Raw genomic sequence first — 41,359 nt, 5'->3', positions numbered from 1 at the left:
GCGGATAGACTAAAAGTGTTACCTATGTTCCCGGTCTGATCTGTCACCTATGTATCCGGTCATACACTTCGCTTACCGGGGCGACAAATTATCGCTGCTTACGGCATTGCCGGTGGCGTAATGCCGAAATGATTCCACGCCCGCACCGTCGCCATACGTCCACGCGGTGTGCGCTGCAGGAAGCCCTGCTGAATCAGATACGGTTCAAGCACATCCTCAATGGTTTCACGCTCTTCCCCGATTGCCGCCGCCAGGTTATCCAGCCCGACCGGGCCACCAAAGAACTTGTCCAGCACCGCCAGCAGCAGCTTGCGGTCCATGTAGTCAAAACCTTCGGCATCGACGTTCAGCATATCCAGCGCCTGCGCGGCGATCTCTGCGGAGATCGAACCGTTGTGCTTCACCTCAGCAAAGTCACGCACGCGGCGCAGCAGGCGGTTGGCGATACGCGGCGTACCGCGGGAACGCTTCGCCACTTCAAACGCCCCCTCTTCGCTCATCTCCAGCCCCATATAGCGGGCGCTGCGGCCAACGATGTGCTGGAGATCGGCCACCTGGTAAAACTCCAGACGCTGCACGATACCGAAGCGGTCGCGCAGTGGAGAGGTCAACGACCCGGCTCGCGTTGTTGCGCCAATCAGGGTAAACGGCGGCAGATCGATTTTGATGGAGCGTGCCGCCGGACCTTCACCAATCATGATATCCAGCTGATAATCTTCCATCGCCGGATAGAGCACCTCTTCCACCACCGGTGACAGACGGTGGATCTCATCGATAAACAGCACGTCATGCGGTTCGAGGTTGGTCAGCATGGCCGCCAAATCGCCCGCCTTCTCCAGCACCGGGCCGGAGGTGGTGCGCAGGTTCACGCCCATTTCATTAGCAACGATGTTCGCCAGCGTGGTTTTGCCCAACCCCGGAGGGCCAAAAATCAGCAGGTGATCGAGCGCATCGCCGCGCAGCTTTGCCGCCTGGATAAAAATCTCCATCTGGGAACGAACCTGCGGCTGGCCAATGTACTCATCAAGCAGTTTTGGGCGAATCGCGCGATCCACCACATCCTCTGCCTGAACAGTGCCTGCCGAAACCAGGCGGTCTGCTTCAATCATCCTTTACCTCACAATGCAGCGCGCAGCGCTTCACGAATCAGGGTTTCACTGCTGGCGTCCGGTTTGGCAATTTTACTTACCATGCGGCTGGCCTCCTGAGGTTTATAACCCAGTGCCACCAGCGCGGCAACCGCTTCCTGCTCCGCGTCATCATCCGCCGCAGGCGCACCTGGCGAGGTCAGTACCAGATCGGCCGCCGGCGTGAAGAGATCGCCATGCAGGCCTTTAAAGCGGTCTTTCATCTCGACAATCAGGCGTTCTGCCGTTTTCTTACCGATGCCAGGAAGCTTAATCAGCGCCGCAGGATCTTCACGCTCAACGGCATTCACAAACTGTGGTGCAGACATGCCGGATAAGATCGCCAGCGCCAGCTTCGGCCCGACGCCGTTGGTTTTAATCAGCTCGCGGAACAGGGTGCGTTCCTGTTTGTTGTTGAAGCCGTACAGCAGCTGAGCATCTTCACGCACCACAAACTGGGTAAAGACAATCGCTTCTTTGCCCGCGTCCGGCAGCTCGTAGAAGCAGGTCATCGGCATATGGACTTCATAGCCCACGCCACCCACTTCCAGCAGCACTAACGGGGGTTGTTTTTCAATGATGATGCCTCTGAGTCTGCCTATCACGTGACGCTCCTGCGTTCTGGAAGAAATTAACTGCCGACATAATAAAAAAAGGCTGGATAAACATCCAGCCTGTTTTGTCATTATCGTAACCTGCCTCGCGCCAGATTGAGCCGCGATTCGCTCATTTGCATCGCGTTCTGGCTGACGTGACAGTGGGTAATCGCAATCGCCAGCGCATCGGCGGCGTCGGCCTGCGGGTTCGCAGGGAGCTTGAGCAGGGTCCGCACCATGTGCTGCACCTGACTTTTCTCCGCGCTACCGATGCCCACCACCGTCTGCTTAACCTGCCTTGCCGCGTATTCGAATACCGGCAAATCCTGGTTCACCGCAGCGACAATGGCCACCCCGCGCGCCTGACCGAGCTTTAGCGCCGAATCGGCGTTTTTCGCCATAAAGACCTGTTCGATGGCGAAATAGTCCGGCTGAAACTGGGTGATGATCTCCGACACGCCCGCATAGATGAGCTTCAGGCGCGACGGCAGATCGTCCACTTTGGTGCGAATACAGCCACTGCCCAGGTAGGTTAACTGGCGTCCCACCTGACGGATAACGCCATAACCGGTGACGCGTGAGCCTGGGTCAATCCCGAGAATAATCGACATCACGCGTCTCCTGTAACGGATTTACACGCTCTCATCAGAGAGTCGCTGCAACCTCATCAGAGATTTCACCGTTGTGATACACTTCCTGCACGTCGTCGCAGTCTTCGAGCATGTCGATCAGACGCAACAGTTTTGGTGCCGTTTCAGCATCCATGTCCGCTTTGGTGGACGGGATCATGGAGACTTCAGCGTTGTCCGCTTTCAGGCCCGCCGCTTCCAGCGCATCGCGCACGGCACCCATCTCTTCCCAGGCGGTATAAACGTCGATAGCGCCGTCGTCGAAGGTCACTACGTCTTCCGCACCGGCTTCCAGCGCCGCTTCCATGATCGCATCTTCGTCGCCTTTCTCGAAGGAGATGACGCCTTTTTTGCTGAACAGGTAAGCAACAGAACCGTCAGTGCCCAGGTTGCCACCGGTTTTGGTGAACGCGTGGCGCACTTCCGCAACGGTACGGTTACGGTTGTCGGACAGGCACTCAACCATCACCGCCGTACCGCCAGGACCGTAACCTTCATAAATGATGGTTTCCATGTTCGCGTCTTCATCGCCGCCCACGCCACGTGCGATAGCACGGTTCAGGGTGTCACGCGTCATGTTGTTAGACAGCGCTTTATCCACCGCCGCGCGCAGACGTGGGTTAGAGGCCGGATCGCCGCCGCCCAGACGCGCTGCCGTCACCAGCTCGCGAATGATTTTGGTAAAGATCTTACCGCGCTTGGCATCCTGTGCCGCTTTGCGGTGTTTGGTGTTGGCCCACTTACTATGACCTGCCATAAAAATATCCTCAAAGAGCGCGCCTTTTCAGGCAGCGTTAATTACAAATTCTTCAATCGCCTGCCGGTTGCTCCACGACTTGGTCAGTGCGGCGGCATCCGCCGCATTCACCCAGCGGTAGGTCAGGTGTTCCGTGAACACGATCTCCCGTTCATGGGGGAGCGCGAGACAGAACCACGATTCCGTATTGCGCTCGGTACCCGGCGCGTAGCGATGACGTAAATGGCTAAAAATTTCGAACTCCACCGTGCGCTGACAGTCCTTCAGGGTCAGTTGCTCGCGGGCAACGTCAATGGCGACCTCTTCCTTTACTTCACGCGCGGCGGCCTGCGGCGCGGTTTCCCCCTCTTCCAGACTGCCGGTAACCGACTGCCAGAATTCAGGGTCATCGCGCCGCTGCAACATCAGCACCCGCTTCGTGTCTTCTGCATAAATGACCACCAGGACCGAAACGGGGAGCTTATATGTCATATCAGTTTTTCTCTTCCTTCTTCACCACCTCAATTCCCAGCTCAGCCAGTGCGGCCGGGTTGGCAAAGCTTGGCGCTTCGGTCATCAGACACGCTGCAGCAGTGGTTTTCGGGAAAGCGATAACATCACGGATGTTATCGGTGCCGGTCAGCAGCATGGTCAGACGGTCAAGACCGAAGGCCAGACCCGCGTGCGGAGGCGTACCGTATTTCAGCGCGTCCAGCAGGAAGCCGAATTTCTCGCGCTGCTCCTGCTCGTTGATGCCCAGGATGCCGAACACGGTCTGCTGCATTTCACCGCTGTGAATACGCACGGAACCACCGCCCACTTCGTAGCCGTTGATGACCATATCGTAGGCGTTGGCGACGGCCTCTTCCGGTGCCGCTTTCAGCTCGGCGGCCGTCATGTCTTTCGGCGAGGTGAACGGGTGGTGCATCGCGGTCAGGCCGCCTTCACCGTCGTCTTCAAACATTGGGAAGTCGATAACCCACAGCGGCGCCCATTTGCTCTCGTCGGTCAGATTCAGGTCTTTACCGAGCTTCAGACGCAGCGCGCCCATCGCATCCGCAACGACTTTCTTGTTATCTGCACCGAAGAAGATCATGTCGCCGTCCTGCGCGCCGGTGCGCTCCAGGATCGCTTCCACGATGTCCGCGTTCAGGAATTTCGCAACCGGGCTGGTGATACCTTCCAGACCCTTCGCACGCTCGGTCACTTTAATATAGGCCAGACCTTTCGCGCCGTAGATCTTGATGAAGTTGCCGTAGTCGTCGATCTGCTTACGGCTCAGAGCCGCTCCGCCCGGTACACGCAGCGCAGCCACGCGGCCTTTGGCGTCGTTAGCCGGACCCGCGAAGACCGCGAACTCCACGTTTTTAACCAGATCAGCTACGTCCACCAGCTCCATCGGGTTACGCAGGTCTGGTTTGTCAGAGCCATAGCGACGCTCGGCTTCCGCGAAGGTCATGATTGGGAAATCGCCCAGCTCAACGCCTTTCACGTCATTCCACAGGCTACGCACCAGGGCTTCCATCACCTCACGCACCTGCTCGGCGGTCATGAAGGAGGTTTCCACATCGATCTGGGTAAATTCAGGCTGGCGGTCAGCACGCAGGTCTTCGTCGCGGAAGCATTTCACGATCTGATAGTAGCGATCGAAGCCGGACATCATCAGCAGCTGTTTGAACAGCTGTGGAGACTGTGGCAGCGCGTAGAATTTGCCTTTATGGACGCGGGATGGCACCAGGTAATCTCGCGCGCCTTCCGGCGTGGCTTTGGTCAGCATCGGGGTTTCGATATCGAGGAAACCGTGGTCATCCATAAAGCGACGCACCAGGCTGGTGATTTTCGCACGGGTTTTCAGGCGCTGAGCCATCTCCGGACGACGCAGATCCAGATAGCGGTATTTCAGACGCGCTTCTTCAGTGTTGACGTGGTTGGAGTCCAGCGGCAGCGCTTCAGCACGGTTGATGATCGTCAGATCGGACGCCAGCACTTCAATGGCACCCGTCGCCATGTCGGCGTTAACGTTTTTCTCGTCACGCGCACGCACGGTGCCAGTGACCTGAATGCAGAACTCATTACGCAGCTCAGAGGCCAGCTTCAACGCATCTGCGCGATCCGGATCGAAGAACACCTGAATGATACCTTCGCGGTCGCGCATATCGATGAAGATAAGGCTACCAAGATCACGACGACGATTGACCCAACCACACAGGGTGACCTGCTGTCCGACGTGGGACTGACGCAGCTGCCCGCAATATTCTGTACGCATGAGATATCCCTTAATTAGCCGCAGGCTAAATGTCGCCTGGTATGCAGGCTACTATGTCGCAGCTTTCTGTATGTCACAACTGGATGAAAAAAGGCGGCTATTATACTGGAAATTCCGCCGGACGATAAGAGCGAACCACGGCCAGGCGGTCGTTTGCTGCACTCTTATTGCGCATTCTCACAAAAATTAACAAAATTATGCGACCAATAACAGGCCATCGCGTCGTATGGTGTGTGGAAGTGATTCATTTAACGGGAGTAACGATGTTAACCCTTGATGCCAGCAAAACCGCGCTTGTGGTGATTGATTTACAGGAAGGCATTTTGCCCTTCGCCGGTGGCCCGCATACCGCGGACGATGTGGTCAGCCGCGCCGCCCGCCTGGCGGAAAAAAGCCGTGCCAGCGGTGCCCCGGTTGTCATGGTGCGCGTCGGCTGGTCTTCGGATTACGCCGAAGCGTTAAAACAGCCCGTTGATGCCCAAGCCCCCGCGCATGCCCTGCCGGAAAACTGGTGGACGTACCCGGCCTCGCTCGGCAAACGCGACGGCGACATCGAAGTGACCAAACGCCAGTGGGGCGCCTTCTACGGGACCGATCTCGAGCTGCAGCTCCGCCGTCGCGGCATTGACACGATCATCCTGTGCGGCATTTCCACCAATATCGGCGTGGAGTCGACCGCCCGCAACGCGTGGGAGCTGGGCTTTAATCTGGTGATTGCCGAAGATGCGTGTAGCGCGGCCTCGGCGGAACAGCACCAGGGCAGCATGACGCACATCTTCCCGCGCATCGGTCGCGTGCGCAGCACGGACGAGATCCTTAGCGCGTTATGATGTATGTGGGCCTGCCCCAGTGGTCGCACCCGAAATGGGTGCGGCTGGGCATCACCAGCCTTGAGGAGTATGCCCGACACTTCAACTGCGTCGAGGGTAACACTACCCTCTATGCGCTCCCGAAAGCCGAGATTGTTGCGCGCTGGCGGGAACAAACGACCGACGACTTCCGCTTCTGCTTCAAGTTTCCGGCGACCATTTCTCACCAGGCCGCGCTGCGAAACTGCGGTGAGTTGACCGACGAATTCTTTGGCCGGATGGCGCCTCTGGCAAACCGCATCGGGCAGTACTGGCTGCAGCTTCCGGCCACGTTTGCTCCGCGCGACCTGCCTGCGCTCTGGCAGTTCCTGGATGCCCTGCCCCGGGAATTTACCTACGGCGTGGAGGTTCGACACCAGGACTTCTTTGCGAAAGGCGAAGCGGAAAAAGCGCTCAACCGCGGCCTGCTTGAGCGTTCCGTTAACCGTGTGATCCTCGATAGCCGTCCGGTGCACAGCGCGATACCGCATAACGAGGCCATCATTGAAGCTCAGCGTAAAAAACCGAAAGTGCCGGTCCACGCCATCGTGACCGCGAAGAACCCAATGGTCAGGTTTATCGGCAGCGATAACATGCCGCAAAACCAGGCGATGTTCGCCGTCTGGCTGGAAAAACTGGCCTCGTGGGAACACACCACCACGCCGTATCTCTTTTTGCACACGCCGGATATTGCCCAGGCCCCCGAACTGGTCGATGCTCTGTGGCAGGCCTTGCAGGCTGCGGTGCCGTCCGTGGGCAGCGCCCCTTCCATCCCACAACAATCTTCTCTTTTCTGATATCACCCCCTATCATAGGGAAGTGCCATCTGCCAAAAACAGGGAGTTTGTATGGTCAGCGCGCTGTACGCGGTGTTAGGTGCATTACTGCTGATTAAGTTTTCATTTGACGTTGTGCGCCTCAGAACGCTCTACCGCGTTTCTTACGGTGACGGCGGATTTTCCGAGCTGCAAAGCGCTATCCGCATTCACGGCAATGCGGTCGAATACATCCCCGCGGCCCTCATCCTGCTGCTTTTTATGGAGATGAATGGCGCAGAAACCTGGATGGTGCACATCTGTGGCCTGCTGCTTATCGCTGGCCGCCTGATGCATTATTACGGCTTTCACCACCGCTTAATCCGCTGGCGTCGTTCCGGCATGAGTGCAACCTGGTGTTCGCTTTTGCTGATGGTGCTGGCTAACCTGTGGTATATGCCGTGGGAGTTGGTTTTCTCCCTCCATTAGCGCACAATACGCCACTTTATTTTTCCCGGATTTTTACGTTATGTCAGATCGCGACACGCTTTTTTCCGCGCCTATCGCCAGCCTGGGCGACTGGACCTTCGATGAACGGGTAGCCGAAGTCTTCCCGGATATGATCCAGCGCTCTGTTCCCGGTTATTCCAATATTATCTCTATGATCGGCATGCTGGCTGAGCGCTTCGTTCAACCCGGCACGCAGGTCTATGACCTGGGCTGCTCGCTCGGCGCGGCAACGCTGTCGGTACGTCGTAACGTTCATCACGAAGGCTGCCGAATCATTGCCGTGGATAACTCTCCGGCCATGGTGGAACGCTGCCGTCGCCATATTGACGCCTACAAAGCCCCTGTTCCGGTTGACGTGGTGGAAGGCGATATCCGTGAGATCGAGATCCAAAACGCCTCGATGGTGGTGCTGAATTTCACCCTGCAGTTCCTGGTGCCGGAAGACCGCCAGCTGCTGCTGGACAAAATCTATCAGGGGCTGAATCCTGGCGGCGCGCTGGTGCTCTCGGAGAAATTCAGCTTCGAAGATGCCGAGGTTGGCGAGCTGCTGTTTAATATGCACCACGATTTCAAACGGGCGAACGGCTACAGCGAGCTGGAGATCAGCCAGAAGCGCAGCATGCTCGAAAACGTGATGCTGACGGACTCCGTAGAAACCCATAAGGCGCGCCTGCGTCAGGCCGGATTTGAGCATAGCGAACTGTGGTTCCAGTGCTTCAACTTTGGGTCTCTGGTGGCGCTGAAAGCGGGGAAACCCGCATGATCGAGTTCAGCAACTTCTATCAGCTGATTGCCAAAAATCACCTCTCCCACTGGCTGGAGACGCTGCCTGCGCAGATTGCCGCCTGGCAGCGGGATCAGCAGCACGGTCTGTTAAAGCAGTGGTCAAATGCGGTGGAGTTTCTGCCGGAACTGACCCCGCATCGTCTGGATCTCCTGCACAGCGTCACTGCAGAGAGTGAAGAACCGCTTCCGCCAGGGCAGATCAACCGTATCGAAACGCTGATGCGCAACCTGATGCCGTGGCGTAAAGGGCCGTTCTCGCTGTACGGCGTGAACATCAATACCGAATGGCGCTCAGACTGGAAATGGGATCGCGTTCTGCCGCACCTTTCCGACCTGACCGGGCGCACCATTCTGGACGTGGGCTGCGGTAGCGGCTATCACATGTGGCGCATGATTGGCGCGGGCGCGCATCTGGTGGTCGGTATCGACCCGATGCAGCTGTTCCTGTGTCAGTTTGAAGCGGTACGTAAGCTGCTGGGTAACGACCAGCGCGCGCACTTGCTGCCGCTGGGTATTGAGCAGCTGCCCGCACTGAAAGCCTTTGATACCGTGTTCTCCATGGGCGTGTTGTATCACCGCCGTTCCCCACTGGAGCACCTGTGGCAACTGAAAGATCAGCTGGTCAGCGGCGGCGAGCTGGTGCTGGAAACGCTGGTGATCGAAGGCGATGAACATGCCGTTCTGGTACCGGGCGATCGCTACGCGCAGATGCGCAACGTTTACTTCATCCCTTCCGCGCTGGCCCTGAAGAACTGGCTGGAGAAATGCGGATTTGTGGATGTGCGAATTGCCGATGTCAGCGTGACCTCTATCGAAGAGCAGCGCCGGACCGAGTGGATGATCACCGAATCGCTTGAGCAGTTCCTCGACCCGGCCGATCACAGCAAAACCATTGAAGGCTATCCGGCCCCGATGCGAGCGGTGTTGATTGCGACGAAGCCGTAGCCTGTTAGCCGGGTGGCGGCTGCGCCTTACCCGGCCTACTCCCGATTTTCCAGGTCCGGTAAGCGAAGCGCTACCGGGCGCAGGAGAAAAAAAGGCCCCTGTGTAATTTGCAGGGGCCTGGTACAAGCAAGCATCATATTGGGCGACATGATGCGCGGTAAAAATCGGTACGTTGCTACACGTGATGGCGCTCAATCAGCGACTTCATTTCCGCAACCGACTCTCCCTCGACACCGTAGCGTGAATACTCATCCGCTTCAGCATCCGTCGACATTGACAATCCTGTATTGCGATAACGCATGGGTGACGGCATCCATTTGCCTGCCGAGCTGTGCAGCTCTTCTACCCCGGCGTTTAAAAACCGTTCCAGATTGCTGGCACGGACTCCCGCACCCGCCATTATTATTGGAACACCGGAATGTGCTTTTAGTTCCGTAATTAATTGCAGTCCTTTTTCAGCGGACGGCTGTTGACCCGATGTCAGAATGCGCGCCACGCCAAGTTCTCCAAGCGTTTCAAAGGCCTGAAGCGGATCTCTACACATATCAAATGCGCGATGAAAAGTGACGGCGAGCCCCTGCGCGGCGCTCATGACCTGACGCATGCGCGGGAGGTCGATATTGCCGTCTTCATCCAGCAGGCCGGTGACCAGCCCGGGGAACCCCAGGTCGCGCACGAGGGCGATATCATCAAGCATGGCACCGAACTCGCCCGCCGTGTAACAAAAATCACCGCCGCGCGGACGAATAATCGGGTGAACGGGAATCGTGACGGCCTGACGGGCAGCCTTCAGCACGCCGTAAGAAGGCGTCAGCCCGCCCTCTTTGGGTGCCGCACACAGTTCAATGCGGTCAGCTCCGTAATTTTGCGCGGTGACGGCACACTCCACGCTGTAACAGCAAATCTCCAGCAGCGCCATGTAATCCTCCTTAAATTCCACCAAACGCACCATCATGACACGCCGTCTGTTTTCAGTCCTGGCGGGAACTCACATCTCTTGCGCCTCACTGGCAACGATTTGCTCAATGGTCCAGGGATGAAACTTCACCGTGACCTGCCCGTCCGTGACGGCCAGCGTCGGGTTGGGTAACCGCTCGCGTTCGCCTTTGGGCGAACTGGTCTTCACAAAAATCCCCGGCTGGCTTAAGCCTTCGTCAGCTAACAGGGCCAGCGCGCGCGCGTTTAATGTCTCCGGCTCACCCGGCAGGACAATTTCAATGTGCTCCCACCCTTCGTGCGGATAGCGCTTCTCGCCCGGCCACGGCAGTTCAACCACGGTGAATTGCCAGTGGGCCACGCTCACCGGCTCACGCAGCCTGAACAGGCAGATGGGGCGACCGTTAATGATATTCTCGGACAGTAACTCGCCGCACTGTTCGAACCCGCGACGCCAGCGTTCTGCGGTGGCATTCTGATGGCAGCGCAAAGAGATGTGATCGGCCTCGAGCGGCGTAATATCCAGGCCGAGACGGGTGGCAAGTTCTATGAACGCCTGGGTGAAGCGCGGTAAATCTGCGGAAATATCATGCAGTTCGTCAATGGATTGCCAGTTCGCCATAAGTCACTCTCTTTTCGTGTCGCAAAGCCGCTAATTTACTCTGTTGCTCTGTTTTGACCAACCGCAGAATCCGGCTTTTTACGACTGCATGTTTATGCACACCTTCTTAGCCTGGATTCTGAGCAATCTTCAGGCCCCGCGATGCTGACGGCAGAAGGCATTTGCAGTATACTCCCGCCCTAAATTCTCTAACTGGCGCGGGTGGTTGTGAGCCCGCATCAAAAAAGTAAGGTATCCAGGTGAATATTCAGGCTCTTCTCTCCGAAAAAGTCAGTCAGGCACTGATTGCCGCAGGCGCGCCTGCGGATTGCGAACCGCAGGTTCGTCAGTCAGCAAAAGTACAGTTTGGCGACTATCAGGCTAATGGCGTGATGGCAGTGGCTAAAAAACTGGGTATGCCGCCGCGACAGCTCGCTGAGCAGGTACTGACGCATCTGGATCTCGCCGGCATTGCCAGCAAAACCGAAATCGCCGGCCCGGGCTTTATCAACATCTTCCTTGAGCCTGCCTTCCTGGCAAGCCACGTTGACGCGGCCCTGAAATCCGATCGTCTGGGTGTTTCCCAGCCGGAAGCGCAGACCGTCGTGATCGACTACTCTGCCCCGAACGTGGCGAAAGAGATGCACGTTGGCCACCTGCGCTCCACCATCATCGGTGATGCCGCGGTGCGTACGCTCGAGTTCCTCGGTCACAAGGTGATCCGCGCGAACCACGTGGGCGACTGGGGTACCCAGTTCGGGATGCTGATTGCTTACCTGGAAAAACAGCAGCAGGAAAACGCGGGCGAAATGGCGCTGGCGGACCTGGAAGGGTTTTATCGCGAAGCCAAAAAGCACTATGACGAAGACGAAGCCTTTGCCGAGCGCGCGCGCAGCTACGTGGTAAAACTGCAGGGCGGCGATCAATACTTCCTCGAGATGTGGCGCAAGCTGGTTGACATCACCATGTCTCAGAACCAGCTGACCTATAACCGTCTGAACGTCACCCTGACCCGTGACGACGTAATGGGTGAAAGCCTGTACAACCCAATGCTGCCCGGCATTGTGGCTGACCTGAAAGCGAAAAACCTGGCGGTGGAGAGCGAAGGCGCAACGGTGGTGTTCCTTGATGAGTACAAAAACAAGGAAGGCGAACCGATGGGCGTGATCATCCAGAAAAAGGATGGCGGCTACCTCTACACCACGACCGATATCGCCTGTGCGAAATACCGTTATGAAACGCTGCACGCCGACCGCGTGCTGTACTACATCGACTCCCGTCAGCACCAGCACCTGATGCAGGCGTGGACCATCGTGCGTAAAGCCGGTTACGTACCGGACAGCGTTCCGCTGGAACACCACATGTTCGGCATGATGCTGGGTAAAGACGGCAAGCCGTTCAAAACCCGCGCGGGCGGGACCGTGAAGCTCTCCGACCTGCTGGACGAAGCGCTGGAACGCGCCCGTCGTCTGGTGGCTGAGAAGAATCCGGACATGCCGGCCGACGAGCTGGAAAAACTGGCGAACGCCGTGGGTATCGGCGCGGTGAAATACGCGGACCTGTCCAAGAACCGTACCACCGACTATATCTTCGACTGGGACAACATGCTGGCGTTTGAAGGCAACACGGCGCCGTACATGCAGTACGCCTACACCCGCGTGCTGTCGGTATTCCGTAAAGCCAATATCGACGAAAGCGTGCTGGCAAACGCCACCGTGACCATCACGGAAGATCGTGAAGCGCAGCTGGCCGCGCGTCTGCTGCAGTTCGAAGAGACGCTGACCGTGGTTGCGCGTGACGGCACGCCGCACGTGATGTGTGCTTACCTGTACGATCTGGCGGGTCTGTTCTCCGGCTTCTACGAGCACTGCCCTATTCTCTCTGCGGAGAGTGAGTCGGTCCGCAACAGCCGCCTGAAGCTGGCGCAGCTGACGGCGAAGACCCTGAAGCTGGGTCTGGATACCCTGGGTATCGAAACCGTAGAACGGATGTAATACAAAAAACCCGGCAAACGCCGGGTTTTGTTTTTTTGCAGTCCTGATAATTCGACCGTCAGCGATAGTTCACGATGACAGAATTACTTTGCACCTTAAGCGCCGGGATCAAACGCCCCCCGCCCGGCACTTCCCAGATGAAACGCAAAGGCTCAATAGCCGGCACGCCGCTGAACGCCTGCGTCGTCCCATTTTCGCCGTCAATTTCCGTACAGCGCGTCTGAGAGCAGAGGCGCACCCGCAGGCCCGCTGGCGTAGGGCCAATCAGCCGGTAGTTCCAGACCACCAGGCCCATCTGCCCGGAAACCCCTTCCGAGGGCGACAACGGTCCAGACGACATGGCAACACCGCGGTTGCTGAGGGTCACCCCCATGCTGCTTGCCTGCCAGGTGCCTTCCCCGGCAGCCTGCGCCGCCAGCGGGAAGAGCAAAATCCATAGCCATTTGCGCATTATTTTCCTCCAATCGTCGCGGTCATGCGGATATGACGGTTATCCGACAGCTCGAGATTCGACAGCACGACCAGCTGGCTCAGGCTGCGGCGCAGGAAGCGGGACAGCAGCGGACGCAGCGCGTGGTTCACCAGCAGCACCGGCGGCGCGCCGAGCATCTCCTGACGCGCCAGCGCCTCCTGGGTTTGCGCCAGCAGGCGATCCGCCAGGCCCGGCTCCAGGCCGCCTCCGCCCTGCAGAGCCTGCAGCAGCAGACGCTCAAGCGGCGTATCGAGGCCAATAACCTGCACCTCTCCGGTTCCCGGGAACCACTGCTGGGTAATGGCGCGTCCCAGCGCCACGCGCACCACCGCCGTCAGCTCGTGCGGATCGCTTTGTATTGGCGCGTGTTCGGCAAGGGTTTCCAGAATGGTGCGCATATCGCGGATCGGCACCTTCTCGTCGAGCAGGTTTTGCAGCACCTTATGCAGCGTGGTTAAGGTCAGCACACCCGGAACCAGATCTTCCGTCAGCTTCGGCATCTCCTGCGTGACGCGGTCCAGAAGCTGCTGCGCTTCCTGACGGCCAAACAGCTCCGCCGAGAATTGCCCAATCAGGTGGTTAAGGTGGGTTGCCACCACGGTACTGGCTTCAACAACCGTGTAACCCTGGATCTGCGCCTGCTCTTTTAGCGCGCTTTCAATCCAGATCGCGGCCAGACCAAAGGCCGGATCGATGGTTTGCTCGCCCGGCAGCGTGCCTGCGGCGGTGCCGGGGTTAATCGCCAGCCAGCGGCCCGGATAGGCATCACCGCTGCCAATTTCAACGCCTTTCATCAGGATGCGATAGCGCGCGGGCGGCAGGTCCATATTGTCGCGGATGTGTACCACCGGCGGCAGGAAGCCCATGTCCTGGGCGAATTTTTTACGGATACTGCGGATACGGCCGAGCAGCTCGCCGTCCTGCTGGAAATCGACCATCGGGATCAGGCGATACCCGACTTCCATTCCCAGAGAATCCTCCAGTTGAACGTCGTTCCAGGTCGCTTCGACGGCCTGATTATTCTCCGGCATTTTGACCGGAACAGGTTCCGCTGCCGGTTTGGTTTCACGGCCACGCATCCACCAGGCAAGGCCCAGCAGCGCCGCCGTAAACAGCAGGAAGACGAGGTTTGGCATACCCGGCACCAGGCCGAGCAACCCGAGCACCGCCGCGGCCAGCAGCATCACGCGCGGGTTACTGAACAGCTGGCCCACCATCTGCTCGCCAACGTCCTGATCGGTGCTCACGCGGGTCACGATGACACCCGCCGCAGTGGAGATCACCAGCGCCGGGATCTGCGCGACCAGACCGTCACCGATGGTCAGCAGCGTATAGCTTTCCGCCGCGTGGCCCATGTCCATCCCGTGCTGCAATACGCCCACCAGCAGGCCGCCGACCACGTTAATCACCATGATCAGAATGCCCGCGATGGCGTCACCGCGCACAAACTTACTCGCACCGTCCATGGAGCCGTAGAAGTCCGCTTCCTGCGTCACTTCCGCACGGCGCTTTTTGGCTTCATCTTCGGCGATTAGCCCGGCGTTCAGGTCGGCGTCGATCGCCATCTGCTTGCCCGGCATCCCGTCCAGCACAAAGCGCGCGCCCACTTCCGCAATACGCCCTGCACCCTTGGTGATGACCATAAAGTTGATGATCACGAGGATGACGAACACCACGATACCGATAGCGAAATTACCGCCCACCAGGAAGTGGCCGAACGCTTCCACCACTTTACCTGCCGCTGCCGCCCCGGTGTGGCCTTCCATCAGGATGATACGCGTGGACGCCACGTTCAGCGCCAGTCGCAGCAGGGTGGTAAACAGCAGAATGGTCGGGAACGCGGCGAACTCCAGGGTACGCTGGGTGAACATCGCCACCAGCAGCACCATAATGGACAGCGCGATATTGAAAGTGAAAAGCAGGTCGAGGATGAACGCCGGGAGCGGCAGTACCATCATCGACAGAATTAGCAGGATCAGAATCGGCCCGGCCAGGATCTGCCATTGGGTCGATTTCAGGTTGCCGGGCAGGCGCAACATTGCCACCAGATTAGCCATCAGTGTCCTTCTCGTTCATAAAATCCAGCGCGGCAGGCACCGGAAGGTTCTCAGGTTTCACAGGCCGTTGACCGCCGGCCAGACGCCAGCGCTTCAACTGCCATACCCAGGCCAGCACTTCCGCCACGGCGGCGTAAAGTTGTCCCGGGATCTGTTGTCCAATATCCGCATGGCGGTACAGGGCACGCGCCAGCGGAGGGGCTTCGAGGATCGGCACGCGGTGTTCGGTGCCAATTTCACGGATACGCAGCGCGATCAGTCCCGCCCCTTTCGCCACCACTTTCGGCGCGCTCATTTTGTTTTCGTCATAGCGCAGCGCAACGGAATAGTGTGTCGGGTTGGTAACGATGACGTCGGCCTTTGGCACATCGTCCATCATGCGGCGACGGGCGGCGGCACGTTGCATCTGGCGGATGCGCCCCTTCACGTGCGGGTCACCTTCCATCTGCTTATATTCGTCACGGATATCCTGACGCGACATCCGCAGCTTCTTGAAGTGGGTATAGAGCTGGAAGATCACGTCAAAACCCACCATCGGGATAATGCTGAGCACCACCAGCAGCGCGCAGAGCCCGACCAGATTCAGTGCGTTGCTCATCGCGGTGAGCGGCGATTCGCTGATAAGACGCATCATTTCCGGCCAGTGGTACCAGAGGTAAAACCCCGCGGAGCTGCCCATCAGCACCGATTTGAGAATGGCTTTGAGCAGCTCGGCCCCGGTCTGGGCAGAGAACATTTTCGCAATACCCGGCAGCGGGTTGAGTTTGGAAAATTTCGGCTGCAGCGATTTGGCGCTGAAGACCAGACCGCCGAGCATCACCGGCGAGACCAGCGCGACCAGCACAACCCCGGTAATGAGGGGCAGCAGCGCAACCATGGCCCCTTTAATCAGCTGAATAATCTGGCTGAGGATCAGATTCGGATCGTTGACCATACTGTGGTCAAAACGGAGGCCGGTTGAGAGCATGCCCGCCAGCTTGCGGGCGAGCGACTCCCCGCCCCACCAGATAATGCACACCCCTACGATAAGGATCAGCAGGGAGGTCAATTCTCGGGATCGGGGGATCTGCCCTTCCTCACGCGCCTTTTCTAGTCGGTGGGGTGTGGGGGCTTCCGTTTTGTCGTCGTTCTCTTCTGCCACTGTGCACGCTCAGCCCATTACGTCACGGGTATCATGCCAGCGCAGCGGAAATCCAATGGCGGGAAAAGCCCGTTTATTCGGGCTCTTTTCGGTGATTTTGTCGCAAACCGCCCCAGGCGGCGTTAACCCCCTGAAGCGGAATGGACCATCAGAAGCCGAGGCTGTCCAGCAGGTCGTCCACCTGATCCTGGCTTGCCACCACGCCCGCCTTGCTGGCGTCGAGCTGTGGACCATTGAGCAGGCTTTCGTTCTCGCGTTTTGGACGGGCTGCCGGTTCCGGGATGTTCTCCAGCAGCACCATCAGCAGCTGGCGCTCAATCTCCTGGATCACATCCATCATGCGCTTGATCACCTGACCGGTCAGGTCCTGGAAATCCTGCGCCATCATGATGTCCAGCAGCTGGGCGTTGGTGAAGCTAGTGTGGCCGGGCACATCCCCCAGGAACTGACGGGTGTCGGTCACCAGTTCGCGGGCATCCGCCAGCTCGATTGGGTTCTCAAACCACTCGTCCCAGCGTTTGGTCAGCGCTTTCGCACCCTTTTCCATCGCATCCTGGTGCGGTTGTGACGCTTCAACGCTGTTCAGCGCACGTTCCGCGGCCTGAGCGGTCATCTGCACGACGTAGTCCAGACGATCGCGTGCATCAGGAATCGCTTCCGCCGCTTCGGCAATTGCCTGATCCAGACCCAGCTCACGCAGGCTGTCACGCAACATGCGCGTCAGGCTGCCGATGCGGACGATAATGTCGCTCGGCGAGTGTTCTTCAACGGGTTTCATAGCAGGTTGCATCATAACCAACACCTCACATGCCGAGTTTCTCGAAGATCTTACCGAGCTTCTCTTCCAGGGTCGCCGCCGTGAATGGCTTCACCACGTAGCCGCTTGCGCCCGCCTGTGCAGCGGCAATGATGTTCTCTTTTTTCGCTTCTGCCGTGACCATCAGCACCGGCATGGACGCCATTCCCGCATCAGCACGAATGGTTTTCAGCAGTTCCAGACCGTCCATGTTTGGCATGTTCCAGTCGGAGATCACAAAACCAAACCCGCCCGCCTGCAGCTTGTTCAGCGCATCCACGCCGTCTTCTGCTTCTTCAACGTTATTGAAGCCCAGCTCTTTCAGCAGGTTGCGCACAATGCGACGCATGGTGGAAAAGTCATCCACAACCAAAAACTTAAGCTCTTTATCCGCCATAAAATAATACTCCTGAGTCAAATACGTATTGCCTGTCCGGCACTGATTTTCGCCAGCATCTGCTGGCTTACCTGGCTAAGATCGACCACTTCGCTCACGCCACCCATATTGATGGCCTCGCGCGGCATGCCGAACACCACACAACTTGCTTCATTCTGCGCAATCGTCCAGGCACCAGCCTGGTGCATTGCAAGCATTCCGGCGGCCCCGTCGTTGCCCATCCCCGTCAGGATCACCCCCACGGCGTTGCGCCCCGCATGTTTCGCCACCGAATGAAACAGCACATCCACCGACGGACGGTGCCGGTTGACCGGCGGTCCGTCATGAATTTTGATTTGATAGTTAGCGCCGCTGCGCGCCAGTTCCATATGCTTGTCGCCAGGGGCGATATAGGCATGTCCCGGCAGCACGCGCTCGCCGTCTTCCGCCTCTTTCACGCTGATCTGGCACAGCTTGTTCAGGCGTTCGGCGAACGAACGGGTAAAGCCTGGCGGCATATGCTGCGTGATCAGAATACCCGGACTTGAGAGCGGCAATGGCTGGAGTACATGACGAATTGCCTCTGTTCCTCCGGTTGACGCCCCAATGACCAGCAGTTTTTCCGAACTGAGTAAGGGACCGGCCTTCAGGGTCGCAGGCGCGGCCATCGGCGTGTGGGCGGCAAGCTTTGCCCGCGACGCGGTGCGGATCTTCTCGGCGATCATCTCGCTGTACGCCAGCATCCCCTCGCGAATGCCGAGCTGCGGCTTGGTGACAAAATCCACCGCTCCCAGCTCCAGCGCGCGCAGGGTGATTTCCGATCCTTTCCCGGTCAGGGAGGAGACCATCACCACCGGCATGGGCCGCAGCCGCATTAATTTTTCGAGGAAATCTATGCCATCCATGCGCGGCATCTCGACATCCAGCGTTAGCACGTCGGGGTTATATTTTTTAATTAAATCCCGCGCTACCAGCGGATCGGGGGCGGTTGCCACCATCTCCATGTCGCTGTGGCTATTGATAATTTCAGTCATGATCTGACGCATCAGCGCTGAATCATCGACGGACAATACCCTGATTTTACTCATGCTTTTTCCTTACTCAGCGCATATACCGTTTGCCCACGCAGGCTAAACTCACGCACGAGGTTGCTGAAGTTTTCCGAGTGCCCGGCAAACAGTAAACCGTCAGGCTTGAGCAACGGAACAAACCGACGCAAAATGTCCTGTTGCGTCGTTTTATCAAAATAGATCATGACGTTACGGCAAAAAATGGCGTCGAAAGGCCCCGGCACGTTGTACTGCTTATCCAGCAGGTTAACGGGCGCGAATTCGACGCAGTTCGCCAGCTCCTGGCGTACGCGTACCAGGCCTTCATGCGGGCCCGTGCCGCGCATGAAATAACGCTGCAGCTGCTGCGGCGACAGCGTTTTCAGTTCATCCTGGCGATAAACGCCGTTACGCGCCTTCTCCAGCACTTCGGTATCGATATCGCTGGCGTAGACCTTCCAGCGTCCCGGCGCCATCCCCAGCGTATCGGCAAGGGTGATCGCCAGCGAGTACGGCTCTTCCCCCGTCGAGGCGGCCGCACTCCAGACGCGATACTCCCCGGTGCGCCGGCGCGCATGCTCGGCCAGGACCGGGAAGTGGTGGGCCTCCCGGAAAAACGCCGTCAGGTTGGTGGTTAACGAGTTAATAAAAGCCTGCCACTCGGCGCTGTTCTGGTTCGCCTCAAGCATGCTCAGATAGCGACCAAAATCATCCAGCCCCAGCGTACGCAAGCGCCGCACCAGACGGTTGTAGACCATGTCCCGCTTATGATCCGCAAGCACGATCCCCGCACGCTGGTAGATTAACTGACATATCCGACGAAAATGCGCGTCGGACAGCGCGAGGCGCTGTGTCATCTGCAACAATAATGACGTTTGCCCAGGGGGCATTGGTGATGTCATAGCGCCTTCTTAATTACATTCAGGATACAACTGGCACGGCCTGCGACCGCCCGACTTCTGTTACTGCTTCAACGTGCTCTTTCACATTAAATACCGCGACCAGCCCGGTCAGACGATCCGCCTGGCTGGCCAGCTGATCGGTTGCCGCTGCCGCTTCCTCAACTAACGAGGCGTTCTGTTGCGTCACCTGATCCATCTGGGTGACCGCCTGAGCAACCTGCTCAATCCCGCGACGCTGTTCATCCGACGCCGAGGCAATCTCGCCCATGATGTCGTTCACCCGCGTCACGGAGGTGACGATTTCGTGCATGGTTTGTGCCGCCGTATCCACCAGGGCAGAGCCTTGCTGAACCCGTGACACCGATTCTTCAATCAGCACCTTAATTTCTTTCGCCGCGTTGGCGCTGCGGCTCGCCAGGTTACGCACTTCACCCGCTACCACCGCAAACCCGCGCCCCTGCTCCCCGGCACGCGCCGCTTCAACGGCAGCATTCAGCGCCAGTATGTTGGTCTGGAACGCGATACCGTCAATCACGCTAATGATGTCACCAATTTTCTGTGAACTGGTGGCGATCTCCTGCATGGTGCTGGCGACATGGGACGCCTGGTCGCCGCCCTTCTTCGCCGTCATCGCCGCCTGTTTTGACAGGTCAGACGCCTGACGCGCGTTATCGGCGTTCTGGCTAACCGTCGCGGTCAGCTGCTCCATGCTGGCTGCCGTCTGCGCCAGCGAGGCCGCCTGCTGCTCGGTGCGGGATGAGAGATCGTTGTTACCCGCCGCAATCTCTGAGATCCCGGTGTGCATGGCATAACTGCCCTGACGCACGTCGGATACCGTTTCCCTCAGCGATCCCTGCATCGCCTTCAGGCTGGCAAAAATTGCCGAAATTTCGTTCTTGCCGAACACCGCCACCGGACGCGCCAGGTCGCCTTTCGCAATGCTGTCGAAGTGGCTGCTGATAATCGCCAGCGGCTGCACAATCATTTTGCGTGACCAGAGCAGCGCGGCGCCGGTCAGCAAGCCCGCCAGAATCACCATCACGCCGAAGATGACGCCCGACATGTGATAGCTGGTGCGGCTTGCTTCACCGGCGCGCAGAACAGACTGATTGATATCCTGCTGCCATGCGTCAAAGCTGCCGTCAAACGCCGCCTGTGAGGCCTGAACCGGCGCGGTCATAAAGTCCGACAGCTGGTTGTTCTCAAGCCACGTCGCCTGATGGTCGAGATCGCTGTACCACTGTTCAAAGTGGGTCTTCATGGCGGCCTTCAGCGCTTTCTCTTTCTCGCTGCCGGTGGCCTGTGCCGCAAAGGCCTTAAACTGTGCGTCAGCCTGTTTCAGGCTGTCGCGTGCGGTGGCCATCAGCGCCTTAATGTCATCCGGCGGATAACTTAGCGCGGTTAAGGTTCCCGCCTTGTTCAGCGCAGTGCTTGCCTGCAGCAGCACGGCACGGGTTTGTGCCAGTGCGGAGCGCTGCTGATTACTCGCCTCAACGTCCTGCAAATTCTGATAGCCATCGCGAAACGCCCAAAAAGACAACCCGTTACTGCCAACCTGCAACACACCGCAAAGGATCAGAATCAAAAACAGTGTGGTCGAGATACGAATACGATTTAACATCCACGCTCCCATCAAGCGGCAAGCAGCCGCGGTTTAATTGTCAGTCAAAATGTTTCCCAGTTTTCATCTTGTCCGGTCGCCGCGGTACGCGTACGGTTTGCAGCCGTTTCAGCGGCTGGCGCGCGGTACGTCGCCTGCGGGGTGACCGTGTTTCCAGCGAGTGAAGCGAGACGAAACGCCGAGACGGCCATCTTCAGACGGCTCGCCTGGTCTTCCAGCGCAGCGGCCGCCGCAGCGGACTCCTGCACCAGGGCGGCGTTTTGCTGTGTCACGCGATCCATTTCCGATACCGCCAGGGCAACCTGGTCGATACCACGACTCTGCTCATCAGACGCAGAGGCGATTTCACCCATGATGTCCGTCACGCGGGTGACGGCATTCACGATGTCATTCATGGTCTCCCCGGCGCTTTCCACCAGCACGGAGCCGGTATCGACGCGGGAGACGGAATCTTCAATCAGCGATTTGATCTCTTTTGCCGCGTTGGCGCTGCGGCTGGCCAGGTTGCGCACTTCCCCGGCCACCACGGCAAACCCGCGTCCCTGTTCGCCCGCGCGCGCCGCTTCCACGGCGGCGTTCAGCGCCAGAATGTTGGTCTGGAAGGCAATGCCGTCGATGACGCTGATGATGTCGGCGATTTTCTTCGAGCTCTCGGCGATGTCGTGCATGGTTTTCACTACGCCATCCACCACGCGACCGCCGCGCTGCGCCGTCTCGGAGGCGCTTTCCGCCAGCTGAGACGCTTGGCGGGCGTTATCGGCGTTCTGCTTCACGGTCGCGGTGAGCTGCTCCATGCTGGCCGCCGTCTCTTCCAGGGCGGACGCCTGCTGTTCAGTGCGCGATGAGAGGTCGTTATTGCCCATCGCAATTTCGCTGGTGCCGGTATAGATGGCATCCGTGCCGCTACGCACGTTGGCGACGGTATCGATAAGCGAACGCTGCATATGGTCAACGCTGTTTGCCAGCTCGGTGATCTCATTGCGCCCGGACACGGTCAGCGTTTTGGTCAGGTCACCGCCGGCAATGTCACGAATATGGGCGATGACGCGACCGAGAGGGTTCAGCAGGATATGGCGAATGCCGTACCAGACCGCGATCAGCACAATGACCAGCGCCAGCGCCAGCACCGCCATCTGCCATTTCGCAAAGCGGTAGTCATTCTGGCTTTCAGCAAACGCGGAGTGATACAGATCGCCACTGACCTTTGCATATTCCCCCAGCGCCGCGCCGAGGGCGTTTTGCATCCCCTGCGTCGGCTGCGCGAAATAGGCGTCCATGTTGCCGCTCTCCAGGAACTGAATCAGCTCTGCCAGACCGGCATGGTAGGCGTTGTATTTTTCGTCGATATTCTGGCTCACCTGCTCCATCGCAGGCTGCGGGGTGATTTTCTTAAAGGCCTCGTAATGCTTTGCGGCATCCGCAAGTGTCGCCCGGGCATTTTTCAGCAGATCGGTTTTCGCGCTGCTCTGCTGATTGTTGGGATCCATCATCATGCGCGCGGACGAGCGGCTCAGGTTGATACGCGTTTGCAGCATCAGATCCCACGTTGAGGTGAGTTCACTCTGCTGCAGGCGGAGATCGTTCGAGGCCGCAAAGCTGTCCTGGTTCTGTTTTAATGACGAGAAAAAAAGCCCGCCGGAGATAAGCTGAAGTAGTGCGAAAATGACCAGCACCATCATAAGCATTGTGACAACGCGGATACGGTTCAACATACAACACCTTCTCATAGATTTATTAACGGTGTTATCGGCACAGCCAACAGGAACTTTACATTTGAGAAAGGGAAAAGCGCGGGGTTAGAAAGCCACGTCGACAATCAGCGTATCGGTGTAGGTTCCGGCGGGTGGCGTGGCCTGATTAGTCAGCACTTTCGCGGTGTAGTTGTAGGTACGCAGTAAACCGTCGGCACTGACCTGCGACGACGTCGCGCTGGTCCAGCGTTCGCTGCCGCTGCCGCCCCAGCGGTTACCCGTGGCTTCTTTATAGATGTCATAACTGAGGTAGTTACTGCCGCTTACCATCCGGCGCACGTTATTCAGCGCGTTAGCACCGTTGTTAATGCCGATGGTATACGTACTGCCTTTGGTACAGGTGACGGCTATCGCCTGTGAGACGGTGGGGAAACTTTGTACCAGCGGCGCGCTGTTGAAGTTGACGTCCGGCGTGGTCATGGCGCTGCAGTCGTTGGTGACGGTCATATCCAACAGGATGGTGGTTGTTGAGGTTCCCGTCTGGGCATTCGTACAAAGGCTTCCAACACCGAAGGCACAGACGCTGTAGCTGATGCTGAAGGTCAACTGCACCTGGTAGGGACCGGCAGTGACGTTTTGTCCAGCGACGGTGCGAAAATAGAGCGGAATGTTATACTGCCTTGTCCCCAGCAGCCCCAGCAAGGTATTCCCGCTCCAGGTATACGTTTTACTTATCTGCACCTCGCTGCTGCTCGCACAAGCCGATAATCCGCACAGCCGGGTGGGGATTACGTCCGTAATGGCGGCATTATCCGTACGTTTCATGGTCGCGCGACTGTTGCCCGAGACTGACGCCGCGGTGTAGCTCAGGGTCACCGAATCGTTGGTCAGAACGTTGAGCACGGTATCACACGCCACAACAAGCCTGCCGGTGGTTTCAACCTCCCCGGTTCCGCTGAGCGCGAACGAGGTGACGCTGCCAAACGACGCATTAACCGTACTGACGGTACACGCCGCCCAGCCGCCGCCGGAGAACAGCAACAGCATCAACAGCAGCAGACGCTTCATGGCGCCTCCCGACACACCAGCGGACCGTAGGTTTGCAGCTTGTGCTCCGGGTTGGCTCCCACGGTCAGGGTGACCTTGCAGCTTTTTCCGTCAGGCGCGATCACCTCCAGCGGATTCACATCGCTAAGGTTTTCCAGCCAGGCAATACCGTCATACCCCACCACCGCATTGCTGCGCGAGGCACGCCGGACCTGGCTTCCCACCGGCAGCGCCTGGCCGCGCGCATCGTGGAGGATGACGCTTGCCACTCTCTCCTGCTCCATCGGGAAATCGACCAGATAGCCGCTGTGACGCCGAATCGCAATTCGCCGCTCGGTCTCTTTCAGCCGGGTGTCCGCCGGCAGGTTCAGGGTATCAATGCGGTAGCTTGCCGGGTAATACGCCGACACCCCGCTGACCAGCAGGTAACCGTTGTTATTCGTTTTGCCAACGGGCTGGTTCTCATAGCTGACGGGCACGTCCGGATGACCGTCGGTACTGATGACCACAAACGCATCGTTGATCTTATTCGCCGCGAACAGCTCGCCGTCCATCAGAACAATCGCGCCCATCGCCTCGCCCCACCAGGTCATCATGTCCCTTTCGCCGTAGCCGCCGCCCTGCAGTTCAATATTGTTATTACGCCAGCCCAGCGTGCCCTGCTGATAGTCACTGGATTTTGACTGGTTGGCCCAGGCCATGTTCCAGCTAAAGCCGCCGTCAGACGGCATGGAATGGTTGTAGTTAATGCGCTGGGTGTTGCCCGCATCCGGGGTGTTTTCGACGGTGAACGCGGCGCTGTCGCGTGCCCCCAGCGGCACCTGCAGCGACAGCGCGACCGTCCAGTCTCCCCGCTGCTGGTCCCGACTCCCGGCGAGGTAAATACTGCTCGCGCCCCACAAATTACGGCTCCATGAGAGATTAAGCAGCTCGGTTTTTTGACTGTCAAAACTCTCCACGCCAATCCAGGCTGCGCCGATGTTGCCGTACTGTCCCAGGTTGAAGGTCAGAGAATACTGGTCCGTATTGCGGCTGAAGCTGGCGATGGGTTTATCGTTATCGTCATACACCGTAGGCTGGTCGTACAGGGCCAGATTGCCAAAGCCGCGGTCCCGACGCGTGTGCTGGGTGGCCACGCTGAACTCGCTGGTGCTGTACTGGTAACCCCAGTTGATTTGCCCGCCCGCCTCCCCGCGCATGCGGCTTTGCGAGTAAGAGGTATTCACCACGCCAAACTGGCCGAGTTTAATCACCGTCCCAGCCCCGCCCAGCGCCAGCTCCTGCGCCCCTTCGGCATGACCCTCCAGCGTCAGCCAGTCCGTCACCCCGTAGCGATACGAACCGCTGCCTGCCGCCGGGCCGTAGTCAAAATTCTTGATACCGTAATTACGCCGCAGGCTGCCCAGCGTCACGGCGCCGTCGCTCAGCCCTTTTTTGAGCAGGTCGCTGGAGACGTAAAACGGCAGCGTGGTGCTGACCTGGCGCCCTAATGCATCCGTCGTGACCAGTACCGCATCCCCGGCGCCGTTGATATAGGGCAGATTGGTCAGGGTGAAGGGGCCCGGCTGAAGCTGGGTTGAGCCGGACCGATAGCCGTTGATAAAGAGATCCACCGAGGTGGGCACCGCCGCTTCCCCCGCGAATTCGGGCAGCGGCCACGTCACCAGGTCAGGGCGCAGGGAGAAATCTCGCCCGACGCTGATCCCTCCCATCCGCACGCTGGAGCTCCAGCTCAGGGCATCGCTGATCACGTCCCCGACGCTCCAGCTCATTGCGTCATCCTCATTCGTGAACAGCAGGGTCGTGTCATAGCGGACATACCCTTCCTGCTGACCGTCGTTACCGGTGAAATTTTCCCGGGCATAGCCGGTGGAGGAAAACGAGCCGTTCTCATTGAAATAGCGGAATTCATGCCAGAGGGACGCCTGTCCGCCGATATGCTCCGTGTGGTTGGTGTAGAGATCGTAATTGAGCAGCGCGCCGCGCCCGAAGTGCGGTTTGGCCTGCGCCGTTTGCGCGCCGAACGGCGTCACGCGGGATGCGACCCAGTCCCGGGGAACGGTCAGCAGCAGACGTTGCCCGGCGCTGTCGTACTCCACCCGAACCTGAGAAAGCGATGAGAGACTCACCTCTCCGGCAGGAACATGTTCCGGGGGCAGCCCCGCGCGCAGCAGGTCAGCGCTGGAGATAAAGAAAGCGCCTTTGCGCTGCGTCACGGGCACGACCAGACCGGTATCGTAGTGGTTGAGCACGAGGGCAAGCTGGAAGACCGCTTCATCATGTATCGCCTGTGCCTGGGGCGGCGGCGGAAGGCTGTCATCGCCGGGCTCAGCCCAGGTCGCGGAACTGACGCAAAGCAGTATCATCATCGCCGGCTTCAGTTGACGGGCGTCGACTGCCATTGTGCGTCCCTGGCATTAATCTGCGCGCTCATCCGCTCTGGCTGACGAACGCCTGCGGGTATCGGCCAGCTGCGGGTGCTGCCGGGAAGTACGTAACCCAGCAATCCCTCCGCGACCGTGCGTTTCTGCCCTCCCTGCTCCAGCGCCACCTGGCTCAGCCTGACATGGACATCCCCCCGATTCCGAACCTCCAGTACCGGCTGCCCATCCGCTCGCGTCACCCGCCAGCTCAGGTTCCGGGTCTCCACCAGCGCGTGATGCGCCCCCTCTTTTATTGTCGGGATCCCCTGGCCATACACAAACAGCGGAATGGAGTAACGCATCTGCAACTTGAGGCCGATGGCGGGTTCTGCTTTAGCATCAGGCTGAGGAATTTCATCCACGATAATGCGGTAGGCTTGTTCGACGCCTGCGGGAACGGGGGCCTGCTTAATAAGACGGATAAGCTGCTTGCTGCCTGTGCCAATCGTGACGATGGGCGGGCTGGCGACCACATCCTGCTGCGCGGTGTAGCGTTCGTGTCCGTCCTCCTGCTTCCAGCGCACAATACGCACCTGCATCGTGGTGGCGCTGTTTCCCTGGTTCTGGATCCACAGCTCCGTGGCGTTGGCGTCTGCCGCAAGCCACGGGTCGATCGGCCAGAGCAGAATGGTGGCTGCCGCCTGCGCCTGACCGATTGCCACAGCCATTCCCAACGCGCCCGCCAGACAAACAGGTCTGAAAACTGGCTTCATCAACACTCTCCCTTTATTACCATGACAAGGTCACGGTGAGCTGATCGGAATACGTTCCTGCCGGGCTAAATCCGGTCAGTAGCGCCACGCCAAAAAGCGGCAGCGCGATGTTATTGCTGTTGCTATAGGTCACCGGTATCGCCTGGTTGACGCCAATTTCGCTGTTCGCGGCCAGCGAGCTGCTGCTGTAAAGCCGGTATCCCACCACGTCGGCGCCGTTCGAGCGCTTCATGCGGCGAACGGTTGAATAATTCTGTCCGCCATTAATGCTCATGCTCAGCGCCACGCCCGGCGTGCAGGCGATAGACAACGCCCCGTTTGGCACAAAGCTGGTGCTTACCGGTGCGCTCTCGACGCCGTTATGGGTGCCAAAATCCAGCGTCCCGAGAACCCCTCCGCTGCCGGTGGCCACCGCGCATCCCGGAACAATCGTCGCGCTCACCTTAAAGGACTGTGACGTCACCGCCTCCGCCGCGGGCGTCATCAGCAATCCGACGATCAGCGCGAAAAAAGGCTGCACGTGTCCCTCTGCGCATATGCGCAGACCAGTAAGAGTTGCCTTCATGGCGGTGCAGGACTAATAGGTGACGCTGACGTTAATCGTGTCGGTGTAGGTGCCCGGGACGACCGTCACGCTGTTACCGCCGCCGGTAATACGTCCGTAGAGGGTGTAACTGTCCACCCCTCCGGCCGTAGAGGCGATCGGCAGCGCGGTGTTATTGGCAATCACGCTGTTAAACCCGCTGTCGCTGTACAGGCTGTATGCCACGCCCTGTGCCGCGTTGGCGGTGTTAACCAGATAGCGCGCAGGGGTTCCCGGGGTGCCGACAACGGTGCCGGGTGCGGTGGAGTTGGTGTTGCCGGTGATCGCCACCGTATAGCTGGCGGTCGTACACTGAATAGTGAAGGTGTTTCCGCCGCTGGCGCCGGTGAGCTGCGTGGTCAGAGTGGAAAACGTTGCGGGATGGGTGCCGAAATCCAGTGTCCCGAAGTTAATGCCGTTTTGCGTGGGCGATCCGTTTATCAGACAACCGTTCGTGAGCGTCAGCGTCGCGCCGATGGTGCCGCTACTGGTGACGGCCAGCGCCTGATGGACCGTTGTCGCAGTCAGTAAGGTGCCTGCGCAGATCAAAAGGAGTTTTCTTTTCATTTACCACCCTCCAGAAGACGTCTCCGTTCCCTTGCCACGTTTTATTTTTGTCGTTCAAGATGTTAGCCCCGCTTAATGTTCCTCTGAGGGGGGTTATTGAGAATTTAGTTTACGGATATCGCTTCGACCACCTGCCCCTTAACGCATAAGCACTTTGTCTTATTGACTTCTTATTGCCTTAAATAACAGAGAGTTAAATTATTTTTTTCAGCATTTTCATGCTATCAGTAGAGAATATATCCATTAAAGTGTGATGCAGATCACAATATATCGTCAGGGCAATAACAACAAAATTAATAAAACTTAAAAAGGAGTTGTATCCCCCTACGCTTTGCGTCAATTTATGTGCCGAATAATTTCCCGCGTCGTAATAAAAAATTTATATGTATCGGTGCGGGCTACATCTGAAGCGCATAGAGGGTCTTTTTTCGTGGCAAGTGCAAACAAACTCACACTCTTCATCGTGATATTCATGCTGGCGGGTATTCTTTCAGGGGCAGCAATTCATGAATATGCATCTGCGGATGCCATCAAAGCCTGGTCGGATAATATTACCCTTCTGACCGATATTTTCCTGCGACTGATCAAAATGGTCATTGCGCCGCTGGTCTTCAGTACGCTCACCGTCGGCATTATGAAGCTGGGCGAAACCTCCACCATTGGCCGCGTGGGCGGCAAAGCGATGGTGTGGTTTATCAGCTCATCCGTGCTCTCAATTCTGGTCGGCCTGTTTATCGTCACGCTGGAGCATCCGGGCAGCGGGCTGAACCTGACCGTCCCGACCGAGGCGGTGGATACCGGTCTGGCCGTTGGGGGCATGACGCTGAAAGCGTTCCTGTCACACACCATTCCAACCAGCATCGCGGGGGCGATGTCGAACAATGAGATCCTGCAGATTGTAGTGTTCTCCATGTTCTTCGGCATTGGCGGCGCGTCGCTGGGGCAGAAATTCAATGCCCCACTGGTGGCCGCGCTGGACGTGGTTTCCCATATCATGCTGAAGGTCACAGGCTACGTGATGTACGTTGCGCCGCTGGCCATTTTCGCGGCAATCTCATCCGTTATCGCCACGCAGGGTCTGGGCATTCTGTTGAACTATGCCTCCTTTATTGGCGGCTACTACGTTGCCATTCTTCTCACCTGCATGGTGCTGCTGGCCGTGGGTTACATGGTGCTGAAAAAAGAGGTGTTCCGCCTGGTCAGCATGCTGAAAGATCCAGTTCTGGTGGCGTTTACCACCAGCAGTTCTGAAGCGGCCTATCCTAAAACGCTGGAGCAACTGGAGCGTTTTGGCTGCTCGCGCAACATCGCCTCTTTCGTACTGCCCATTGGCTACTCCTTCAACCTGGTGGGGTCGATGGTGTACTGCTCTTTCGCCTCGATGTTTATTGCGCAGGCGTACAACATTCATCTGAGCTTCTCTGAGGTGACGGTGCTGATGCTGACCCTGATGCTGGCCTCAAAAGGGATTGCGGGCGTACCGCGCTCCTCGCTGGTGGTGCTGGCTGCGACGATCCCAAGCTTTAACATTCCGGTCGCTGGTATTCTGCTGCTGATGGGGATCGACCACTTCCTGGATATGGGCCGTTCCGCAATTAACGTTCTGGGTAATGGTATTGCGACCGCCATGCTGTCGCAGAATGAAGGTGCGCGGGACGCGGAAGCTGAAGCTGAACTGGTAAAGCAGGAAGCGTAATGGCATGAAAAAGCCGGGTGGCGGCTTCGCCTTACCCGGCCTACAAATGGCCCGAACGCGTAGGCCGGGTAAGCGTCAGCGCCACCCGGCTTTGTTTTAGGCTACGCGACTCGCCGCGATATCCTGCAGTGAAGACGACCCCCGAGCATTAACGTATGGGTGGCCACGAAAGCTGAGCAGGTGGAGCAGGATGTAAAAACGCCGGGTGGCGGCTTCGCCTTACCCGGCCTACAAATGGCCCGAACACGTAGGCCGGGTAAGCGTCAGCGCCACCCGGCTTTGTTTTAGGCTACGCGACTCGCCGCGATATCCAGCGGTGAAGACGGCCCCGAGCATTAACGTATGGGTAGCCACGGAAGCTAAGCTGGTGGAGCAGGATGTAAAAAAGCCGGGTGGCGGCTTCGCCTTACCCGGCCTACAAATGGCCCGAACGCGTAGGCCGGGTAAGCGTCAGCGCCACCCGGCTTTGTTTTAGGCTACGTGACTCGCGGCGATATCCAGCAGCGCCATCTCATCGCTGTTCAGCAGCTTCTCAATGTTCACCAGAATCAGCATACGCTCGCCGAGCGCGCCCAGACCGGTCAGGTATTCGGTCGACAGCGTGACCGCAAACTCTGGCGCAGGACGAATCTGATCAGAGGTCAGAGAAAGCACGTCAGACACGCCATCCACCACGATCCCCACCACGCGCTGCCCCAGATTCAGGACGATCACCACGGTGTTGTCGTTGTAGTCAACGTCGCCCTGGCTGAACTTCACGCGCAAATCCACGATGGGCACAATGACGCCACGCAGGTTGGTGACACCTTTAATAAACGCAGGCGTGTTAGCGATGCGGGTAACCTGGTCGTAACCACGGATTTCCTGCACTTTCAGGATATCGATGCCGTACTCTTCATCGCCTAAAGTGAATACCAGAAATTCCTGTCCTGATGGCTCGCCCGCCAGTTTCGTTACATTACTCATACCGGTCATGTTATTACCTTCTACTTAATCAGGCGGCTGTGTACGCCACACGTTGTTCACGATTTAATCCCTGAAGCGCCGACACGTCGACGATCAGCGCCACGCTACCATCACCCAGAATGGTGGCGGCAGAAATACCCGGCACTTTGCGGTAGTTGCTTTCGAGGTTCTTCACCACCACCTGGTGCTGACCGATCAGCTGATCGACCAGCAATGCGTAGCGGCGGCCCGCGCTTTGCAGGATCACCACGATACCCTGCGTAGCCTCTGTCTTCGCCCCGTCCACTTCGAACACTTTCCACAGTTCCACCAGCGGCAGGTACTCACCGCGAACCTCGAGCACGCGCTCCCCGCCCGCCAGCGGATGCAGATCTTCCTCACGCGGCTGGAGGGATTCCATCACGGCGTTCAGCGGGAGGATAAAGACTTCGTCCGCCACTTTGACGGACATGCCGTCGAGGATCGCCAGCGTCAGCGGCAGCAGGATGCGAATGGTCGTGCCGGAACCCTGTTTGGACTGGATCTCAACGTGGCCGCCCATCTCCTGGATGTTACGTTTTACCACGTCCATGCCCACGCCGCGCCCGGAGACGTCGGTCACCTGCTCTGCGGTAGAGAAGCCCGGTGCGAAGATCAGCATGCCCACTTCTTCGTCGGTCATGTTTTCATTGACCGCCATTCCCTGCGAAATCGCTTTTGCCAGGATGCGCTCGCGGTTCAGACCGGCGCCGTCATCGGTCACTTCAATGCAGATGTTTCCGCCCTGATGTTCCGCAGACAGGATCAGATTCCCGACCGGGGATTTCCCGGCGGCAATGCGGTTTTCCGGCAGTTCGATACCGTGGTCGAGGCTGTTACGCACCAGGTGCGTTAACGGGTCAATGATGCGCTCGATCAGGCTTTTATCCAGTTCGGTTGAGCTGCCCATCAGGGTCAGTTCAATCTGCTTGTTCAGCTTGCTGGCGAGATCGCGAACCAGACGCGGGAAGCGGCTGAAGACATATTCCATCGGCATCATACGGATGGACATGACCGATTCCTGCAGATCGCGGGCGTTACGCTGCAGCTGGCCCATGCTGGTAATCAAATCCCCGTGGGTGACCGGGTCGAGTTCGTTTGAACGTTGCGCCAGCATCGACTGGGTGATCACCAGTTCGCCCACCAGGTTAATCAGCTGATCAACCTTCTCAACGGCGACACGGATGCTGGTTGACTCGCTGGAGCGCGCGGCAGGTTTTTCACCACGGCCCGGTGCAGCAGCCTCTTTTGGCACCGCCTTCAGCGCCGGAGCCGCAGGCGCCACAGCCGGTGCGGCAGCCTGAGCGACAACAGCCGCCTCTTCCACAGCCGCAGGAACGTCAACCGCGACCGTTTCGGTTTCGAAGGCGATTTGATCGGCTTCAATCACAAAGCACAGCACCGCCACGATATCGTCCTGGCCAATACCGTCATCAAGCGTCGCGGCCAGGCTGTCTTTGCCTTTAACCACGTTGCTTAATTTCGCCAGGTTACCCAGCTCTTCTTCCAGCAGGTTAACTTCATTCTCTTTCAGGCGAGACAGCACCACGCGCAGTTTGCCCGCCGGTGCGTCGGCAGGGGCAGACGCCTGTGCGGCAACCGTATCCACAACGCTCAGTTTTGCGGCAGGAACCACGGCTGCGGCAACCTCACCTTTGGCTTCCAGCGCGAGCTGGCGCAGCGCATTGCAGATGTATTCAAAGCTGGCGGCATCAGGCTCTGCCGAACTTTTATAGGCGTCGAGCTGTTCCTGCATAATATCTTTGGTTTCCAAAAACAGGTTGATAATATCGGTATTGAGCTGCATCTCACCGCGTCGTGCTTCATCAAGCAGGTTTTCCATTAAATGGGTCGTTTCCTGCAGGATGGTAAATCCAAACGTTCCGGCTCCGCCTTTAATGGAATGCGCCGCACGGAAGATGGCATTGAGCTGCTCGGAATCCGGTGCTTCGGGCACCAAATCGAGCAAGTGTTGCTCCATATCGGCCAACAATTCGTCGGCTTCATCAAAGAATGTCTGGTAAAAATCGCTAATATCCATGCTCACGCTATCACCTCGGATTGGCTGGTGGCGATGTTGGAACGGCAGCCGAAGGAACGGCCCCAGGCTGTTTTAAATCGTCCAGTGACTCATTCTGACTTTCGGCGTTTTCATGCAGGATGGCCTGCTCCGCCTGCTGGTTCAGCACTAAAAGACTGATACGACGGTTGATGGCATCATCCGGCCCGCGGTCGGAAACGCGCATGGTTGCGGCCATGCCGACTACGCGCAGTACCTTGCCATCATCAAGCCCACCTGCCACCAGCTCGCGGCGCGAGGCGTTGGCACGGTCGGCAGAAAGTTCCCAGTTGCTGTATCCCTTCTCCCCACTGGCGTACGGGAAATCATCCGTGTGGCCTGACAGGCTGATTCGGTTAGGAATGCCGTTCAGCACCGGTGCAATGGCACGCAGAATATCGCGCATGTACGGTTCGACTTCCGCACTCCCGGTTTTAAACATCGGGCGGTTCTGGCTGTCGATAATCTGGATACGCAGCCCTTCCTGCACCAGGTCAATCTTCAGATGCGGTCGCAGCGCGCGCAGCTTCGGATCCGCTTCAATCAGCTGATCGAGATCGCCACGCAGTTTTTTCAGCCGCGCCTGTTCCATCTTTCGTTTCAGCTCGTCGATGTTCGGCTCTTTTTTCACCTCACCCTTCTGCTGGGTGTAATCATCGCCGCCGCCCGGGATCGGGCTTTCGCTGTTAGAGATACGCGGCCCGCCGGCCACCGCCGTTGCCAGCGGCGTGCGGAAATATTCGGCAATCTGGATCAGCTCTTTTGGGCTGGAGATGGAGATCAGCCACATCACCAGAAAGAACGCCATCATTGCGGTCATAAAATCGGCGTACGCGATTTTCCACGAGCCGTGGGCGCCATGCCCACCGCCCTTGTGCTTGCGTTTTTTTACGATGACGATCGGATGGGACTGGTTTTTCATGCGTCCTCAGTTGTCGTCTGTTGGTTTGGGTTTTTCACCGCACGCACGTGTTCTTCAAGCTCGATAAACGACGGACGCTCGCTGGAGTAAAGCGTTTTACGGCCAAACTCAACCGCGATCGGTGGCGCATAACCGTTGAGGTTAGAGAGCAGCGTGATCTTCACACACTGCATCATTTTGGTGGTTTCCGCGCTCTTCTGGCGCAGCACGCTGGCCAGCGGAGAGATAAAGCCGTACGCCAGCAAAATACCGAGGAAGGTGCCCACCATCGCATGGGCAATCAGCGCGCCGAGCTCGGCTGCCGGACGGTCCGCTGAGGCCAGGGCGTGCACCACCCCCATGACCGCAGCAACGATACCGAATGCCGGAAGCGAGTCGCCGACCAGCGCCAGGCTGTTAGCCGGCACTTCCGATTCGCTTTCATGGGTTTCAATCTCTTCATCCATCAGCGCTTCGATTTCGAAGGTATTCATGTTGCCGCTGATGATCAGTCGCAGATAGTCGACGATGAAATCCAGCATCATGGCATCAGCAAGAATGCGCGGATAGCTGGCAAAAATTTCGCTCTCTTTCGGGTTTTCAATATCCCGCTCAAGCGAGAACATGCCCTGCTGACGCGACTTCGCCATCAGGCGATAGAGCAGTGCCAGCAGATCCATATACATGCTTTTGGTGTATTTTGAGCGACGGAACAGCAATGGAATTGCTTTCAGCGTGCCCTTGATCGATTTACCGTTGTTGCCAACGATAAAAGCCCCTACCCCTGCGCCGCCGATGATAATAAGTTCAGCCGGTTGATAGAGTGCTCCAAGGTGCCCGCCGGTCATCATGTAACCGCCGAAAACTGTACCGAGAACTACCAGGTAACCTAATAAGATAAGCACGACATCATCCTTCCGCTAGTGACTATGGCAAGGACGTCCAGCTCGCAGCGTTGACCGTTCGCGGGGTAAAAAAAAGCAGCGGTAATCGCTTACCGCTGCTGGAATCTTTCCCACACGTTCGGGTTAAACAGCTTGTTCGATCTGTTCATCCAGCAGTTGTGGAATAATATCGGCAGCATCCCGGGAAAGTTTACGTCTTTTTACTGCACGGGAAGGAGGCTGACATAAACTACAGGCGAAGCTGCCTGCAGGTTGGTGAGCATGGGTAATAAAATTGCCGTTGCAGCAGTTGCAGCGCGACAGCTCAAGCATTCCGCTCTCAACAAAACGCACCAGCGTCCATGCGCGGGTCAGCGCCAGCAGAGGACCTTCTTCCTGCTGTGGGCATTGTTCAAGGTAAAGTTTGTAGGCTTTGATCACGGCGTCAACGCCGCTACACAAACCGGTTTTGAGAAGATACTGCCAGGCATTACAGAACATGGAAGCGTGAATATTCTGCTCCCACGTCATAAACCAGTCGGTAGAAAACGGCAGCATGCCTTTCGGCGGGGGACTACCACGTAACTCTTTGTACAGTTTGATGAGACGACCACGGCTCAACTGCGTCTCGCTTTCCAGCATTTGTAAACGAGCACCCAGTGTAATCAGCTCCATGGCCAACTGTATGTCACGCGCTTCCTGAACAATGCTTTTCTCGCTCATTGCTAGGCCCTTTTCTTACGGGCTACGTCATCAGGCTGGCTGATTTCGTTAAGCAAGCGAGTAGAGAGAAGAATACCGGTATGGATCTGTTGAAGATCGTCTACACGGGACTCCTGCGTCAGACGCGTTATAGTCTGAGAGTCATCAAAACGGAACTGGCAAACCAGTTGATTCGTTTCAGCCAGTTTAACCATCTGCGGGAGGGTTAAACCACCCAGCATGGTTGCCATCTCTTCGTTAATACCCAGACGAAACATCGCGGACGCCTTGTCCTGACTAATCAAACGCTGCGCGAGCAGTAAATACGACAAATTGATGTCATAGATATGTTTTAGCAACTCGGATGTATGCATTGTTCCCATCCCGAATAACCAACTATTATTTTTATGCGGAAAGACCGCACCCCGTGATGTCGCCGGGAAATCACCCGGTATAAAAAAGAAAAGGCTAAATGCATAGTTGAATTTAGGTTTGTATTCATCGAAACGCGTAAGAGAGGAAACGCGAATGCGTCTCTTACATGTTTTATCATTTCTTACAAATAACTAAGATTTTTCCTAATTCGACGCAAACTCTACTCGTCAGTTTTGACACATACAATCCAGCCATCCTCAAATTTAAAAAAAATGTGATCTACGTCACACAATTTAAGTGAATATGACCCATAAATCCATCAGTATGACTTGTAATTTGTTCAATTATTAACCAATCGACACTGTTTTGTATTCTTAATTGACGAATACTCATGCAGAAGGGGGATCAGAACTGGCATGCAACGTGCTTTTCCTCGGGTGGGCGTCGCGCGGAAACATTTACATCATTCACCCCTCCGGGAAACATTTTTCTTACTGTGAAAAAACATAGAGTTATGCAGGCAGCCCAAAAAAGATGTTTCAGAGCGTGATCATTCGAAATGATTTTGTAACGCATCAAAACGATTCAACAGTCAAGGCATAAAATTGTGTGATTTACGTTAAGTTGTTAATTTTTTTCATTTAGGCGCATTTTTCAGTTATTCTTCTTATAAGAATAATTAATGAATAATTATGATAAGCTTCACACTAATGTCGTAATCAGCCCTTGCAGAACCCGGAAAATCGCGGTAAAGGTGATCAAACGCTGTCAGTCAGACACCCAAGGAGTGCGCCATGAGTTACTCCCATCTACTTGTTTCTGTTGCCGTTTCCCCAGAAAGCCATCAACTCGTCGCCCGGGCAGTTTCCATTGCCAGACCTCACAATGCCCGCATCAGCCTCATCACGCTTGCGGCCGAACCCGAGATGTATAATCAGCTGGCTGCCCCCATGCTGGAGGATATTCGTGAGGTACTTCAGGAGGAAACGCAGCAATTTCTGCGCGAGCTGGTCGAAAAGGCACACTATCCTGTCTATGAAACTGTAATTGCGACAGGAGAACTTAATGCCCATATTCTCGACATGTGTCGTAAACAGAATATTGATTTAGTGATATGCGGGAATCATAACCACAGCTTTTTATCGCGCGCGGCCTGCGCGGCGAAATCCATTGTCGCATCAAGTCAGGTTGACGTGTTATTAGTGCCGCTTGGGGGGCGTTAACCCCCCAGGGAAATATCAGGCAAGTTTAGGGAAAGTTGCGATCTTTTTTTGTAAATCGCCTTCATGGCTTTGTGGGGCGATATCGCGGAGATCCTGAATAAAACGCGCCTGCCAGTGGTTAATATCGTTCATCCGGATCGTCTCCATCATTTCAGCATGGCGGGAAATACGTTCCGTGAGCGGCATGGTCAGCGCGCGGTTCAGGGCATTCGCCACGTCATCGCGATCGTAAGGGTTAACGATAAGCGCCGACGTGAGCTCATTCGCGGCCCCGGCAAACTGGGAAAGCACCAGAACACCCGGATCGGCGGGATCCTGCGCTGCCACGTATTCTTTCGCGACCAGGTTCATCCCGTCGCGCAGCGGCGTCACCAGGCCAACGTCCGCATAGCGGAAGACCTTCATCAGGATCTTGCGGTCGAAGTGCTGATTCAGATAAAACAGCGGCGTCCAGCCCAGCTGCCCGTAACGGCCATTAATGCGCCCGGCTTCTGTCTCCAGCTGATGGCGAATATCCTGATAGGCCTGAACCTCACCGCGCGACGTCGGCGCTATCTGGGTATAGCGAATTTTACCGTGGTGCTCCGGATATTTATCCAGCAGCGTTTCATACGCCAGGAAGCGTTCCGGCAGCCCTTTAGAATAATCAAGACGCTCGACCGAGAAGATATTTTTCACGTGCTTGAGTTCATTCTTAAGCTGCGCCAGCTTCGGCGGCAGCGGGCCGGAGGCCTGCTCCGCGATTTCGTCAGGTTCAATCCCTATTGGATACACTTCGGTGTGGAACGTTTTTCCCCACGCCGTATGGGTTTTCCCGCCTTTGGTCACCAGACGCGCTTTCCCTGACACGGAGTCAAGGAATGCCAGTCGGTCATTTTCCGTCTGGAAGCCCAGCAAATCGTAGTCACACAGCGCCTCCAGCAGCTCTTCATGCGGCGGCAGCGCGGTAAAAATTTCCGGCGTCGGGAACGGGATGTGCAGGAAGAAGCCAATCCGGTTATTCACTCCCCTCTTTCGCAACTCTCTGGCGAACGGCAGCAGGTGATAATCGTGGATCCATAAAATATCGTCTTCTTCTATTAAAGGCAGCAGTTTATCCGCCAGCAGCGCATTCACGCGCGCGTAGCCTTCGAAGGATTCACGCTGGAATTTGACCAGGTCAAGGCGATAGTGAAACGCCGGCCACAGGACGGCATTCGAGAACTGCGAGTAATACTCGTCGTAGTCTTTCTCTTTCAGTGCAAACGACGCCCACGTGATATTCCCGCGCGTCACTTTTGTGAGCGGTTTCTCTTCTTCACTGATTTCTCCGCTCCAGCCAAACCACAGCCCGCCAGCGGCTTTCAAGGCACCTAACACCCCTACCGCCAGGCCACCCGCACTGGCTTTTTTATCATCAGGCGGTGCGATTCGGTTAGAGACGACGACTAAGCGACCCATAATGGTTTCCCCCTTTGTTTTGCGCTATTTGTTGTTGTTGCTGGTTAGCGATATCAGATACCCACTGCCAGACGCTGGCGACATCCGCCAGCCGCCATTCGGCGACAGTGTCACCAGGCCCTACCTTAACGGCGATCCCTCCGGCCTGATTAACCACACGGAACCCGGCCTCGTCGGTCAGGTCATCCCCAAAGAAAACAGGCGTCCGGCCCTTAAATGGCGCCTCCGCCATAAATGCGGTGATGGCTGCGCCTTTATTAATCCCCTTCGGCTTTAACTCCACCACGCATTTGCCCGGCTGCAGCGCCAGCTGTGGATGCGCATCCGCAACCGTCTGAGCAAGCGCGAGCACGGCATCTCCGTGCTGCGGTGCCTGGCGATAATGCAGGGCAAAGGCCATGCCTTTGGCTTCCAGTTCGGTGCCAGGCAGGTCGGCCAGCGCAGCAGAGAGCCGCTTCTGGAGCGTTTGCGTAAGTGCGTCGGGGAGTGAAACGATATGCGTTTGATCATGGATGTCGCGGCGCTCCGCTCCGTGTACACCGGCCAGCGGAAAGTGGTATGGACTGGCGAGCAGATCCAGCTCGGCCATTGAGCGCCCTGATATCAATGCCAGTGCTCCCTCATTCATGAGCGAGAGCTGATGCAAATCCTGTAACACCGCCTCCGGAATAGACACCTGATCGGGGTGCGGTTTTATCCCGGCGAGCGTGCCGTCGAGATCAAAAAAGAAAGCATAATGTCCGGGCAGTACAGGCGGTGCGGTTAACAAGTCAGCCACCCTTTTCCTCCTTACGGTTGACGAGAGGTAAACGCCTTTACCTCTTTCATAGCCATGTAAGTATAGACAGTGTGACGTCGCTCGCCATTTGACAACCGCCCCGTCAGTTTTACTGGCGGGGCGGTGAAGGGGTCAACTATGGTTATAAGTTGAGCAATAAAAGAGGTGCAAAACGGTTACACGGTACGCTTCGCTTTTTGCTTGTAACGGTCGAAAATCACCGCTGCCAGCAGGATCAGACCACGCACCACGTACTGCGAGAACGGCGAAATATTCAGCAGGTTCATGGCGTTCTCTACCGTGCCCAAAATCAGGATACCGGCCACCACATATGAGATTTTTCCGATGCCGCCCTTGAGGGAAACGCCCCCTAACACGCAGGCCGAAATAACGATCAGCTCATAACCGATAGAGGTCATTGGCTGGCCGCTGGTCATACGCGACGCCAGAATAATCCCCGCCGCGGCAGAAACGAGCCCCGAGAGCACAAAGATAATAATCTTGGTGCGCACCACCGGCACCCCGGCCAGACGGGCGGCCTCTTCGTTACCGCCAATCGCCAGCGTATTACGGCCAAAGGTGGTCCGGTTAAGCAGGAAGCCGAACAGGATCAGGCAGGCCACGGTCAGCCAGATAGGCGCAGGCAGACCCAGCCAGTTGGCGTAACCCAGCGTAAAGAAACGCTCGTCTTCAATCCCCACCGCTTTACCGTCGGAGATGATATAGGCCAGCCCGCGGACAATTTGCATTGTCGCAAGCGTCGTGATCAGGGCGTTAATCTTCAGGCGCGCGATAACAAAACCGTTCACCAGGCCGCTGATGACGCCGAGTAACAGACCGGCAAAAACGCCAATCCACAGGCTCTCCGTCATGTTGATCACCACGGCCGTCGTAACGCCTGCACAGGCAATCACCGACGCCACCGACAGGTCAAAATCGCCGGAGGCCAGACAGAACAGCATCCCGCAGGCCACCATCCCGGACATGGAGATGGCGAGACCCAGCCCCTTCATATTAATGAAGGTGGCAAAGTTGGGGACAAAGATCGCGCAGGCGACGAACAGTGCGGCAAACACCACCAGCATGCCGTACTGATCCCAGATACGCCCAACGCTCAACGCCGACTTCGACTTCGGCACTCCGGATGTAGTAACAGAGGACATCATTAACTCCTTACTCAGGCGACGGCCTGGCTAACTTTAGGCATGGCGAGGTTCAACGCCTGTTGTTCATTCGCCTGTTCATGAAGTAATTCGCCGGCAATTTCGCCTTCACGCATCACCACAATGCGGTCGGCCACGCCCAGCACCTCCGGCAGATCGCTGGAGGCGAAAAGCACCGCCACGCCGCGTTTTGCCAGCTCATAGATCACGTTATAAATCTCGTGTTTTGCCCCCACGTCGATACCGCGCGTCGGCTCATCCAGCAAGATGACCTTCATATCCTCCGACAGCCAGCGGCCCAGAATGGCCTTCTGCTGGTTTCCGCCTGACAGATTCATGATCAGCTGTTCCGGACCCGGCGTTTTGATATTCAGTGAACGAATATGGTGGTCGGCATTACTCGACTCCCAGCTATCGTTTATCAGGCAACCTGCGCGAATAAACTTACGGCGGGCGGAAATATTGATGTTGTCGCGTACCGAGTGCACCGGAATAATGCCCTCTGCTTTCCGGTCTTCCGGACAGAGCATCATTCCCGCCCCGATCGCGTGGGCCGGTTTCTGAATGTCTACCCGCTCGCCGTCAATGGAGACCTGCCCATCGGTAATACGGGTACCGCCGAACAGCCCTTTCATCAATTCGCTACGCCCCGCGCCTACCAGACCAAACAGGCCGACGATTTCACCGCTGCGTACGGATAACGAAATCGGCGTTCTGACGCCCGGCGCTTTTACGCTATCGAGGCGCAGACGCTCAGGGCCGTACTGGCGAGGCTGCCAGTGATAGATATCACCCAGATCGCGTCCGACCATCGCCTGAACAAGCTGGTCATGGTTCACCTGCGCCATGTCGGTAAAGGTGCGCACATAGCGTCCATCTTTAAACACGGTGATGGCATCGCTGAGAGCAAATATCTCTTCCATGCGGTGCGAAACGTACAAAATCGTCCGGCCTTCCTGACGCAATTCGCGGATCACGCGGAACAGA

General features: G+C 57.3%; 40 protein-coding genes (1 of these 40 running past the window's edge). 8 read left to right on the top strand and 32 right to left on the bottom strand.

From position 1 onward, the window contains the following. Positions 1-98: 98 nt before the first annotated feature. From ruvB to aspS, 6 genes are all read right to left on the bottom strand, one after another. Positions 99-1,109 (bottom strand): Holliday junction branch migration DNA helicase RuvB, encoded by a 1,011-nt coding sequence (gene ruvB, locus AA74_RS0109760; protein ID WP_008500449.1) that lies wholly within the window; start codon positions 1,107-1,109, stop codon positions 99-101. Between the two features lie 8 nt (positions 1,110-1,117). Next, a complete protein-coding gene (gene ruvA, locus AA74_RS0109755; protein WP_008500448.1) occupies positions 1,118-1,732 on the bottom strand; it encodes a Holliday junction branch migration protein RuvA in 615 nt (204 codons plus the stop codon). Between the two features lie 80 nt (positions 1,733-1,812). Continuing rightward, positions 1,813-2,334, bottom strand: coding sequence for a crossover junction endodeoxyribonuclease RuvC (ruvC, locus tag AA74_RS0109750; protein ID WP_003859749.1), 522 nt, complete (start codon positions 2,332-2,334; stop codon positions 1,813-1,815). A gap of 34 nt (positions 2,335-2,368) precedes the next feature. Next, a complete protein-coding gene (locus AA74_RS0109745; protein ID WP_008500447.1) occupies positions 2,369-3,109 on the bottom strand; it encodes a YebC/PmpR family DNA-binding transcriptional regulator in 741 nt (246 codons plus the stop codon). 27 nt (positions 3,110-3,136) lie between these two features. Further along, a complete protein-coding gene (gene nudB, locus AA74_RS0109740) occupies positions 3,137-3,580 on the bottom strand; it encodes a dihydroneopterin triphosphate diphosphatase (protein ID WP_008500446.1) in 444 nt (147 codons plus the stop codon). Between the two features lies 1 nt (position 3,581). Further along, positions 3,582-5,354, bottom strand: coding sequence for an aspartate--tRNA ligase (gene aspS, locus AA74_RS0109735; protein WP_025912290.1), 1,773 nt, complete (start codon positions 5,352-5,354; stop codon positions 3,582-3,584). 263 nt (positions 5,355-5,617) lie between these two features. Between aspS and AA74_RS0109730 the strand changes: the two genes are divergently transcribed. From AA74_RS0109730 to cmoB, 5 genes are read left to right on the top strand one after another with little or no spacing between them, the layout of a single operon-like run. Then, positions 5,618-6,184: a hydrolase gene (locus AA74_RS0109730; protein ID WP_025912289.1), complete on the top strand. Its 567-nt coding sequence runs from the start codon at positions 5,618-5,620 to the stop codon at positions 6,182-6,184. Further along, complete coding sequence (locus AA74_RS0109725) at positions 6,181-6,999, top strand: DUF72 domain-containing protein (RefSeq protein ID WP_025912288.1); 819 nt, start codon at positions 6,181-6,183, stop codon at positions 6,997-6,999. The genes AA74_RS0109730 and AA74_RS0109725 overlap by 4 nt, the downstream gene beginning before the upstream one ends. 51 nt (positions 7,000-7,050) lie before the next feature. Continuing rightward, positions 7,051-7,446: an MAPEG family protein gene (locus AA74_RS0109720; RefSeq protein WP_021240443.1), complete on the top strand. Its 396-nt coding sequence runs from the start codon at positions 7,051-7,053 to the stop codon at positions 7,444-7,446. Between the two features lie 40 nt (positions 7,447-7,486). After that, positions 7,487-8,230, top strand: coding sequence for a carboxy-S-adenosyl-L-methionine synthase CmoA (gene cmoA, locus AA74_RS0109715; protein ID WP_023325522.1), 744 nt, complete (start codon positions 7,487-7,489; stop codon positions 8,228-8,230). Next, the gene (gene cmoB, locus AA74_RS0109710) at positions 8,227-9,198 is read left to right on the top strand and encodes a tRNA 5-methoxyuridine(34)/uridine 5-oxyacetic acid(34) synthase CmoB (protein WP_025912287.1); all 972 of its coding nucleotides are present in this window, start codon (positions 8,227-8,229) and stop codon (positions 9,196-9,198) included. Before cmoA ends, cmoB begins: the two co-directional genes overlap by 4 nt. A gap of 175 nt (positions 9,199-9,373) precedes the next feature. Here the strand turns inward: cmoB and cutC are convergent, their stop codons facing one another. Continuing rightward, positions 9,374-10,117 (bottom strand): copper homeostasis protein CutC, encoded by a 744-nt coding sequence (gene cutC, locus AA74_RS0109705; RefSeq protein WP_025912286.1) that lies wholly within the window; start codon positions 10,115-10,117, stop codon positions 9,374-9,376. A 69-nt stretch (positions 10,118-10,186) separates the two neighbouring features. Next, entirely contained in the window at positions 10,187-10,756 is a 570-nt protein-coding gene (locus tag AA74_RS0109700; RefSeq protein WP_025912285.1) for a VOC family protein, read from the bottom strand. Positions 10,757-10,995: 239 nt separating this feature from the next. Between AA74_RS0109700 and argS the strand changes: the two genes are divergently transcribed. Then, entirely contained in the window at positions 10,996-12,729 is a 1,734-nt protein-coding gene (argS, locus tag AA74_RS0109695) for an arginine--tRNA ligase (RefSeq protein ID WP_025912284.1), read from the top strand. Positions 12,730-12,787: 58 nt separating this feature from the next. Here the strand turns inward: argS and AA74_RS0109690 are convergent, their stop codons facing one another. From AA74_RS0109690 to AA74_RS0109625, 14 genes are all read right to left on the bottom strand, one after another. Beyond that, positions 12,788-13,180 carry a flagellar protein FlhE gene (locus AA74_RS0109690; RefSeq protein WP_025912283.1) on the bottom strand — a complete coding sequence of 131 codons (393 nt, stop codon included), beginning with the start codon at positions 13,178-13,180 and terminating at the stop codon, positions 12,788-12,790. Further along, positions 13,180-15,258, bottom strand: a complete 2,079-nt coding sequence (gene flhA, locus AA74_RS0109685) for a flagellar biosynthesis protein FlhA (protein ID WP_008500434.1) — start codon at positions 15,256-15,258, stop codon at positions 13,180-13,182. Before flhA ends, AA74_RS0109690 begins: the two co-directional genes overlap by 1 nt. Continuing rightward, positions 15,251-16,399: a flagellar biosynthesis protein FlhB gene (flhB, locus tag AA74_RS0109680; protein ID WP_021240449.1), complete on the bottom strand. Its 1,149-nt coding sequence runs from the start codon at positions 16,397-16,399 to the stop codon at positions 15,251-15,253. The genes flhA and flhB overlap by 8 nt, the downstream gene beginning before the upstream one ends. A 148-nt stretch (positions 16,400-16,547) precedes the next feature. Continuing rightward, complete coding sequence (gene cheZ / locus AA74_RS0109675) at positions 16,548-17,192, bottom strand: protein phosphatase CheZ (RefSeq protein WP_008500432.1); 645 nt, start codon at positions 17,190-17,192, stop codon at positions 16,548-16,550. A 10-nt stretch (positions 17,193-17,202) separates the two neighbouring features. Next, complete coding sequence (gene cheY / locus AA74_RS0109670; protein WP_008500431.1) at positions 17,203-17,592, bottom strand: chemotaxis response regulator CheY; 390 nt, start codon at positions 17,590-17,592, stop codon at positions 17,203-17,205. Between the two features lie 17 nt (positions 17,593-17,609). Next, positions 17,610-18,659, bottom strand: a complete 1,050-nt coding sequence (locus AA74_RS0109665; protein WP_008500430.1) for a chemotaxis response regulator protein-glutamate methylesterase — start codon at positions 18,657-18,659, stop codon at positions 17,610-17,612. Beyond that, a complete protein-coding gene (cheR, locus tag AA74_RS0109660) occupies positions 18,656-19,522 on the bottom strand; it encodes a protein-glutamate O-methyltransferase CheR (RefSeq protein WP_008500429.1) in 867 nt (288 codons plus the stop codon). Before cheR ends, AA74_RS0109665 begins: the two co-directional genes overlap by 4 nt. A 19-nt stretch (positions 19,523-19,541) precedes the next feature. Then, complete coding sequence (gene tap, locus AA74_RS0109655; RefSeq protein ID WP_023344434.1) at positions 19,542-21,143, bottom strand: methyl-accepting chemotaxis protein IV; 1,602 nt, start codon at positions 21,141-21,143, stop codon at positions 19,542-19,544. A 44-nt stretch (positions 21,144-21,187) separates the two neighbouring features. Beyond that, a complete protein-coding gene (gene tar, locus AA74_RS0109650; RefSeq protein ID WP_025912282.1) occupies positions 21,188-22,855 on the bottom strand; it encodes a methyl-accepting chemotaxis protein II in 1,668 nt (555 codons plus the stop codon). Between the two features lie 84 nt (positions 22,856-22,939). Beyond that, on the bottom strand, positions 22,940-23,902 hold the full coding sequence (locus AA74_RS0109645; RefSeq protein WP_025912281.1) for a spore coat U domain-containing protein: 963 nt from the start codon (positions 23,900-23,902) through the stop codon (positions 22,940-22,942). Further along, a complete protein-coding gene (locus AA74_RS0109640) occupies positions 23,899-26,283 on the bottom strand; it encodes a fimbria/pilus outer membrane usher protein (RefSeq protein WP_025912280.1) in 2,385 nt (794 codons plus the stop codon). The genes AA74_RS0109645 and AA74_RS0109640 overlap by 4 nt, the downstream gene beginning before the upstream one ends. Continuing rightward, positions 26,259-27,017 (bottom strand): molecular chaperone, encoded by a 759-nt coding sequence (locus AA74_RS0109635; protein WP_025912279.1) that lies wholly within the window; start codon positions 27,015-27,017, stop codon positions 26,259-26,261. The genes AA74_RS0109640 and AA74_RS0109635 overlap by 25 nt, the downstream gene beginning before the upstream one ends. 16 nt (positions 27,018-27,033) lie before the next feature. Then, a complete protein-coding gene (locus AA74_RS0109630; RefSeq protein WP_025912278.1) occupies positions 27,034-27,582 on the bottom strand; it encodes a spore coat U domain-containing protein in 549 nt (182 codons plus the stop codon). 12 nt (positions 27,583-27,594) lie between these two features. Continuing rightward, positions 27,595-28,167, bottom strand: coding sequence for a spore coat protein U domain-containing protein (locus AA74_RS0109625; protein WP_008500422.1), 573 nt, complete (start codon positions 28,165-28,167; stop codon positions 27,595-27,597). A 430-nt stretch (positions 28,168-28,597) separates the two neighbouring features. Here AA74_RS0109625 and AA74_RS0109620 point away from each other — a divergent pair, with 430 nt between their 5' ends. Continuing rightward, complete coding sequence (locus AA74_RS0109620) at positions 28,598-29,863, top strand: dicarboxylate/amino acid:cation symporter (protein WP_008500421.1); 1,266 nt, start codon at positions 28,598-28,600, stop codon at positions 29,861-29,863. A 471-nt stretch (positions 29,864-30,334) separates the two neighbouring features. Here the strand turns inward: AA74_RS0109620 and cheW are convergent, their stop codons facing one another. The 6 genes from cheW to flhD form a co-directional block, all read right to left on the bottom strand. Beyond that, on the bottom strand, positions 30,335-30,838 hold the full coding sequence (gene cheW / locus AA74_RS0109615; RefSeq protein ID WP_008500420.1) for a chemotaxis protein CheW: 504 nt from the start codon (positions 30,836-30,838) through the stop codon (positions 30,335-30,337). Positions 30,839-30,857: 19 nt separating this feature from the next. After that, positions 30,858-32,894 (bottom strand): chemotaxis protein CheA, encoded by a 2,037-nt coding sequence (cheA, locus tag AA74_RS0109610; protein WP_023293970.1) that lies wholly within the window; start codon positions 32,892-32,894, stop codon positions 30,858-30,860. Between the two features lie 4 nt (positions 32,895-32,898). Then, positions 32,899-33,828, bottom strand: coding sequence for a flagellar motor protein MotB (motB, locus tag AA74_RS0109605; protein ID WP_008500418.1), 930 nt, complete (start codon positions 33,826-33,828; stop codon positions 32,899-32,901). After that, positions 33,825-34,712, bottom strand: coding sequence for a flagellar motor stator protein MotA (gene motA, locus AA74_RS0109600; RefSeq protein ID WP_008500417.1), 888 nt, complete (start codon positions 34,710-34,712; stop codon positions 33,825-33,827). The genes motB and motA overlap by 4 nt, the downstream gene beginning before the upstream one ends. 123 nt (positions 34,713-34,835) lie before the next feature. Continuing rightward, positions 34,836-35,414 (bottom strand): flagellar transcriptional regulator FlhC, encoded by a 579-nt coding sequence (gene flhC / locus AA74_RS0109595; protein ID WP_008500416.1) that lies wholly within the window; start codon positions 35,412-35,414, stop codon positions 34,836-34,838. A 2-nt stretch (positions 35,415-35,416) separates the two neighbouring features. Next, positions 35,417-35,767, bottom strand: a complete 351-nt coding sequence (flhD, locus tag AA74_RS0109590; protein WP_008500415.1) for a flagellar transcriptional regulator FlhD — start codon at positions 35,765-35,767, stop codon at positions 35,417-35,419. Between the two features lie 795 nt (positions 35,768-36,562). Between flhD and uspC the strand changes: the two genes are divergently transcribed. After that, positions 36,563-36,991, top strand: a complete 429-nt coding sequence (gene uspC / locus AA74_RS0109585) for a universal stress protein UspC (protein ID WP_008500414.1) — start codon at positions 36,563-36,565, stop codon at positions 36,989-36,991. Between the two features lie 15 nt (positions 36,992-37,006). Here the strand turns inward: uspC and otsA are convergent, their stop codons facing one another. The 4 genes from otsA to araG all read right to left on the bottom strand — a co-directional run. Beyond that, complete coding sequence (otsA, locus tag AA74_RS0109580) at positions 37,007-38,431, bottom strand: alpha,alpha-trehalose-phosphate synthase (RefSeq protein WP_025912277.1); 1,425 nt, start codon at positions 38,429-38,431, stop codon at positions 37,007-37,009. Beyond that, positions 38,406-39,209: a trehalose-phosphatase gene (otsB, locus tag AA74_RS0109575; protein WP_025912276.1), complete on the bottom strand. Its 804-nt coding sequence runs from the start codon at positions 39,207-39,209 to the stop codon at positions 38,406-38,408. Before otsB ends, otsA begins: the two co-directional genes overlap by 26 nt. 176 nt (positions 39,210-39,385) lie before the next feature. Beyond that, positions 39,386-40,375, bottom strand: a complete 990-nt coding sequence (araH, locus tag AA74_RS0109570; RefSeq protein ID WP_171843394.1) for an L-arabinose ABC transporter permease AraH — start codon at positions 40,373-40,375, stop codon at positions 39,386-39,388. 11 nt (positions 40,376-40,386) lie between these two features. Beyond that, on the bottom strand, positions 40,387-41,359 hold the 3' portion of the coding sequence (gene araG, locus AA74_RS0109565) for an L-arabinose ABC transporter ATP-binding protein AraG (RefSeq protein ID WP_025912275.1). The gene runs 542 nt beyond the window's last position; only the last 973 of its 1,515 coding nucleotides appear in the window; its start codon lies beyond the right edge, outside the window; it ends in the stop codon at positions 40,387-40,389.

Source organism: Enterobacter sp. 5-4, from assembly GCF_000612205.1.
Lineage (GTDB): Bacteria > Pseudomonadota > Gammaproteobacteria > Enterobacterales > Enterobacteriaceae > Enterobacter > Enterobacter roggenkampii.
Note: the sequence above shows the minus strand (reverse complement) of the source record. Positions and strands in the feature narration are given on the sequence as shown.

What these genes read in the sequence shown, in the direction of transcription:
- ruvB (WP_008500449.1), bottom strand. Translation starts at nt 1,109, where the DNA reads ATGATTGAAGCAGACCGCCTGGTTTCGGCAGGCACTGTTCAGGCAGAG.
- ruvC (WP_003859749.1), bottom strand. Translation starts at nt 2,334, where the DNA reads ATGTCGATTATTCTCGGGATTGACCCAGGCTCACGCGTCACCGGTTAT.
- AA74_RS0109745 (WP_008500447.1), bottom strand. Translation starts at nt 3,109, where the DNA reads ATGGCAGGTCATAGTAAGTGGGCCAACACCAAACACCGCAAAGCGGCA.
- nudB (WP_008500446.1), bottom strand. Translation starts at nt 3,580, where the DNA reads ATGACATATAAGCTCCCCGTTTCGGTCCTGGTGGTCATTTATGCAGAA.
- aspS (WP_025912290.1), bottom strand. Translation starts at nt 5,354, where the DNA reads ATGCGTACAGAATATTGCGGGCAGCTGCGTCAGTCCCACGTCGGACAG.
- AA74_RS0109730 (WP_025912289.1), top strand. Translation starts at nt 5,618, where the DNA reads ATGTTAACCCTTGATGCCAGCAAAACCGCGCTTGTGGTGATTGATTTA.
- AA74_RS0109725 (WP_025912288.1), top strand. Translation starts at nt 6,181, where the DNA reads ATGATGTATGTGGGCCTGCCCCAGTGGTCGCACCCGAAATGGGTGCGG.
- AA74_RS0109720 (WP_021240443.1), top strand. Translation starts at nt 7,051, where the DNA reads ATGGTCAGCGCGCTGTACGCGGTGTTAGGTGCATTACTGCTGATTAAG.
- cmoA (WP_023325522.1), top strand. Translation starts at nt 7,487, where the DNA reads ATGTCAGATCGCGACACGCTTTTTTCCGCGCCTATCGCCAGCCTGGGC.
- cmoB (WP_025912287.1), top strand. Translation starts at nt 8,227, where the DNA reads ATGATCGAGTTCAGCAACTTCTATCAGCTGATTGCCAAAAATCACCTC.
- cutC (WP_025912286.1), bottom strand. Translation starts at nt 10,117, where the DNA reads ATGGCGCTGCTGGAGATTTGCTGTTACAGCGTGGAGTGTGCCGTCACC.
- AA74_RS0109700 (WP_025912285.1), bottom strand. Translation starts at nt 10,756, where the DNA reads ATGGCGAACTGGCAATCCATTGACGAACTGCATGATATTTCCGCAGAT.
- AA74_RS0109690 (WP_025912283.1), bottom strand. Translation starts at nt 13,180, where the DNA reads ATGCGCAAATGGCTATGGATTTTGCTCTTCCCGCTGGCGGCGCAGGCT.
- flhA (WP_008500434.1), bottom strand. Translation starts at nt 15,258, where the DNA reads ATGGCTAATCTGGTGGCAATGTTGCGCCTGCCCGGCAACCTGAAATCG.
- cheZ (WP_008500432.1), bottom strand. Translation starts at nt 17,192, where the DNA reads ATGATGCAACCTGCTATGAAACCCGTTGAAGAACACTCGCCGAGCGAC.
- cheY (WP_008500431.1), bottom strand. Translation starts at nt 17,592, where the DNA reads ATGGCGGATAAAGAGCTTAAGTTTTTGGTTGTGGATGACTTTTCCACC.
- AA74_RS0109665 (WP_008500430.1), bottom strand. Translation starts at nt 18,659, where the DNA reads ATGAGTAAAATCAGGGTATTGTCCGTCGATGATTCAGCGCTGATGCGT.
- cheR (WP_008500429.1), bottom strand. Translation starts at nt 19,522, where the DNA reads ATGACATCACCAATGCCCCCTGGGCAAACGTCATTATTGTTGCAGATG.
- tap (WP_023344434.1), bottom strand. Translation starts at nt 21,143, where the DNA reads ATGTTAAATCGTATTCGTATCTCGACCACACTGTTTTTGATTCTGATC.
- tar (WP_025912282.1), bottom strand. Translation starts at nt 22,855, where the DNA reads ATGTTGAACCGTATCCGCGTTGTCACAATGCTTATGATGGTGCTGGTC.
- AA74_RS0109645 (WP_025912281.1), bottom strand. Translation starts at nt 23,902, where the DNA reads ATGAAGCGTCTGCTGCTGTTGATGCTGTTGCTGTTCTCCGGCGGCGGC.
- AA74_RS0109640 (WP_025912280.1), bottom strand. Translation starts at nt 26,283, where the DNA reads ATGGCAGTCGACGCCCGTCAACTGAAGCCGGCGATGATGATACTGCTT.
- AA74_RS0109635 (WP_025912279.1), bottom strand. Translation starts at nt 27,017, where the DNA reads ATGAAGCCAGTTTTCAGACCTGTTTGTCTGGCGGGCGCGTTGGGAATG.
- AA74_RS0109630 (WP_025912278.1), bottom strand. Translation starts at nt 27,582, where the DNA reads ATGAAGGCAACTCTTACTGGTCTGCGCATATGCGCAGAGGGACACGTG.
- AA74_RS0109625 (WP_008500422.1), bottom strand. Translation starts at nt 28,167, where the DNA reads ATGAAAAGAAAACTCCTTTTGATCTGCGCAGGCACCTTACTGACTGCG.
- cheW (WP_008500420.1), bottom strand. Translation starts at nt 30,838, where the DNA reads ATGACCGGTATGAGTAATGTAACGAAACTGGCGGGCGAGCCATCAGGA.
- motB (WP_008500418.1), bottom strand. Translation starts at nt 33,828, where the DNA reads ATGAAAAACCAGTCCCATCCGATCGTCATCGTAAAAAAACGCAAGCAC.
- flhC (WP_008500416.1), bottom strand. Translation starts at nt 35,414, where the DNA reads ATGAGCGAGAAAAGCATTGTTCAGGAAGCGCGTGACATACAGTTGGCC.
- flhD (WP_008500415.1), bottom strand. Translation starts at nt 35,767, where the DNA reads ATGCATACATCCGAGTTGCTAAAACATATCTATGACATCAATTTGTCG.
- uspC (WP_008500414.1), top strand. Translation starts at nt 36,563, where the DNA reads ATGAGTTACTCCCATCTACTTGTTTCTGTTGCCGTTTCCCCAGAAAGC.
- otsA (WP_025912277.1), bottom strand. Translation starts at nt 38,431, where the DNA reads ATGGGTCGCTTAGTCGTCGTCTCTAACCGAATCGCACCGCCTGATGAT.
- araH (WP_171843394.1), bottom strand. Translation starts at nt 40,375, where the DNA reads ATGATGTCCTCTGTTACTACATCCGGAGTGCCGAAGTCGAAGTCGGCG.